Origin of the sequence: Streptomyces mobaraensis (assembly GCF_020099395.1) — a bacterium.
GTDB lineage: Bacteria > Actinomycetota > Actinomycetes > Streptomycetales > Streptomycetaceae > Streptomyces.
In genome coordinates this window covers 624,981-682,122 of sequence record NZ_CP083590.1, presented here as the reverse complement: position 1 = coordinate 682,122, position 57,142 = coordinate 624,981, and the positions used below count along the sequence as shown (strand labels likewise).

47 protein-coding genes and 1 pseudogene (2 of these 48 only partly in view) are annotated in these 57,142 nt (G+C 74.7%); 20 read left to right on the top strand and 28 right to left on the bottom strand.

The genetic code is table 11. The annotated features are described in order from the left end of the window. Positions 1 to 1,961 carry the 5' portion of a DEAD/DEAH box helicase gene (locus tag K7I03_RS02735; RefSeq protein WP_185942839.1) on the bottom strand. The gene continues 553 nt to the left of window position 1, outside the view, so only the first 1,961 of its 2,514 coding nucleotides appear in the window; the start codon lies at positions 1,959 to 1,961; its stop codon lies off the left edge, out of view. Between the two features lie 133 nt (positions 1,962 to 2,094). On the opposite strand from K7I03_RS02735, the gene K7I03_RS02730 reads away from it, so the two are divergent. The 3 genes from K7I03_RS02730 (at position 2,095) to K7I03_RS02720 (ending at position 6,005) form a co-directional block, all read left to right on the top strand. Then, positions 2,095 to 2,880 (top strand): metal-dependent hydrolase, encoded by a 786-nt coding sequence (locus tag K7I03_RS02730; protein WP_185942840.1) that lies wholly within the window; start codon positions 2,095 to 2,097, stop codon positions 2,878 to 2,880. 87 nt (positions 2,881 to 2,967) lie between these two features. Continuing rightward, complete coding sequence (locus K7I03_RS02725) at positions 2,968 to 4,272, top strand: hypothetical protein (protein WP_185942841.1); 1,305 nt, start codon at positions 2,968 to 2,970, stop codon at positions 4,270 to 4,272. Positions 4,273 to 4,397: 125 nt separating this feature from the next. Further along, positions 4,398 to 6,005: an FAD-dependent monooxygenase gene (locus K7I03_RS02720; protein ID WP_185942842.1), complete on the top strand. Its 1,608-nt coding sequence runs from the start codon at positions 4,398 to 4,400 to the stop codon at positions 6,003 to 6,005. Between the two features lie 65 nt (positions 6,006 to 6,070). Here K7I03_RS02720 and K7I03_RS02715 read toward each other — a convergent pair whose 3' ends face one another. Beyond that, positions 6,071 to 6,520 (bottom strand): winged helix-turn-helix transcriptional regulator, encoded by a 450-nt coding sequence (locus tag K7I03_RS02715; protein ID WP_224346832.1) that lies wholly within the window; start codon positions 6,518 to 6,520, stop codon positions 6,071 to 6,073. Positions 6,521 to 6,586: 66 nt separating this feature from the next. Between K7I03_RS02715 and K7I03_RS02710 the strand changes: the two genes are divergently transcribed. Beyond that, positions 6,587 to 7,240 (top strand): NADPH-dependent F420 reductase, encoded by a 654-nt coding sequence (locus tag K7I03_RS02710; RefSeq protein WP_185942843.1) that lies wholly within the window; start codon positions 6,587 to 6,589, stop codon positions 7,238 to 7,240. 217 nt (positions 7,241 to 7,457) lie between these two features. Here the strand turns inward: K7I03_RS02710 and K7I03_RS02705 are convergent, their stop codons facing one another. Beyond that, positions 7,458 to 9,236 carry an ABC transporter ATP-binding protein gene (locus K7I03_RS02705; protein ID WP_185942844.1) on the bottom strand — a complete coding sequence of 593 codons (1,779 nt, stop codon included), beginning with the start codon at positions 9,234 to 9,236 and terminating at the stop codon, positions 7,458 to 7,460. Then, complete coding sequence (locus tag K7I03_RS02700) at positions 9,233 to 11,050, bottom strand: ABC transporter transmembrane domain-containing protein (RefSeq protein ID WP_185942845.1); 1,818 nt, start codon at positions 11,048 to 11,050, stop codon at positions 9,233 to 9,235. The genes K7I03_RS02705 and K7I03_RS02700 overlap by 4 nt, the downstream gene beginning before the upstream one ends. Positions 11,051 to 11,254: 204 nt before the next feature. Between K7I03_RS02700 and K7I03_RS02695 the strand changes: the two genes are divergently transcribed. Then, positions 11,255 to 12,880: a peptide-N4-asparagine amidase gene (locus K7I03_RS02695; RefSeq protein WP_185942846.1), complete on the top strand. Its 1,626-nt coding sequence runs from the start codon at positions 11,255 to 11,257 to the stop codon at positions 12,878 to 12,880. A gap of 6 nt (positions 12,881 to 12,886) precedes the next feature. Here K7I03_RS02695 and K7I03_RS02690 read toward each other — a convergent pair whose 3' ends face one another. Further along, complete coding sequence (locus K7I03_RS02690) at positions 12,887 to 13,336, bottom strand: MarR family transcriptional regulator (protein ID WP_185942847.1); 450 nt, start codon at positions 13,334 to 13,336, stop codon at positions 12,887 to 12,889. A gap of 270 nt (positions 13,337 to 13,606) precedes the next feature. Here K7I03_RS02690 and K7I03_RS02685 point away from each other — a divergent pair, with 270 nt between their 5' ends. Beyond that, complete coding sequence (locus K7I03_RS02685) at positions 13,607 to 15,412, top strand: ABC transporter ATP-binding protein (protein WP_185942848.1); 1,806 nt, start codon at positions 13,607 to 13,609, stop codon at positions 15,410 to 15,412. A 183-nt stretch (positions 15,413 to 15,595) separates the two neighbouring features. Here the strand turns inward: K7I03_RS02685 and K7I03_RS02680 are convergent, their stop codons facing one another. The 6 genes and pseudogenes from K7I03_RS02680 to K7I03_RS02655 all read right to left on the bottom strand — a co-directional run bounded on the left by K7I03_RS02680 (position 15,596) and on the right by K7I03_RS02655 (position 22,051). Beyond that, entirely contained in the window at positions 15,596 to 16,825 is a 1,230-nt protein-coding gene (locus tag K7I03_RS02680) for an SGNH/GDSL hydrolase family protein (RefSeq protein ID WP_224346831.1), read from the bottom strand. Between the two features lie 115 nt (positions 16,826 to 16,940). Then, positions 16,941 to 17,645, bottom strand: a complete 705-nt coding sequence (locus K7I03_RS02675; RefSeq protein WP_185942849.1) for a LutC/YkgG family protein — start codon at positions 17,643 to 17,645, stop codon at positions 16,941 to 16,943. Then, complete coding sequence (locus K7I03_RS02670) at positions 17,642 to 19,138, bottom strand: lactate utilization protein B (RefSeq protein ID WP_185942850.1); 1,497 nt, start codon at positions 19,136 to 19,138, stop codon at positions 17,642 to 17,644. The genes K7I03_RS02675 and K7I03_RS02670 overlap by 4 nt, the downstream gene beginning before the upstream one ends. A 227-nt stretch (positions 19,139 to 19,365) precedes the next feature. Continuing rightward, a pseudogene (locus K7I03_RS02665) lies at positions 19,366 to 20,097 on the bottom strand ((Fe-S)-binding protein); the annotation flags it as partial. Between the two features lie 191 nt (positions 20,098 to 20,288). Next, positions 20,289 to 21,416: an NAD(P)-binding domain-containing protein gene (locus K7I03_RS02660; protein WP_185942851.1), complete on the bottom strand. Its 1,128-nt coding sequence runs from the start codon at positions 21,414 to 21,416 to the stop codon at positions 20,289 to 20,291. A 44-nt stretch (positions 21,417 to 21,460) separates the two neighbouring features. Further along, a complete protein-coding gene (locus tag K7I03_RS02655) occupies positions 21,461 to 22,051 on the bottom strand; it encodes a TetR/AcrR family transcriptional regulator (RefSeq protein ID WP_185942852.1) in 591 nt (196 codons plus the stop codon). Between the two features lie 48 nt (positions 22,052 to 22,099). Between K7I03_RS02655 and K7I03_RS02650 the strand changes: the two genes are divergently transcribed. Beyond that, a complete protein-coding gene (locus tag K7I03_RS02650; protein WP_185942937.1) occupies positions 22,100 to 22,651 on the top strand; it encodes a GNAT family N-acetyltransferase in 552 nt (183 codons plus the stop codon). 69 nt (positions 22,652 to 22,720) lie between these two features. After that, complete coding sequence (locus K7I03_RS02645) at positions 22,721 to 23,143, top strand: YjbQ family protein (protein ID WP_185942853.1); 423 nt, start codon at positions 22,721 to 22,723, stop codon at positions 23,141 to 23,143. A 111-nt stretch (positions 23,144 to 23,254) separates the two neighbouring features. Here K7I03_RS02645 and K7I03_RS02640 read toward each other — a convergent pair whose 3' ends face one another. From K7I03_RS02640 to K7I03_RS02630, 3 genes are all read right to left on the bottom strand, one after another. Next, positions 23,255 to 24,181 (bottom strand): D-alanyl-D-alanine carboxypeptidase family protein, encoded by a 927-nt coding sequence (locus K7I03_RS02640; RefSeq protein ID WP_185942854.1) that lies wholly within the window; start codon positions 24,179 to 24,181, stop codon positions 23,255 to 23,257. Positions 24,182 to 24,371: 190 nt separating this feature from the next. Beyond that, positions 24,372 to 24,905: an Lrp/AsnC family transcriptional regulator gene (locus K7I03_RS02635; RefSeq protein WP_185942855.1), complete on the bottom strand. Its 534-nt coding sequence runs from the start codon at positions 24,903 to 24,905 to the stop codon at positions 24,372 to 24,374. A 240-nt stretch (positions 24,906 to 25,145) separates the two neighbouring features. Further along, positions 25,146 to 26,648: an FUSC family protein gene (locus tag K7I03_RS02630; protein WP_185942938.1), complete on the bottom strand. Its 1,503-nt coding sequence runs from the start codon at positions 26,646 to 26,648 to the stop codon at positions 25,146 to 25,148. Between the two features lie 286 nt (positions 26,649 to 26,934). On the opposite strand from K7I03_RS02630, the gene K7I03_RS02625 reads away from it, so the two are divergent. After that, entirely contained in the window at positions 26,935 to 27,987 is a 1,053-nt protein-coding gene (locus K7I03_RS02625) for a lactonase family protein (protein WP_185942856.1), read from the top strand. Between the two features lie 150 nt (positions 27,988 to 28,137). On the opposite strand, the gene K7I03_RS02620 is transcribed toward K7I03_RS02625, so the two are convergent. The 10 genes from K7I03_RS02620 to K7I03_RS02575 all read right to left on the bottom strand — a co-directional run bounded on the left by K7I03_RS02620 (position 28,138) and on the right by K7I03_RS02575 (position 41,449). Continuing rightward, entirely contained in the window at positions 28,138 to 29,067 is a 930-nt protein-coding gene (locus K7I03_RS02620; protein WP_185942857.1) for a sirohydrochlorin chelatase, read from the bottom strand. 91 nt (positions 29,068 to 29,158) lie between these two features. Then, on the bottom strand, positions 29,159 to 30,340 hold the full coding sequence (locus K7I03_RS02615; protein WP_185942858.1) for an N-acetylglucosamine kinase: 1,182 nt from the start codon (positions 30,338 to 30,340) through the stop codon (positions 29,159 to 29,161). Positions 30,341 to 30,405: 65 nt separating this feature from the next. Further along, positions 30,406 to 31,083, bottom strand: coding sequence for a uracil-DNA glycosylase (locus K7I03_RS02610; RefSeq protein WP_185942859.1), 678 nt, complete (start codon positions 31,081 to 31,083; stop codon positions 30,406 to 30,408). 211 nt (positions 31,084 to 31,294) lie between these two features. Next, positions 31,295 to 31,483 (bottom strand): hypothetical protein, encoded by a 189-nt coding sequence (locus K7I03_RS02605; RefSeq protein WP_185942860.1) that lies wholly within the window; start codon positions 31,481 to 31,483, stop codon positions 31,295 to 31,297. A 130-nt stretch (positions 31,484 to 31,613) separates the two neighbouring features. Beyond that, the gene (locus K7I03_RS02600; RefSeq protein WP_185942861.1) at positions 31,614 to 32,471 is read right to left on the bottom strand and encodes an alpha/beta fold hydrolase; all 858 of its coding nucleotides are present in this window, start codon (positions 32,469 to 32,471) and stop codon (positions 31,614 to 31,616) included. Between the two features lie 28 nt (positions 32,472 to 32,499). Further along, positions 32,500 to 33,894 carry an FAD-dependent oxidoreductase gene (locus K7I03_RS02595; protein ID WP_185942862.1) on the bottom strand — a complete coding sequence of 465 codons (1,395 nt, stop codon included), beginning with the start codon at positions 33,892 to 33,894 and terminating at the stop codon, positions 32,500 to 32,502. A 142-nt stretch (positions 33,895 to 34,036) separates the two neighbouring features. Beyond that, positions 34,037 to 34,654, bottom strand: coding sequence for a TetR/AcrR family transcriptional regulator (locus tag K7I03_RS02590; RefSeq protein WP_185942863.1), 618 nt, complete (start codon positions 34,652 to 34,654; stop codon positions 34,037 to 34,039). Between the two features lie 300 nt (positions 34,655 to 34,954). After that, positions 34,955 to 35,383: a MarR family winged helix-turn-helix transcriptional regulator gene (locus K7I03_RS02585; RefSeq protein ID WP_185942864.1), complete on the bottom strand. Its 429-nt coding sequence runs from the start codon at positions 35,381 to 35,383 to the stop codon at positions 34,955 to 34,957. Next, positions 35,380 to 35,778 (bottom strand): SRPBCC domain-containing protein, encoded by a 399-nt coding sequence (locus K7I03_RS02580; protein WP_224346830.1) that lies wholly within the window; start codon positions 35,776 to 35,778, stop codon positions 35,380 to 35,382. The genes K7I03_RS02585 and K7I03_RS02580 overlap by 4 nt, the downstream gene beginning before the upstream one ends. A 124-nt stretch (positions 35,779 to 35,902) precedes the next feature. Further along, positions 35,903 to 41,449 carry an HAD-IC family P-type ATPase gene (locus tag K7I03_RS02575; RefSeq protein ID WP_185942866.1) on the bottom strand — a complete coding sequence of 1,849 codons (5,547 nt, stop codon included), beginning with the start codon at positions 41,447 to 41,449 and terminating at the stop codon, positions 35,903 to 35,905. A 71-nt stretch (positions 41,450 to 41,520) separates the two neighbouring features. Here K7I03_RS02575 and K7I03_RS02570 point away from each other — a divergent pair, with 71 nt between their 5' ends. After that, positions 41,521 to 41,934, top strand: a complete 414-nt coding sequence (locus K7I03_RS02570; RefSeq protein WP_185942867.1) for a hypothetical protein — start codon at positions 41,521 to 41,523, stop codon at positions 41,932 to 41,934. A gap of 122 nt (positions 41,935 to 42,056) precedes the next feature. Then, positions 42,057 to 42,215 carry a hypothetical protein gene (locus K7I03_RS02565; protein ID WP_185942868.1) on the top strand — a complete coding sequence of 53 codons (159 nt, stop codon included), beginning with the start codon at positions 42,057 to 42,059 and terminating at the stop codon, positions 42,213 to 42,215. Positions 42,216 to 42,236: 21 nt separating this feature from the next. On the opposite strand, the gene K7I03_RS02560 is transcribed toward K7I03_RS02565, so the two are convergent. The 3 genes from K7I03_RS02560 to pabB all read right to left on the bottom strand — a co-directional run bounded on the left by K7I03_RS02560 (position 42,237) and on the right by pabB (position 46,887). Beyond that, the gene (locus K7I03_RS02560) at positions 42,237 to 42,959 is read right to left on the bottom strand and encodes a TVP38/TMEM64 family protein (RefSeq protein WP_224346829.1); all 723 of its coding nucleotides are present in this window, start codon (positions 42,957 to 42,959) and stop codon (positions 42,237 to 42,239) included. Positions 42,960 to 43,502: 543 nt separating this feature from the next. Further along, the gene (locus K7I03_RS02555; RefSeq protein ID WP_185942869.1) at positions 43,503 to 44,705 is read right to left on the bottom strand and encodes a 4-hydroxybenzoate 3-monooxygenase; all 1,203 of its coding nucleotides are present in this window, start codon (positions 44,703 to 44,705) and stop codon (positions 43,503 to 43,505) included. A gap of 31 nt (positions 44,706 to 44,736) precedes the next feature. Continuing rightward, on the bottom strand, positions 44,737 to 46,887 hold the full coding sequence (gene pabB, locus K7I03_RS02550) for an aminodeoxychorismate synthase component I (RefSeq protein ID WP_185942870.1): 2,151 nt from the start codon (positions 46,885 to 46,887) through the stop codon (positions 44,737 to 44,739). Positions 46,888 to 47,524: 637 nt separating this feature from the next. Here pabB and K7I03_RS02545 point away from each other — a divergent pair. From K7I03_RS02545 to K7I03_RS02525, 5 genes are all read left to right on the top strand, one after another. Next, entirely contained in the window at positions 47,525 to 48,607 is a 1,083-nt protein-coding gene (locus K7I03_RS02545; protein WP_185942871.1) for an LLM class flavin-dependent oxidoreductase, read from the top strand. Then, positions 48,607 to 49,398, top strand: a complete 792-nt coding sequence (locus K7I03_RS02540; protein WP_185942872.1) for a methyltransferase domain-containing protein — start codon at positions 48,607 to 48,609, stop codon at positions 49,396 to 49,398. Before K7I03_RS02545 ends, K7I03_RS02540 begins: the two co-directional genes overlap by 1 nt. Then, positions 49,395 to 50,840 (top strand): MFS transporter, encoded by a 1,446-nt coding sequence (locus K7I03_RS02535; RefSeq protein ID WP_185942873.1) that lies wholly within the window; start codon positions 49,395 to 49,397, stop codon positions 50,838 to 50,840. The genes K7I03_RS02540 and K7I03_RS02535 overlap by 4 nt, the downstream gene beginning before the upstream one ends. A 624-nt stretch (positions 50,841 to 51,464) precedes the next feature. Next, the gene (locus K7I03_RS02530; RefSeq protein ID WP_185942874.1) at positions 51,465 to 52,613 is read left to right on the top strand and encodes a GTP-binding protein; all 1,149 of its coding nucleotides are present in this window, start codon (positions 51,465 to 51,467) and stop codon (positions 52,611 to 52,613) included. A gap of 31 nt (positions 52,614 to 52,644) precedes the next feature. Then, a complete protein-coding gene (locus K7I03_RS02525) occupies positions 52,645 to 53,490 on the top strand; it encodes a spermidine synthase (protein WP_185942875.1) in 846 nt (281 codons plus the stop codon). A gap of 18 nt (positions 53,491 to 53,508) precedes the next feature. Here the strand turns inward: K7I03_RS02525 and K7I03_RS02520 are convergent, their stop codons facing one another. After that, a complete protein-coding gene (locus K7I03_RS02520) occupies positions 53,509 to 54,555 on the bottom strand; it encodes a hypothetical protein (protein WP_185942876.1) in 1,047 nt (348 codons plus the stop codon). A gap of 83 nt (positions 54,556 to 54,638) precedes the next feature. On the opposite strand from K7I03_RS02520, the gene K7I03_RS02515 reads away from it, so the two are divergent. The 4 genes from K7I03_RS02515 to K7I03_RS02500 form a co-directional block, all read left to right on the top strand. Beyond that, a complete protein-coding gene (locus K7I03_RS02515; RefSeq protein ID WP_185942877.1) occupies positions 54,639 to 55,097 on the top strand; it encodes a DUF4442 domain-containing protein in 459 nt (152 codons plus the stop codon). 113 nt (positions 55,098 to 55,210) lie between these two features. Continuing rightward, positions 55,211 to 55,873, top strand: coding sequence for a DedA family protein (locus K7I03_RS02510; protein ID WP_185942878.1), 663 nt, complete (start codon positions 55,211 to 55,213; stop codon positions 55,871 to 55,873). 149 nt (positions 55,874 to 56,022) lie between these two features. Further along, positions 56,023 to 56,556: a gamma carbonic anhydrase family protein gene (locus K7I03_RS02505; protein WP_185942879.1), complete on the top strand. Its 534-nt coding sequence runs from the start codon at positions 56,023 to 56,025 to the stop codon at positions 56,554 to 56,556. A gap of 93 nt (positions 56,557 to 56,649) precedes the next feature. Further along, on the top strand, positions 56,650 to 57,142 hold the 5' portion of the coding sequence (locus tag K7I03_RS02500) for an acyltransferase (protein WP_185942880.1). The gene runs 215 nt beyond the window's last position; only the first 493 of its 708 coding nucleotides appear in the window; it begins with the start codon at positions 56,650 to 56,652; the stop codon falls past the right edge of the window.

The following is a 57,142-nucleotide window of genomic DNA, read 5'->3' as shown; positions in this document are numbered from 1 at the left end:
GCCTTGTACGCGCTCGCCAGGTAGCGCAGCACGATCCCCTCGGTGCGCGCCAGGTCGTAGTAGGAGGTGAACTCCGTGAAGGTCATCGCCCGTTCGTACATGTCGCGGATGACGGACTTGGGCGACAGCGGGTGGTCGCCCACCCACGGGTGGCTCTTGCGGTAGACGTCGTAGGCGTGCGTCAGCAGCTCCTCGAGCGGCTTGGGGTAGCTGACGTCCATCAGCCGCTCCATCCGCTCCTCGTACTCGACGCCCTCGGCCTTCATCTCCGCGACCGCCTCGCCGCGCGCCTTGTTCTGCTGCGCGGCGAGGATCTGCCGGGGGTCGTCCAGCGTCGACTCCACGACCGACACCATGTCGAGCGCGTAGGACGGCGACTCCGGGTCCAGCAGCTCGAACGAGGCGAGGGCGAAGGTGGACAGCGGCTGGTTGAGGGCGAAGTCCGACTGGAGGTCCACCGTCAGCCGGACGATGCGGCCCTCGGCGTCGGGCTCGTCGAGGCGCTCCACCACACCGCCGTCCAGCAGCGAGCGGTAGATGGCGATGGCCCGGCGGATGTGCCGGAGCTGGTTCTTCCGCGGCTCGTGGTTGTCCTCCAGGAGCCGGCGCATCGCCTCGAAGGCGTTGCCCGGCCGGGCGATGACCGCCAGCAGCATCGCGTGCGTGACCCGGAAGCGGGAGGTGAGCTGCTCGGGCTCGGAGGCGATGAGTTTCTCGAAGGTGTTCTCGGTCCAGCCGACGAAGCCCTCCGGAGCCTTCTTGCGGACCACCTTGCGGCGCTTCTTCGGGTCGTCGCCCGCCTTCGCCAGCGCCTTCTCGTTCTCGACGACGTGGTCCGGGGCCTGAGCGACGACGAAGCCCGCGGTGTCGAAGCCGGCCCGCCCGGCGCGGCCCGCGATCTGGTGGAACTCCCGCGCCCGCAGCGTGCGCACCCGCTGTCCGTCGTACTTGGTGAGGGCCGTGAACAGCACCGTGCGGATGGGCACGTTGACGCCCACGCCCAGGGTGTCCGTACCGCAGATCACCTTCAGCAGTCCGGCCTGGGCCAGCCGCTCCACCAGCCGCCGGTACTTCGGCAGCATGCCCGCGTGGTGCACGCCGATGCCGTGCTTGACGAACCGGGAAAGGTTCCGGCCGAACTTGGTCGTGAACCGGAAGTTGCCGATCAGCTTGGCGATCTCGTCCTTCTCCTCGCGCGAGCACATGTTGATGCTCATCAGCGCCTGCGCCCGTTCGACGGCCGCCGCCTGCGTGAAGTGGACGATGTAGACCGGCGCCTGCCGGGTCTGGAGGAGCTCGGTCAGCGTCTCCGTCAACGGCGTCGTGCGGTACTCGTACGACAGGGGGACGGGCCGGGTCGCCGAGCGCACCACCGCGGTGGGCCGGCCGGTGCGGCGCGTCAGGTCCTCCTCGAACCGGGACACGTCACCGAGCGTCGCCGACATCAGCACGAACTGGGCCTGGGGGAGCTCCAGCAGCGGGATCTGCCATGCCCAGCCGCGGTCCGGCTCCGCGTAGAAGTGGAACTCGTCCATCACGACCTGGCCGATGTCGGCGTCCTTGCCGTCGCGCAGGGCGATGGAGGCCAGTACCTCCGCCGTGCAGCAGATCACCGGGGCGTCGGCGTTCACCGAGGCGTCGCCGGTGAGCATGCCGACGTTCTCGGTACCGAAGATCTTGCAGAGGTCGAAGAACTTCTCCGACACCAGCGCCTTGATCGGCGCGGTGTAGAAGGTCACCTGGTCGTTGGCGAGGGCCGTGAAGTGAGCCCCCGCCGCCACCAGGCTCTTGCCCGAGCCGGTCGGTGTGGAAAGGATCACGTTCGCCCCGGAGACCACCTCGATCAGCGCCTCCTCCTGGGCGGGGTACAGCGTGATGCCCCGCTCCTCGGCCCAGGTCGAGAAGGCCTCGAAGAGGGCATCGGGGTCGGCATGGCTCGGCATCTGATCGATAAGGGTCACACCCCCATACTGCCTGCCCCCCGCCCGGATCAGGGAACCGGCCGGTCGAACGATGATCATCCGGGCATTACGCTGAGTCGCCGACACGGCGTCAGAAAGGGAAAGGCGCCGGTGGTGAAGGGGCGGAACGACCATGATGGGACCGGCGCACTCGCTCTCCGGGGCCGCGGCCTGGCTGGGGGTGGGAGCCGCCGCCGCGGGCGCCGGACACCCGATGCCCTGGCCGGTGCTCACCGTCGGCGCCCTGATCTGCGCCGGAGCCGCCCTGGCCCCGGACCTCGATCACAAGTCGGCCACGATATCGCGCTCCTTCGGCCCGATATCGCGCATCCTCTGCGGCGTCATCGACGCCCTCTCCCACAGCGTCTACAAGGCGACCCGGGGCAAGGGCGACCCACGGCGCAACGGAGGCCACCGCACCCTCACCCACACCGCGGTCTGGGCGGTGCTCATCGGCGCCGGCACCTCCCTGCTGGCCGTGGAGGGCGGCCGCTGGGCCGTGCTCGGCATCCTCTTCGTCCACCTGGTGCTGGCCGTCGAAGGACTGCTCTGGCGGATGGCCCGGACCTCCAGCGACGTCCTCGTCTGGCTGCTCGGAGCCACCAGCGCCTGGATCCTGGCCGGGGTCCTCGACCGGCCCGGCAACGGATCCGGCTGGCTGTTCGCCGACCACCCCTACCTCTGGCTCGGTCTGCCCATCGTGCTCGGTGCCCTCGTGCACGACATCGGGGACGCCCTGACCGTCTCCGGCTGCCCGATCCTCTGGCCGCTCCCCATCGCCCGCAAGCGCTGGTACCCCGTCGGACCGCCGAAGTCGATGCGCTTCCGGGCCGGCAGCCGGGTGGAGGTCAAGGTGCTCATGCCGCTCTTCATGGTGCTCGGCGGCATAGGGGGGATCGGCGCGCTGGACCTGCTCTGAGGCCCGGGCGCGACGGCCACCGGGCCGTCGTCCGGCACTGGGGCAGGAGCTTGACGCGCTGTCGGACGCGCCCCCTACGGTGGCCGCATGCCTGCCGCCTCACCGATCCCCTCCCTGCTCTACTACGCGGACTCCTACGACCTGTTGAAGGAAGTCGCCACCCGGCTGCGCCTGACCACCGGCCCCCGCGACCGGCTGCCCGAGGGGCTGTGGGAGAAGAACCGCGCGATACGCCGGCACGCCCAGGAGGCGGCCGAGGACGAGAAGCGGACCGAGCGGCGCCGCGCGTCGTTCGAGGGGCTGATGCGGGACCCCGACCAGGAGTGGGCACGCGCGACCACCGGCTTCCGGCCGGGCTCCCTGGCCGGGTTCTTCGCCCGCGCCGACCTGCCGCCCTTCCTGGCGGCCTGGCGCGACGGCGAGGCCGCCTGGCCCTTCGCCGACGCCCCCTTTCCCCGCGACTTCCTCCTCTCCCCCCACCCGCTGCTGCGGCTGCGCGCCCTCCTGCCCGACTGGCCCGAGCCGGGCTACGGACGCGACCGCGTCCACCTGGACGCCGAGGAACAGACGGCGGCCGGGCTGCTGCTGGCCCGCGCCGGCCGGTACGACCTGCTCGGGCAGGTCGTGGCCACGGGCGGTCGGGCGCTCCTCGCCCCGGTCCGCCCGGCCTTCGAGACGTCCCTGCGCGAGCGGAGCGTACGGGCGCTGCGCACGGCCCTGGCCGCCGAACGGCGCCGCCGCGACCGCCTCTTCCGGCATTTCGCCGCGGAGGCGGACCCGGAGCCCGACGAACGGTGGATTTCGATCGACTGGGACGCCGTACGGCAGGCGGCGGACGCCGACGGCCCGCTCCTGCGCGAGCGGGCTGCCGAGATCGTGGCCCACCCCGAGTGCCCGATGGACCTGCGCGTCCTGGTGGCCACCCGAGGGACGGACCGGTTCGTGTGGTCCCGGCTTCTCTCGGACCGCCCCACGGGCCTGCACCTGCTGCGCACCCTGCCGATGCGGCCGGACCACTCCCTGGCGGCACCCTTCTCGTACGCGGACGAGGCCGGCGTCGGCGTCGGCGACCTGCTCGATCTCGCGCACCCCGCCGACCTCCTGCTGCGCGACGCGGCGGGGCTGCCCGGGATCGCGCGGTGGCACCCGATGCAGTGCGTGATCACGGAGGACGACGAACGGGGGATGAGGCGCCTGGCCCGGGGCATCACGGAGGCGGCCGACCGCCGGCTCGGCGACGACCCCGGCGCCTGGACCATCGGCTGCCGCCTTGTGGCGGGCCGCCGCTTCACCGGCTCGGTGAACGAGCTGTTCGCCTGGGCGGCCAAAGGCCGACCCCGGCCGAGAACCGGTCGCGACGACGACCGCGTACCGACGACGGGAGGCGCCTGACCCCGGACGGTCCACCGCCGCGCCCGGACGTTGCGGCCGGCCGTCAGGGGCGGATGATGGGCCTCATGGCGGCGTGGGCCTGGCCCGCGCCCCGCCGGCCCCTACGCGAGCGGGAGGACCGCGGCATGCCCGTACCGGACGCCGAGACCGAGACGGAGGTGCTGATCGTCGGGGGCGGGCCGGTCGGGCTCACCGCCCGGGCCCTTTTGTACCGCTGGGGCGTGCGGGCGCTGCTGGTCGAGAAACACCGCGCGCTGTCGCCCTTCCCGCGCTCCCGGCTGGTCAACGTGCGCTCGATGGAGATCTTCCACGGCCTCGGGACGGCCGCCGGGATCACCGCCGCCGCGTTCGCGCCGGAATACGGCCGCATCCGCTTCCGCGACACCCTGGACGGGCCGGACTTCGCGTCCGCGGCGATGGCCGGGATCAACGCGCCGATTCCCGAGAGCCCCGTACGAGGGGTGGTCACCTCACAGGACCGCCTGGAGCCCCTCCTGCTCGGCGCGGCGGACGGCCCCGTCCGGTTCGGGACGGAGCTGACCGCCCTGACCGAGGACACCGACGGCGTCGAGGCACTCGTCGTCGACCGCGACAGCGGTGCCGGGACACGCGTCCGCGCCCGCCACGTCCTCGGCGCCGACGGCGCGCACTCCACCGTCCGGCGCCTGCTGGGCATCGGCACCACGGGCCCCGGCGCCCTGGGGAACATCACCACCGTCGTCTTCGACGCCGACCTCGGCCGCTGGAGCGCCGACCGGCCCGCCGGGGTCTACTTCACCGCGCACGGCTCCTTCCTCCCGCTCTACCCGGAGGGCGGCTGGTCCTGGTTCGCCCCCACCCCCGACGATCCGGAGCACGCCGACTGGGCCGGGATCGTCGCCCGTGCCCTCGGCCCCGGCGCACAGGCGGGGATCGAGGTGCTGCGGGTGCAGCCGTGGGTGATGCACGCGTTCGTCGCCGAGAAGTTCCGGCACGGCCGCGTCGTGCTGGCCGGCGACGCCGCGCATGCGATGCCCATCATCGGCGGCCTGGGCATGAACACCGGCGTCGCCGACGCGCACAACCTGTGCTGGAAGCTGGCGGGAGTGACCCACGGCTGGGCAGGATCGGGCCTGTTGGACACCTACGCGGCGGAACGCCGGCCCGTCGCCCAGCGGACGCTCCGCCAAGCGGTCGCCAACACGCGGCTCCTCCACCGGGTGCAGCAGCACCGCCAGGAGCAGATCCGAAGCGGCGAAACGGCACCGGAACAGGTCGAGATCCCCTGGTCCGAGGAGTACTTCGCGCAACTCGGCCTCGTCCTCGGCGCCGCCTACCGCTCCGCCGCCGTCCTCACCGACCACGCCACCCCGCCCGAACCTCCCGGCAGCGGCACGGACTACGTTCCCACGGCGGAGCCGGGCCACCGCCTGCCGCACCTCTGGCTCGCCCCCGGCCGCTCCACCCTCGACACGCTCGGCGAGTGGTTCACCGTCCTCACCCCGGACCCCGCCCACTGGGAGCGGCAGGCCGGAGCCGCCGCGCCCTGGCCGCTGCGCGTCGAGCCCCTCCCGCACGAGCACCTCGACCCCTGCCGCCTCGGCCCGCACGGCGCCCTGCTCGTTCGTCCCGACGGCCACATCGGCGCCCGCTGGCACGACGCGCCGCCCGGCGGCGACACTCTCCGCCGCGCCCTCACCGCGCTGTCCGCCCGGGGGCGTTCGGATACGGGCAGGCCGGCGGCCTCGATATGAGCACAGCGCCGCAGTGCATCCGAGATTCGGTGCCTGGGAGCGATGAAGGTCTGGTGAGAAGGGATTCATCCGGCTTGTTGCGTTCCCGATGGGTTCACTGTCGAGTCCGATGACCCCTGTGCCGCGCTTTCCTGGGCTTCGAGAAGCTCGTCACCGTGCTCGATCGCCCAGCGGCCGAGTGCCATCATGGGGCCCTCGACCAGGCTCTGCCCCAGACTGGTCAGGCTGTAATCGACACGAGGTGGCGCTTCGGCGTATGCGTGGCGGTCGACCAGACCGCTGGAGAACAAACGATGCAGCGTGCCGGTCAGGACCTTGTCGCTGATACCGCCGATCGCGGCACGCAGCTCGCGGCGTCGGCGCGGGCCCGCGTGAAGAGCCGCCAGCACAACGGGATCCCAGGTGTGGGCGAAGAGATCGGTGGCCGCGCGCAGACGGCAGTCGGCGACCCACTCGTCGCGGTGGCGTTCGTGATCAGTCATTTCGGCGCCCATCATCGCGCGGTCGTTGCGCACCGATCGGTGCGCAACGCCTTTCCTAGTGTGACTGCCCAACTGACTGCCGCTTGAGAGGAAGCGACGATGCGCATTGGGATTCTGGGAACAGGGACGCTGGCGGCGGCCTTGGGTGAGAGCTGGTCACGCGCCGGGCACGAGGTGGCGATCGGCGGGCGGTCACAGGGCAAGGCAGAGAAGCTTGCTGAGCGGCTGGGCCGCGGAGTGCTCGCCGTCGCGCCGCGCGAGGCGGTCATCGGGCGCGACGCGGTGCTCCTCGCCGTCTCCTGGGACGGCGTCGAGGACATGCTGGGACTGGTGGGCGCGTCCGAAGGCCTGCTTGAGGGGACGCCGTTGATCGATCCCACGAACGCTGTCGCACATGGTGTCGGTGTTCTGCTCACCGAGCACGGTGAGTCGATGGCGAGGCGGATCGCCGAGCTTGCTCCGGGCGCTCATGTTGTCAAGGCGTTCCATCTCTTTCCCGCTGACCAATGGACGAGTTCTTCCGGTGGCGGTCAGTCCGGTGTGACTGTGGTGATGTGCGGCGACGATTCCGCGGCACTTCGTGTCGTCGGCGAGTTGGTGCGCGACGTCGGCGGGACGCCGGCGATTCTTGGAGCGCTGGATCGTGTCCGGCAGTCGGAGGAAGTGGCGGGCTTCGTCATCGGGCTTGCGTTCGCGGGATTCGACCCCAACTCCGCAGTCCCTCGCGTCCCCTCATCGGCTGCGACGAGCTGACCTGCTGTCCCCATCAGACGGGAGACTCGATGCGGACCCTCGTGGGCCCGAGGGCAGTGCGCACTGATCGCATCGTCTGTGCTGGAGATCCTCCTGCTCGTGGCGGTGTGCGGGGTCACGGTGAGTGGATATCGGGCAGGGTGAGGAGCGGGGATGAAGCGGCGTCCTTCTACCGTGAGGGTGAAGGGGGCCGAGGCTGTCCGGTGACGGGCCCCGGCTACCGCTGCCAGGACCGCCACAGCGCCGCGTACGTCCCGTCCGCCGCCACCAGTTCGTCGTGGCTGCCCAGCTCGCTGATCCGGCCGTCCTCCGCGACCGCGATCACGTCGGCGTCGTGGGCGGTGTGCAGCCGGTGGGCGATGGCCACGACCGTCCGGCCGTCCAGCACCCTGGCCAGGGAGCTCTCCAGGCGCCGGGCGGCCCGCGGGTCCAGCAGGGACGTCGCCTCGTCCAGCACCAGGGTGTGCGGGTCGGCCAGCACCAGCCGCGCCAGCGCGATCTGCTGGGCCTGGGCCGGGGTGAGGGCGAGCCCGCCGGAGCCCACCTCGGTGTCCAGCCCGTTCTCCAGCGCCCGCGCCCACTCCTCGGCGTCCACCACCTTCAGCGCCGCCCACAGCTCCTCGTCGCCGGCGCCGGACCGGGCCAGCAGCAGGTTGTCGCGCAGCGAGCCGACGAAGACGTGGTGCTCCTGGTTGACCAGCGCCACATGCCGCCGCACCCGTTCGGTGGGCATCCGGGACAGTTCGGCGCCGCCCAGGGTCACGGTGCCGGAGCGGGGGGCGTAGATCCCCGCCAGCAGCCGGCCCAGCGTCGACTTGCCCGCGCCGGACGGGCCGACCAGCGCCACCCGCGTACCGGGCGGCACGTCCAGGGACACGTCGTGCAGCACGTCGTTCCCCGGGGCGTAGCCGAAGCGGACGGCGTCCGCCCGCACGTCCCGGCCCTCGGGCCGGACCGCCTCGTCGCCCCCGGCGGGCTCGATCTCCCGGACGCCCACCAGCCGGGCCAGTGACACCTGGGCGACCTGGAGCTCGTCGTACCAGCGCAGCACGATGCCGACCGGTTCGGTCAGCATCTGGGCGAACAGCGCGCCGGTCGTCAACTGGCCGACGGAGATCCACCCCTGGAGGACGAAGACCCCGCCGAGGAGCAGCACCGAGCCGATCACCAGCACGTGCGTCATGTTGACCACGGGATAGAACACCGTGCGCAGCCAGAGCGTGTAACGCTCCCACCGCGTCCACTCGAGGATCCGGCGGTCGGACAGGGCCACCCGGCGCGCGCCCAGCCGGTGCGCCTCGATCGTGCGCCCGGCGTCCACCGTCTCGGCCAGGGAAGCGGCGACCGCCGCGTAGCCCGCGGCCTCCGAGCGGTAGGCGCGCGGGGCCCGCGGGAAGTACCAGCGGCAGCCGGCGATCAGCAGGGGCAGCGCCACCAGCACGGCCAGGGCCAGCGGCGGCGCCGTCACCGTCAGCGCGCCGAGCAGCAGTGCGCCCCACACGACCCCGATGGCCAGTTCGGGGACCGCCTCGCGCATGGCGTTCGCCAGGCGGTCGACGTCGGTGGTGATCCGGGACAGCAGGTCGCCGGTGCCCGCGCGTTCCAGGACGCCCGGCGGCAGCCGTACCGAGCGGACGAGGAAGTCCTCGCGCAGGTCCGCGAGCATCTCCTCGCCGAGCATCGAGCCGCGCACCCGCGTCATGCGGGTGAACAGCGTCTGTACGACGAGGGCCACCGCGAACAGCGAGATCACCGGTCCCAGGTGGACGGCCGCGTCCTCCGACAGGTCCTCGACGAGGCCGCCGAGCAGGTACGGGCCCACCATCGAGGCCGTCACCGCGACGGCGTTGACCGCCACCAGCAGGACCAGGGCCCGCCGGTGCCGGCGCGCCAGCTCCCGTACGCAGCGGCGGACGGTCGCCGGTCCGCCGACCGGCAGGGTGGTCGCCGACTCCGGCGCCGCCGGGTCGTAGGAGGGCGGTGCCACACCGATCATGCCGAGTCCCCGATCCGTCCGTTCACCGATGTGCTCCCCGCCTCCGTGAGCACGGGGTCCGGGTCCTGGTCGTCGTCCGCCGCGCGGGCGACCGCGGCGCGGTAGGCCGGATCCGTGCGCAGAAGTTCGTCGTGCCGTCCCATGGCCACCACCCGTCCGTCCCGCACCATCACCACGCGGTCCGCGCGGTCGAGCAGCAGCGGACTGGAGGTGAACACCACCGTCGTGCGCCCCTCGCGGAGGGCGCGCACGCCCTCGCCGACCCGGGCCTCGGTGTGCGCGTCCACGGCCGACGTCGGCTCGTCCAGCACCAGTACCCGCGGATCCGCCACCAGCGACCGGGCGAGCGCCAGCCGCTGCCGCTGGCCGCCCGACAACGACCGTCCCCGCTCGGTGATATGGGCGGACATGGCCCCGGCCGACCGATCGGCTGATGAGCGTTCCAATGAGTCCAGGACGTCGTCGCAGCACGCCGCCGCCAGGGCGGCCTCGGGTGGCACCCGCCCGGACGACGGTATGTCCAGCAGCTCGGCGAGGGTGCCGGAGAGCAGCACCGGGTCCTTGTCCTGCACCAGCACCGCCTCGCGCGCGGCCGCCAGCGGCACCTCGTCCAGGGCCACCCCGCCGAGCAGCACCGACGGCGTCCCCGCCACGGCCTTGGGGGCGTGACCGCCGAGCCGGTCGGCGAGCAGGCCGGCGGCGTCCGGATCCCCGCACACCACCGCCGTCAACTCCCCGGCCCGGGCGTGGAGTCCCGTCACCGGGTCGTGGAGGTCACCGCCGAGCGCGCGGCCGGAATCCGCGCCGGCCGGCTCCGCCGTGCGCCGCAGCGCCAGCAGCCGGGCGGCCCGCTCGGCCGAAGGCCGCGAGAAGGAGTAGGCCATGGCCGCCTCCTCGAACTGCCGCAACGGGAAAAGGAGGAACGTGACCACGCCGTAGACGGTCACCAACTCGCCCACCCCGACCCGGCCGTCGCGGACCAGCCCCACCCCGATCCACACCACCGCGATCATCAACAGCCCCGGCAGCAGCACCTGGACCGCCGCGATCAGCGCCCACATCCGCGCGCTGCGCACGGCGGCCCCCCGCACCTCCTGCGACGCCCGGCGGTACCGGGCGAGGAACAGCTCCTCGCCACCGATGCCGCGCAGCACCCGCAGCCCCGCGACGGTGTCCGACGCCAGCTCGGTGGCATGGCCCGCCAACTCCCGCTGCTCGTCGGCCCGGCGCGTCGCCGGCGGCAGCAACGGCAGGACGGCCAGCACCAGCAGCGGCACCCCGACCGCCACCACCGTGCCGAGGACCGGCTGGTAGAACACCAGGCCCGCGCAGACGGCGAGCGTGGTGACCGCCGCCGAGAGGAACCGCGACTCGGTCTCCACGAACCAGCCGATGTGCTCCACGTCCGCCGTCGATACCGTGACGATCTCACCGGCGGCGACCCGCCGCGTCAGAGCGGAGCCCAACTCGGCCGCCTTCCGGGCCAGCAGCTGCTGCAGACGGGCGGCCGCGGTGATCCAGTTGGTGACGGTCACCCGGTGGAGCATCGTGTCACCGAGCGCCGTGAGCGCGCCCAGCAGCAGCATCAGGCCGCCCGCCAGCGCCAGCCGGGACCCCGAGCGGTCGACCACGGCCTGCACCGCCATGCCCAGGGGCAACGGGAACAGGGCCACGGCGGCCATGTGCAGCACCCCCCACCCCAGGGCCGCCGACTGCCCGCCCAGCTGGCGGCGGCTCAGCCACACCAGAAGGCGGGGGCCGGACCGGACGTCCGGCACTCCGGGGTCGGCATAGGGAAGATCGCGAATACGCATGACGTCCCAACGGCGCGAAGGGGAAGGGGAGAAGGGGGATCCGTGACAGCGTCGCCCTCCCGGCGGGACGAGTTCAACCGAATTTCCGTCGCCCCGGCGCACCGGCCACGCCACACCCGCCACGCCACACCACGCCACCCCACGCGAGCATCAGGCCAAAGCTCTACTGGTGCGCCGCGCCACAACGCGCTTCACTCCTGCCGCATGAGACGACTGTTGCGCGCACTGTGCGCCGGGGCCGCCGCCCTGGCCCTGGGTGCTGGCCCCGCCCTGGCCGCGGGTTCGCCGGAACCGCCCACCGAGTTCGGCACCGACTGGCACGACCCCATCACCGCCGCGCCCCCGGTGTCCGTACCCGACACCCCCTCCTGCACCGTCACCCTCGCGGACACCGAATTCCGCGACTACACGCCCTACAAGAGCACCTATACGCCCCCCAAGGGCTGCGGCACCCGCTGGAACAAGGTCGTCCTGCGCCTCGACGGATCGGTCGCCGGACGCCAGTACGACCGCCTCGGCTACCTGCGCGTCGGCGGCGTCGAGGTGCTGCGCACCTCCACCCCCGAGCCGTCACCGGACGGCATAGCGTGGAAGGTCGAGAAGGACGTCACCCGGTACGCCGCCACCCTCCGCTCCCCGCAGCCCGTCGAGATGCTCATCGGCAACCTCGTCAACGAGACGTACACCGGCGTCATCAAGGTCAAGGCGACCCTGACCTTCTACACCGCCGACGGCCGCAACCGCCCGGCCGCCGGCCCCGACCGGGTGCTCACACTGGACGGCGCCCATGAGGCGGGCACGGCGTACGAGGGCACGGTGACCACGCCCCGCAACAGCGAACGGATCGTCGCCGAGGTCTACGCGACCGGATCCGGCGGCGGCTGCGAGGAGTTCTGGTACCTCACGGTGCCGGACGCGGCGCCCTACTCCTGCAAGGCCGCCGACGGCCCGTACCGCGAGGTCCGGGTGGCCGTCGACGGCAGGACCGCGGGGATCGCCGCACCCCACCCGACCATCTGGACCGGCGGCTGGTCCAACCCCTTCTTGTGGTACGTGATCCCGGCCCCGCGCGCCTTCGACGTGCGCCCGCTGGAGTACGACCTCACCCCGTTCGCCGGACTGCTGAACGACGGCCGGCCGCACCGGATCACCGTCGACGTCGCCGGAGTCCCCGCCGGGCAGAGCGGCTGGAGCACCCCCACCAACATCCTCGTCTGGCAGGACGCCAAGGCGTCCCGCGTCACCGGCGCGCTCACCGCGCACACCGAGGACACGCCGAAGAACTCCACGGCGTACACACCCGGCACGACCCGCCGGTTCACCGCGGAGGGCGGCCACTCCCTGACCGTCTCCGGCTACCTCGACACCTCGCACGGCAGGGTGGCGACCACCGTGCGCCGCACGGTCGCCGCCTCCTCCGCGCACTACTGGACCGAGGGTGAGGCGACGGACGGGCTGCGCGCCCGGTGGACCGACGACGAGACGGTCACGGTGCGCGGGCGCGGCCCCGCCACGACCACCCGCGTCCAGCGCGCGTACACCCTGGACGGCGAGATCACCGGAGCCACCGGGCCGCGCCTGCGGACGGTGCTGACGACGGCCGACCGGGCGGAGAGCGTCACCCTGCGCGGCGGCGTACGGACCGGCTGGTCGCGGCTGGACGACACATACACCGGCGACGCCGCCTACAACCAGAACGTGCCGCGCGACCAGCGGCACGCGACCGGCGTCTCGCGCGAGCGCTACCGTCTGACCGGCCCCGGCCTCTGCCACGACCGGACGATCGCCACCGCCCAGGGCGCGCTCACGGAGGACCGCAACCGCTGCTGACGCGGCTCAGCGCGCCGGATGACGGGGGAGCTGCCCCCGCATGAGCTCGCCCAGCAGACCGCCGAGCAGATCGCGCTGCTCGGCGGTCAGCGGCGACAGGATCTCCTCCACCGCCGCGCGCCGCGCCTCGCGCATCGCGCGCAGCGTCTCGCGGCCCTGCTCGGTGAGCTCGATCCTTATCACCCGGCGGTTGGAGGGGTCGGGGACGCGGCGCACCGCGCCGTTCGCCTCCAGGGCGTCGACGAGGGTGGTGACCGCCCGCGGCACCACCTCCAGCCGCTCGGCCAGGTCGGCCATGCGCGGCGGTTCCTCGCAGTGCGCGACGGACCGCAGCAGACGGGACTGGGCGGGCGTGATGCCGACCGGGTCCAGATAGCGCTTCTGGGCGCGGTTGAGCCTTCGGGTCAGCCGCAGGAGCTGCTCGGCGAGCTGTCCGGACGTGTCGGGGACGGTCATCGGGCCAGATTATCAAGAGCTAGTGCATTGTGAGCATAGGTAACAGTGAGCTATGCTCTCTACGAGGGCCGGCGACCGCCCTCGGCCCACGAGGCCGTGCTGTGCCGCGCCGTGCCGCCACCCGCGGCACCGCCCTCTTCGTTCGTCGCCCGCCTTCGCTGTCCCGTTCGTCTTTCGCTCGTCACCGTCCGTCCGCACCACCCGTCCGCACCGACCGCGGGGTCGTCCCCACCGGACGTCCCACCGGATCGCCGGCGTCGAAGGAGCCCTTTGCGTCCCCACGAACCCGAATGGACCCCACCACCCCCCGACCCCGAACAGCCCGCCCAAGTCCGGCGCATCCTGCGCCTGTTCCGCCCATACCGCGGCCGCCTCGCCTTCGTGGGGCTGCTCGTCGCCGCGTCCTCCCTGGTCACCGTGGCCTCGCCCTTCCTGCTGCGGGAGGTCCTGGACGTCGCCATCCCGCGGGGCCGCACCGGGCTGCTCACCCTGCTCGTCCTCGGCATGATCGCCGCCGCGGTCGTCACCAGCGTCTTCGGAGTGCTCCAGACCCTCGTGTCCACCACGGTGGGCCAGCGGGTCATGCACGACCTGCGGACGGCCGTCTATGCCCGGCTGCAGAGCATGCCCCTCGCCTTCTTCACCCGGACCCGCACCGGAGAAGTGCAGTCCCGGATCGCCAACGACATCGGCGGCATGCAGGCCACGGTCACCTCCACCGCCACCTCACTGGTCTCCAACCTCACCAGCGTGGTCGCCTCGGTCGCCGCCATGCTGGCCCTCGACTGGCGGCTCACCGCCGTCTCGCTGCTCCTGCTGCCGCTGTTCGTATGGATCAGCCACCGCGTGGGCCGCGAGCGTAAAAAGGTCGCCTCGCAGCGGCAGAAGCAGATGGCCGCCATGGCCGCCATGGTCACCGAGTCGCTCTCCGTCAGCGGCATCCTCCTGGGCCGGACCATGGGCCGGGCCGACTCGCTCACCGCCGCCTTCGGCAAGGAGTCCGAGCGGCTGGTCGGCCTGGAGGTCAGGGCCAACATGGCCGGCCGCTGGCGGATGTCCACCATCGGCATCGTCATGGCGGCCATGCCCGCCCTCCTCTACTGGGCGGCCGGCATATCCCTGCAGACCGGCGGCCCCGCCCTGTCGATCGGCACGCTCGTCGCCTTCGTCTCCCTCCAGCAGGGCCTGCTGCGCCCGACCGTCGCCCTGCTGTCCACGGGCGTCCAGGTGCAGACCTCACTCGCCCTCTTCCAGCGCATCTTCGAGTACCTCGACCTCCCGGTCGAGATCACCGAACCCGAGCGCCCGGTAGGCCTGGAGAAGATCCGCGGAGAGGTCCGCTTCGAGGACGTCGGCTTCTCCTACGACGGGCCGGGCGCCGCGCGGTCCACCCTCACCGGCATCGACCTCGTCGTCCCCGCCGGCGGCAGCCTCGCCGTCGTCGGGCCGACCGGCTCCGGCAAGAGCACCCTCGGCCATCTGGTGCCCCGGCTCTACGACGTCACCGACGGCCGGGTCCTCATCGACGGGGTGGACGTCCGCGACCTCGACTTCGACACCCTCAGCCGGGCCGTGGGCATCGTCTCCCAGGAGACGTACCTGTTCCACGCCTCCGTCGCCGACAACCTGCGGTTCGCCAAGCCGGACGCCGACGACGACGAGATCCGCGCCGCCGCCGAGGCCGCCCAGATCCACGACCACATCGCCTCCCTGCCCGACGGCTACGACACCCTCGTCGGCGAACGCGGACACCGCTTCTCCGGCGGCGAGCAACAGCGGCTGGCCATCGCCCGCACCATCCTGCGCGACCCTCCCGTCCTCATCCTGGACGAGGCCACGTCCGCCCTGGACACCCGCACCGAACAGGCCGTGCAGAAGGCCATCGACGCGCTCTCCGAGGGCCGTACCACCATCACCATCGCGCACCGCCTCTCCACCGTCCGCGACGCGGACCAGATCGTGGTCCTCGACGGCGGACGCATAGCCGAGCGGGGGACGCACCGCGAACTCCTCGCCGCCGACGGCCGGTACGCGGCGCTGGTGCGCGGCGACGCCCGCCTCGCGGTGCCGGTCTGAGCGGACTGCGCTGAGCGGACGCATGGGACGGACGGTCCGCGCCGAGCGGACCGCGCCGGACAGACGGGCTGGACGGACGCGCTGAGCAGACGGGTCGGACGGATGGGCTGGACGACCGCGGGCCGCGGGGCCGTTCGGCACGGCCCCGCCCGTCGGTGCGCCACGCGGCAGCCGGGTGTGCCGTCAGAGCGCGGCCAGGTCCACCGCCTCCGCCATCACCCGGTATCCCGCGTCGCCCGGATGCTTGCGGTCGCCCGAGTCGTAGGCGGGCGACAGGACTTCCGGGTCCTCGGCCGAGGCCAGGACGGCGGCGAAGTCCGCCACCGCGTCGAACTCGCCCGAGCCGCGGATCCACTCGTTGACCGCCACCCGCTTCGCCTCCGCCCGGGGCGTGTGGTACTCGGAGCCCTTGAAGGGGAGGATGGTTCCACCGATCACCTTCAGACCGCGTTCCCGCGCCCGCCGGATCAACTCGCGGTACCCCGCGATCAGTTCCCCGGCCGACACCTCGACCGACGGCTTGTACATCGGCAGATCGACCTCGCTGAAACCGATGTCGTTGAGACCGACGTGCACGATCACCGCGCGGACCCCGGGCTTGTCGAGCACGTCCCGGTCCAGCCGCGCGGAAGGCCGCTCGCCGAACCACGGCGAGTCGTGGAGCAGCAGATTGCCGCCGATCCCCGCGTTGAGGACGGCCCACGGCCGGCCCGCCGCCGCCAGCCGCTCGGCGAGGGCGTCCGGGTAGCGCCCGTTCGCCCCCACGGAGGAGCCGAAGCCGTCCGTGATCGAGTCGCCCAGCGTCACGACCGCCCCCTCGGCCGCACCCTCCCCGGACAGCTCGATGTCGGACAGCAGGTACCAGGAGTGCGTGACCTCGTCGAACCCGGTGCCGGAGGCGTCCTCCGTCCGGTCGCCCGCGGCGCGGTAGCTGTCGGCCCACGCCTGCGAGTGGAAGGTCACGGGCCCCGTCGGACCGTCGAAGTACAGCGTCAGCGCCAGGGGGTCGAACACCGCCACCCGCAGCTCCACCGGATCGCTGACCACCTCCCCGCCCGCCGGTATCCGCACCGACGCCGCGCCGCCGAAGGTGAGGGCCCGCCGCGACTCCGGCCGGACCGCGGCCCCGCCCGCGCTCAGCGCCAGGGCCGCCCCGTCGACGGTCAGCGGCCCGGCGCCGTAGCGGTGGGACAGCCGGACGCGCACCGACGTACCACCACCCGTCACCCGCACGACCTGGCGCACGGACTGCCGGGCGAACCCGGACTCGGACCAGTTCTCCCCGAAGCCGGCGCTCGGCCGCTGCACCGCGGCCGACCACCCGGCCGCCCAAGCGGTCCGTGCCGCCGCGCCGACGGGCGCCGCAGTCCCCGCGAGCTCCGTTTCCCGTACCGTCATGGCCTTCGACGTCATGGCTTCCGCTCCTCGTTCGCGTGATCTCCGCTGACGAGGAAGAGCCTGCCGGTCCGACGGCGGACCACCCAGCCCCCGCCGCTTCGTACGCGGGCCGTGCGTACCACCGCCAGGGTCACCCTCGCGGCGGCTCCCCGGGAACGGCGTGGTCCCCGGGAACGGCGCGGTCGCCGGCGACCAGGACGACGTCCAGCACCCGCGGTCCGTGCACGCCCTCCACCCGGTCCAGCTCGATGTCGCTCGTCGCCGACGGGCCCGAGATCCACGTCAACGGCCGCAGCGGATCGAGGCGTTCGAGGGCCTGCGGGACGGAGTCCACGAGCTGGTCCGCCGTCCGCACCACGCACACATGGTGGTCGGGGACCAGCGTGATCCGGCGCCGCCCCTGCCCGGGGCCCCCGTCGAGGACGATCGTCCCCGTCTCCGCGACCGCCAGCGCGCACCCCGTGACCACGCTGTCCACGGCGTCCAGTGCACGGGCCGTCAGCCCGGGGGAGTCGGCGACCACCTCCACGTCCGCCCCGGCCAACCAGCCCTCCGGCAGCCCGGCCGGAACGACCACCCGGCGGGCGCCCCGGCCGGCCAGCACCTCCCGGAGCAGGGCCGGCAGCCCGTCCGCGCCGGTGCGGTGCACCGTGGCGCGGTAGTCGGTCAGATGCGCGGCCAGCAGCGCCGCCGACTCGGCGGGCGTCCGCCGGCCGTGGACGCGCAGGTAGTCGCGGGGGACGGGGTGGTCGCGCGGCCGCTCGTACGCCGGGACGTCGGCGAGCGCGCGCCGAACCCGCCCGAGAATCCGCGCCCGGCTCGCGTCACCGCTCATGGGGCGCCTCCGTTCGGGGACTCCTGTGCTCGCGTCCGCGCCCACCAGTCGCGGAACGACTCCTCGGGAATCTCGGGCAGGGCCCGGCCGTCCGTCCACGCCCGGCCCGGACCCGGCAGCCGCCGCGGTGCGAACCGGGCCGCCCGGCCCACCAGCCGCCGGCCGCGGCGGAGCAGCTCCGGCCGGTCCAGGGCCCAGGCCGCGCCCGCCACCAGCTGCCGTTCCAGGGCCCGCCGCCGGGCCGGACGCACCACCGCCCGGGTGCCACGGAGGGTCGCCTCGCCGCCCTCGGCCACCCGTTCCCGCAGGTGGACCAGGACCTCCGGGATGTCGATGGCCACCGGACAGACCTCGTAGCAGGCACCGCACAGCGAGGACGCGAAGGGCAGCGACTCCTCCAGCGGGGAGGCGGTGCCGCGGAGTTGTGGGGCGAGGATCGCCCCGATGGGTCCGGAGTAGGGGGAGCCGTAGGCGTGCCCGCCGGCCCGCTCGTACACCGGGCAGACGTTGAGACACGCCGAGCAGCGGATGCAGCGCAGCGCCTGGCGGCCGACGGTGTCGGCGAGCGTGTCCGTCCGGCCGTTGTCGAGCAGCACCAGGTGGAAGGCGCGCGGCCCGTCGCCGTCCGTGGTGCCCGTCCACATCGACGTGTAGGGGTTCATGCGCTCGGCGGTGGAGGAGCGGGGGAGCAGCTGGAGGTAGATCTCCAGGTCCCGCCAGGTGGGCACCACCTTCTCGATGCCCACGACGGAGATCAGCGTCTCCGGCAGGGTCAGGCACATCCGTCCGTTGCCCTCGGACTCGACGACCACCATCGTCCCGGTCTCCGCCACCATGAAGTTGGCGCCGCTCACGGCCACCTTGGCGCGCAGGAACTTCTCCCGCAGGTGCAGCCGGGCCGCCTCGGCGAGGTCGGCCGGACGGTCGGTCAGCCCCTCGGGCGCCGGCCGCCCCCAGTCGGCCATCCGCTCGCGGAAGATGTCCCGGATCTCGCCCCGGCTCCGGTGGATGGCGGGGACGAGGAGGTGGGACGGCAGGTCGTCCCCCAACTGCACGATGAGCTCGGCGAGATCGGTCTCGTACGCCCGGATGCCGGCCGCCTCGAGGGCCTCGTTGAGGCCGATCTCCTGCGTGACCATGGACTTGACCTTGACGACCTCCCGTTCGCCGGTGGCCCGTACGAGCTCGGTGACGACCCGGTTGGCCTCCGCCGCGTCGGCCGCCCAGTGCACGGTCCCGCCGGCGGCGGTGACGCGCTCCTCCAGGCGTACGAGGTAGTGGTCGAGGTGGCGGAGGGTGCGGTCCTTGACGGCCGCGGCGGCGGCGCGCAGCTGCCGCCAGTCGTCGAGCTCGGCCACGGCCGCCGCGCGCCGGGCCCGGATGGTGCCGGTGGCGTGCCGCAGGTTGGCGCGCAGCCGCGGGTCCCGGGTGGAGACGGCGGCGGCGCGGGGGAAGGAGGGCATGCCGAGGGGGACTCGGACGGGGCGGGTCATCGGGCGGCTCCTTCCGGCCCGGGGTCTGGGGATGACGGTCCGGGATCCGGCGGCGACGGTTCGGGATCCGAAGGTGACGGTCCGGGATCCGGCGGCGACACGGCTCCCGACCCAGGCCCGCCGGACGACCGCGACCCGACAGACGCCCCCGGGCCGACAGGCGCCCCCGGCCCGCCGGACGCCTCAAGCCCGACGTCCGCCCTCGGTCCGACGTCCGTCCCCGGACCCGTCGACGCCAGGATCTCCGCGATGTGCACCGGCCGCACCGCCGCTCCCCGCCGGGTGAGGATGCCTCCGATGTGCGCCAGGCACGAGTTGTCCGCCGCGCAGAGCGCCCGCGCGCCCGTGGCGACGACGGCGCGGGCCTTGTCGGTGCCCATCGCGACCGAGACGGCGGCGTTCTTGACGGCGAACGTCCCGCCGAAGCCGCAGCACTCCTCCGCGCCCGCCAACTCCCGAAGTTCCAGCCCCTTCACCCGTTCCAGCAGCCGCCGGGGCCGGTCGCCCAGGCCGAGCGCGCGCAGCCCGTGACAGGTGGGGTGGTAGGTGACGGTGTGGGGGTAGGAGGCGCCGACGTCCGTCACCCCCAGGACGTCCACCAGATACTCCGTCAGTTCGTAGGTGCGGGGCACGACCTCGGCCACCGCCTCCGCCAGCCCGTCGTCCCGGCCCTCGGCCGCCGCCCGGGCCGCGATCCGCGGGTACTGCTCCCGGACCATGGCCGCGCAGGAGGCGGACGGCGTGACGATGTGGTTGTACCCGCGGAAGGCGGCGGCATAGCGGCGGACCAGCGGTTCCGACGGCCGCCGGTAGCCGGTGTTGAAGAACGGCTGGCCGCAGCAGCTCTGTTCCATCGGGAAGTCGACGCGCACCCCCAGCCGCTCCAGCAGGGTGACCACGGCCCGCCCGGTGTCCGGATAGACCATGTCGTTTACGCAGGTCAGGAAGAGGCCGACCACCGGCGCCCCCGGCTCCGCGGGAGAATCGGGCGAGCGGCCGGGAGCGCGAGAACCACGGGAGCGTCGCAGCATGAGACGCATGCTACGGATTGGACCGTCAAACGGGCACGGCTCATGGCACCTTTCCGCGCCGACGCACGGGATCGACGGTCACAGAAGGGGGACCGAAAGAGGACCGAAGGAGCACCGCCTCACCCCATCGGAGCGGCCACCCGCGCGGCCACACCGTCCGCCCCGGCGAGCAGCTCCCGTACCTCCCGTACCGCGCTCCGCCCCGCCCGGTTGGCGCCGATGGTGCTCGCCGACGGCCCGTATCCGACGAGGTGGATCCGCGGGTCGCGGACCACCCGGGTGCCGTCGAGACGGATGCCGCCGCCGGGCTCGCGCAGCCGCAGCGGCGCCAGGTGGTCGAGCGCGGCCCGGAACCCGGTGGCCCACAGGATGACGTCGGCGGAAACGGTCCTGCCGTCCGCCCAGGCGACACCGTCGGGGGTGACGCGGTCGAACATCGGCAGCCGGTCGAGGATGCCCGCCTCCCTCGCCCGTTCCATGGCGGCCGTCATCGGCAGCCCGGTCACCGACACCACGCTGCGCGGCGGCAGCCCCCGGCGGACGCGTTCCTCCACCAGCGCCACGGCGTCCCGGCCGCGCGTCTCGTCGAACGGCCCCTCCCGGAACAGCGGCGGGCGCCGCGTGACCCACGTCGTGGCGGACGCCACCTCGGCGATCTCCAGCAGGTGCTGGACGGCGGACGTGCCGCCCCCGACGACCACCACCCGCAGGCCCGTGAACGCCTCCGGGCCCGGGTAGCGGGCGGTGTGCAGCTGGCGGCCGCGGAACAGCCCCTGCCCGGGGTAGCGGGGCAGGAACGGCCGGTCCCAGGTGCCGGTGGCGTTTATCAGCGCCCGCGCCGACCACACCCCCTCCGACGTCTCGACGAGCAACCGCCCGCCACCCTCGCCGCGCCCGCCACCCTCGCCGCGCACGGCACGCACGGAGACGGGCCGCCGCACCCGCAGCCCGAACTCCGCCTCGTACGCCGCGAAGTAGCCGCCGATCACCTCCGACGACGGCCGGGCGTCGTCCGCGCCCGTCAGCGGCATCCCGGGCAGCGCGTGCATCCCGTGGACCTTGCCGTACGTCAGCGTGGGCCAGCGGTGCTGCCAGGCGCCCCCGGGCCGCGGCGCGTGGTCCAGCACGACGAAGTCCCGGTCCGGCTCACCGCCGGCGCGCCGCAGGTGGTAGGCGGCGGAGAGGCCCGCCTGCCCGGCGCCCACGACCACGACGTCCACCGTCCGCACCACCGCCATGTCGTTCATGTTTCTACTAACGGACGGGCCGGTGGATCTCTTCCCTCAAGGCATCAGCGCCGGGAGGCCAGCGCCGCGAGATAGTCGTCCAGCAGCTCGGTCTGGCGTTCGGGCGGGAACGCCGCCGGGTCGAACAGGGCCTGCACCACCAGACCGAGCGTGAAGCCCTGGGCGCCGGCCGCGATCCGGTCCGGGTCCCCGGGCGGGAGCTCGCCGAGCTCCTGGGCCGCCGCGACGAGCTCGCTCAGCCGGTCGCGGCCGCGCGCGTACCGCTGCGCGTGGCCCTCGCTCAGTGCCGGGTCGGCGAGCGCGGTGTCCCAGGAGGACACCCAGATGCGGTTGCCGTCGGTGGCGGCCGGGGTCAGCGGCAGGATGTCGAGCAGCGCGGCCCGCACGGCGGGCAGGCCGCGCGGTGCCACGCGCCGCGGCCGGGCCGCGCTCCTCCGGTCGAGCAGGTCGAGGGCGTGGGCCAGCAGATCCCGCTTGGCGGGGAAGTAGTGGGTGAGCAGGCCGGTGGTCGCGCCCAGCTCGGCGGCGACCGCGCGCAGGGTCAGCCCGTCGAAGCCGTGCGCGGCCAGCACCCGCCAGACCGCCTCCGAGACCTCGCGGCGCCGGGCTTCATGATCACCCTTGGTTCGTGGCATGCTGCCACCGTACATAACCGTAACGCTTGTTGTGTGAATGGGGTCATCATGTTCTCCCTCCCGCTGCGGGATGACGCCCTCCTCCGCCCGCTGGACATCTGGCACGCCGAGGAGTTCGCCGCCCACCTGGACCGGGCCCGCGAGCACATCCGGCCGTGGGTCGGGCCCGCGTTCGTCACCGACGACCTCGACGGCGCGCGCGCCACCCTGCGCCGCTACGCCGAGCGCCGGGCCGCGGACCAGGCCGGCCTCTTCGGCATCTGGCGGGACGGCACCCTGGTCGGCGGCGTGATGTTCGTGGACTTCAACGCCGCCCTGGGCTCCTGTGAGATCGGCTGCTGGCTGGAGCCGGCGGGCGAGGGCCACGGCCTGATCACCGCCGCCTGCACCACGCTGCTGGACTGGGCCCTCACCACCCGCGGGCTGCACCGCGCCGAGTGGCGCTGCCGCGCCGACAACGCCCGCAGCTCCGCGGTGGCCGAGCGGCTCGGCATGACCCTGGAGGGCGTCCAGCGCGAGTACTGGCCCTACGGCGGCGCCCGGTACGACAAGCAGTACTGGGCGATCCTGGCCCCCGAATGGCAGGCCCGCCGTGCGTGACCCCGGAACGCGGCGGTCGACGGCGCCCCGGCTTGCCGATCTCCGGTCGCCGCGGGTAAGGGGTGGTGCATGACCGATACCTTCACCACCCGCACGGTGGACATCACGACCGGCTCGACCGAGACCGTGTACGACCTCACCGACCACTGCGCCCGCTTCCTGCGGGAGGTGGCGGCAGGCCGGGACGGACTGCTCAACGTCTTCACTCCGCACGCCACCGCCGGCCTCGCGGTGATCGAGACGGGATCGGGCAGCGACGACGACCTGCTGGCCGCGCTCCGCGACCTGCTGCCGAAGGACGACCGCTGGCGGCACCGGCACGGCAGCCCGGGGCACGGCCGCGACCACGTCCTGCCCGCCTTCGTCCCGCCGCACGCCACGCTGCCGGTGGTCGGCGGGGAGCTGGAGCTGGGGACGTGGCAGAGCGTCGTCCTCGTCGACACGAATGTCGACAACGCGCACCGCAAGGTGCGGCTCTCGTTCCTCGGCTGAGCGGAACCGGCAGTAAGAGCCGGAGCGGCGCCGGGCCCGCGGCCGGGGCGGTTCGCGGTGGCGGTCCACGGCGGACCGCCGTGCGCGAACCGGCCGGCCGGGGGCGGTGGCTCAGTCCTTCTGGGCCAGGCTGGGCAGCTGCCGCAGCTTCACCTTCGAGGACGTGTTGAACGACCAGTCCAGCATCTTCACCGCATCGGGGTAACGGTTGGTCGGGTCGTTGAGGATCACGCCCACGACCGTCCGCTTGCCGCGCTGCGCGGCGAACACCAGGCACGGACCGGCGGCCGTGCCGGTGCCGGTCTTGATACCGATGGCGCCCTTGTAGGACCCCAGCAGCTTGTTGGTGTTGTACCAGGTGTACGTGCGGTTGACGTTCGTCGCCTTCTGGCGGGTGCTGGCCGCCTTGACGACCGTGGTGAACGTGCTGTTGCCCATCGCGTGCCGGGCGAGCTTGGCGATGTCGCGCGGGGTGGAGTGGTTCGTCCCCGCCTGCGATATGCCGTCGAACGAGTCGTACTTGGTGTTCTTCATGCCGAGCGCGGCGGCCTTCTTGTTCATCTGGGCGATGAACGAGGTGGTGCGCGCGGCCTCGGTCTTGCCGGTGCCGAAGGTGTCGGCGAGCGCGTACGCCGCGTCGCACCCGGAGGGCAGCATCAGGCCGTAGAGGAGCTGCCGGACCGTCAGCTTGTCACCGACGCGCAGGTCGGCGGTGCTCGCGCCGTTCTTCGCCACGTAGTCGCGGTACGACTTCTTTATCGTGATCTGCTTGTTCAGGTTGACGCCCCGCGTGTCCAGGACCACGGCGGCCGTCATGATCTTGGTGGTGCTGGCCATCTGGCGCTTGGTGTCGGCGTCCTTCGCCCACAGCTGCTTGTTGGGGCCGCTGTCGAGCAGGAACGCGCCCTTGGCGGCGATGCCCGCCGGGCCGGTCGCCGCCTCCGCCGTGGCCGCGGGAACGGCGACCGCGAACGCGGCGGTCGACGCGGTGACCGCGACTCCCCACCGGCGGGCCCGTCTTCCCCCAGATTGCTGCATATTACGTCTCATTCCTCACGAGTTGTCCCGGGTGTCTCATGACCGGGTGGAACCAGCAGATCCTCCCACCCTTCCGCGGCACGGACGAAACGCGGGCGGGACCTGCGCGGTGATGGGCCGGGCGGGCCCACGGAACGGTGCTCGCAAAGGAATGTGAGGGGCGGTCAGGCGTCCGGAGGCGGCGCGGGCCTCATGCGTCGCCGTCGGGCGCCGGAGCGGCGGAACGGCCCCGGGAACGGCCCTTGTCCTTCCGCCGGACGTCCTGCTCCACGGCGCGCAGCAGCCCCGTCATCCGGTAGGGGACGCGCTCCCGCAGCGCCATCTCGGTACGGGTGCGCACCACGCCCGGGAGCTGCACCAGCCGCTGGATGACGTCCTCCAGATGAGCGGCGTCGCGGGCGACGACCCGCGCCATCAGATCGCCGCCGCCGGTGATGGAGAACGCCTCTATGATCTCGGGCACCTCCGCCAGCGCGTCCGCCACCGGATCCAGGTGGCCCTGGGTGACCTCGATGTGCACGAAGGCCAGGACGGGATGGCCGAGCGCGGCGGGGGAGAGCCGGGGACCTGTCCCCGTGATTACACCGTCCCGCTCCAGCCGGTCGAGACGGGCCTGGAGGGTGCCGCGCGCGATGCCCAGCAGGCGCGCGTACTCCCGCGCACTGGTCCGCGGCTGCTCCAGCAGGAGGCGCAGGATCCTGGTGTCCAGGGCGTCTACGGCCATCGGCTGACGCTCCCTCGTACTCGGGTGCCGGGCCGTCACTGTACCAATGGCCCAGTCCGTGGCCCACGGTTGGGCGCGGAACGGCGTGCGGGTCGGTCAATCGGCCCGGAGGCTGTGTCCGGCGGGCGTTCGTCCGAAGGGCGCTTGAACCGGCGGGCGGGCGCCCGTAGACGCGCATCCGCTGTCATGCGGGTGTCCTGTAGGCGCCATGCGGGCCGGACCGACGCCGGACCGCCGGGCTCAGCCCTCCGGCAGCGGCGACCGCGGGCTGCTCAGGACCGGGCCGGCGAGGTTCGCGACCGCCCGCTCCAGGTCGCGCAGATGGGCCAGGGCCCGTTCCGCGCCCGGGTGGTGCTGCGGGGCCGTGAGGCCCGGTTCGGCGGCCGGCGCCGGTGCCTCCGCCGTGGGCAACAGGGCGCGCAGGGCCGCCTCGACGCGCTGGCAAGCGGCGGTCAGCCGGGCGTCGTGCGAGGCGTCCGGGTCGGCGGCCACCTCGGCCAGACCGCGGGCCTGCCGGACGCAGTCGTCCAGATGCGCCGTCACCAGCCGGGCGCGTTCCTTGCGTGCCCGCAGCGGGCTGAGCGGATGCAGCAGCGGCGCGAGCGAGATCCGGACCCGGGCGAGGAGGAGCTCCAGCTCCGCGACGTACGGCGCCGGATCGGCGGACGCCTCCCCGGCCAGCCGCCGCGCCGACTCGGCGGTGCAGTGGCGGACGGCCAGCATCGCCCGGCGGATCCAGGCGTCGGTGGCGGCGTGCGTCGTGACGGGCAGCACCAGCGCGACCGCGAGGGCCGAGGCCGCCGCGCCCACCAGCGTCTGTTCGAAGCGCAGGAGCAGCAGCCCCGGGTGCAGCACGCCCAGCAGTCCGTACAGCAGGGACGCCATGACGGTCACGAAGAACATCATCCAGCTGTAGGAGGGGGCGGCCGTGTAGAAGATGCCGAAGACGCAGAGCGCGACGAGGGCGGCGGTCGGCGCGGGCGCGCCGTGCAGCGGCACCGCGACGACCAGGCCGACGGCGATGCCCGCCACCGTGCCCACCACCCGGCGGAAGCCCCGGACCAGCGTCTCCCCGCGCGAGGCGGTGTTCACGAAGATCCACCAAGCGGTGCCGACGGCCCAGTACCAGCGCTGGTCCGAGACCAGGTGGCCGACGCCCAGGGCCAGGGCGCACGCGAACGTGTTCTGGAACGCCTGCCGGGTCGTCGGTCGTTCCAGGCCGCGCGCGGCGGAGGGCGCGGGGGCGAGGACCGGCGGCAGCCGCCGCTCCCAGCACCACAGCCCGAAGCGGACCAGCGACGACGCGGTGAGGGCCAGCGCCATGGCCGCGTACAGCTCCGCCAGGCCGTCCGGTACGGCGTGCAGGAACTGCGCCATGAAGAACATCATGAAGCCGAAGATGCCCAGGGCCTGGCCCCGGGGGCCCCAGCGCCGCGCGTACACCCCGGCGAAGACGACGCCGAGGAACGCCGCGTCCCGCGCCAGGGGAAGGCCGTGCAGCACCGTCGCGAGCGCCAGCACCGGGACGCCCACGGCGGGCAGCCACGCCGTCGTGACCGCCTGGTCGCGGACCCGGGCGTCGGTGACGGTGAAGAGGGCCAGCAGCGCGGTGAGGCCACCGGCGATCGTGGCACCCATCGAACCGGTCGCCAGGTGCGAGACCGCCACCGCGAGCCCCACGCCCAGGACGGCCCGTGCCGCGTTCCGCAGCCGGACGCGGCCCGGATCCGGAGCCGCGAACATCTTCTTCAGCTTCACCGACCACCTTCCGCTCGCGCGCACAAAAGAGGCGCCGCGGGATCCCGCAGCGCCATTGACGGGTTCATCAAAACATCCGGAGGCCATATGGCTCAAGAGAAGCCCGAAAATATGAGCCAATGGCTCGCTTTTACCGCACGGTAACCCGCCGTGAGCAGGGCCAACGGACCAGCCGGGCGGCGGCCCGGCCGGGGCGCCGCCGGGCGTTGTCAGTGCCGGCCTGTAGCGTCGGGACCGTCGACGTGACGGGGACGCGAAGGGGAGGGACACGATGACGGCCAGCGGGCGGCGCGAACGGCGCGCCTACATCGGCTCGTTCACCAGGGCGGGGGGCCCGGGGATCACCGTGGCGCGGGTGGACGGCGAGACGGGCGCGCTGACCCCCGTCCACTCCACCGCCGTCGCGGCGGACCCCTCGTTCCTGGCCCTCTCGGCCGACGGAAGCGTGCTGTACGCGGTCGGGGAGACGGAACCGGGCACGGCCACGGCGTTCTCGCTCGCCGACCCGGACCGGCCGGAGCCGCTCGGCCCGGCCGTGCCCGTCGAGGGCGACGCGCCCACCCACCTGGCGCTCGCCGGGGCCTGGCTGTGCACCGCCAACTACCGCTCCGGAAGCGTCAGCGCCCTGCCCGTCGCCGGGGACGGCACCCTCGGCAAACCCCCGGTGGTGCTGCGGCACCGGGGCAGCGGTCCGGTGGCCGCGCGGCAGGCCGGCCCGCACGCCCACGCCGTGGCGCCCGACCCGACGGGCCGCTGGCTGCTCGCCGCGGACCTCGGCACCGACTCCGTGTACGTCTCCGCACTCGACCCCGGCACGGGCGAGCCGGTGCCCCACGGCGAGACGCGCCTCCGGCCGGGCAGCGGTCCCCGGACGCTCGTCTTCCACCCGGGCGGCCACCGGGTGTACGTCCTCAACGAGCTCGACGCGAGCGTGACCGTCTGCCGCTGGGACGCCGGACCGGGCGTGCTGGAGCCGCTGGAGACGGCTCCCGTCGTGACCGCCGGGGCGGTCGATCCCACCTACCCCTCGACGCCCGTGCTCTCCCCGGACGGCCGGTTCCTGTGGGCGGCCAACCGCGGCGACGACACCCTCGCCACCCTCGCCCTCGACCCCTCCGGGGACACGCCCCGGCTGCGCTCCACCGTGAGCTGCGGCGGGCACTGGCCGCGCCACCTCGCCGCGCATCCGGACGGGGGGCTGCTGTACGCGGCGAACGAGCGGTCGGGCGACGTCACCTGGTTCACGGTCGACGCCGAGACGGGCATACCCGTCCGGGCCGGGTCCGTCGAGGCACCGGCCGCCTCGTGCGTGGTCTTCCGCTGAGCCCTGCCGTGCCGCGGGGGCCGCGCGGGCGGGGCGTCCGGGCGTGAAAACGCGGGAAGGGCCTCGTCAAGAGGCCCTTCCCGGCGGTCACGCGGTGGTGCGGTCGTGCGATGTGCGGTGGTGCGGTCGTGCTCAGCGCATCAGTGGTTGTCAGCGCATCGGCGCGGGCTGCGCGGCGGCGATGCCCAGCAGCTCCGTGTACTTGGCGAGGACGAGTTTGCCGACCGCCGGGTAGGCGCCCAGCGGCTCCGCCGCCGCGCAGCCCGCCTCCTTCGCGGCCATGGACGGCAGCGCCTCGTCGGCCTCCGGGCCGATCAGGCACGGCGCGAGGGCGAGGTTGCGCGAGCCGGAGGAGCGGAGCTCGTCGGCGGCGCGGGCGACGGCGCCCTCCTCGTCCAGGCCGGCGGCCAGCACCGGCACGGCCAGGCGCGCCGACAGCAGCATGCCGGTGATGCCGGCCGCCTGCACCGCCTCGGGACCGCCGACCGTGGCCAAGACGATCCCGTCGGCCGCGGTTGCGACGGTGAACAGCCGGGCGCGGTCGGCGCGGGCCAGGCCCGCCTCCGAGAGGCGCACGTGCAGGGCCTCGGCGAGCAGCGGGTGCGGACCGAGGGTGTCCGTCAGCTCGAAGGCCGAGCCGCTGCTGACGACCGACTGGCGTATGCGGCGCAGCACGGCCGTGTCGGGGCCCGCCAGCAGCGGCACCACGACGGCGGCGGGCCCGCGGGCCCAGGCGGCGGCCTCCTCGTCCGAGGCGGCCTGCGCTTCGCTCGTGCGAGCGGTGTGCTGGGCGGCGGCGTAGCCCAGGACGGAGTCCAGGGCGGGGTACCCGCCGGCGTCGCCCTCGGTGTCCACGTAACCGATGCGCGCGTCGAGGCCGGGCAGCTCGGAACGGGCGATGCTCAGGGTCTCCTCGGCCAGTCGGCGCGCGGCCGGGCCGGGGGCGCCGGGCACCGCCAGCACGAGCGGGGGCGCGGCCGTCGGCGCGGTCACGGGCTCCGGCCTCCGGTGCCGTCCGGACTGGCGGGGTCGTGGCATTCGTACAGGCAGGCCGGACGTGGGCCCTGTGGGGGAGCTCATGGCGCCGCATGTTATCCGGTCGGGAACGGGCCTGTTTGGGCGGGGGGCGTTTGCACTGCCTCTGTCCTGATTTATTCGGTGGCTGATCCGATCACCCGAAGGTGTGTCCGGGTGACGCGGCGGACGGCGCGCCGTCCGCGACGTCCAGCAGCGATCCGTCCACCGGCAGCAGCAGACGGCCCGTCACCAGGGCGGCGGCGATACGGGACGCGCCGTCCAGGGGCGATCCCGCGGCGGTCACCTGACGGACTGCCGGAAGTTGCTTTCGCAACTCCTGACGGAGTGGCAGCAGCAGCGGGGGGCCGATTCCGGCCAGCCCTCCGGTGAGCGCCATGACGGGCGCGCGCGGCCCTGCCCCGTCCGCCCGTTCGCCCCGGCCGTCCGGGTCGTCCGAGCCGTTCGGGTTCCCCCGGCCGTCCGGGCCGTGGGAGGCACCCGCCCCGACCGTCCCGGCGCCTCCGGCGTCCGTCCGCCCGTCCCCGCCCGCCGGAGGGCAGGCCGCGGCGGCGGCCTCGGCGATGTGCCGGGCCGCCGTCCGCAGGATCTCCGCCGCCACCGGGCACACCGCCGCGCAGCGGCCGACCTCCGGGGCGAAGGAGGCCAGCACGGCCGCCCGGTCCGGCCGGGGATAGAGCGCCCCCGGCAGGTCCGGCGCCGGGCCGAACACCGCCTCCAGCCGGCCGAGCAGCGGCTCCGAACCGCCGGCGCGCCCGTCGTACGCCCGCAGCGCCGCCTCCAGCCCGGCCCGGCCGATCCAGGCGCCGCCCCCGCAGTCGCCGAGCAGGTGACCCCAGCCGTCCGAGCGCCGCCAGCCGCCGTCCGGGGCGAGCCCGGTGCCGAGCGCGACCAGGCCCGTCCCGGCGGCGACGACCACGCCCGGACGCTGGCCGAGGGCCCCGGCGTACGCCGTCACGGAGTCGGAGGCCAGCGCGAGCCGCCGTACGCCGAGTTCGGCGCGGAGCGCGCCCGGCAGGACGGCCCGCAGGTCGGTGCCGAGCGTCACCATGCCCGCCGCGCCCACGCAGCAGGCCGCGAAGCGCTCGGCCCCGGCCCGGCACAGCAACTCCCGGGCGGCGGGCAGGATCCGGTCGAGCAGGACCCGCGCGTCGACACCCCGGTCGCCGACGGGCACCGGCTCGGGGGAGGACCAGGTGAGCGCCGGCCCGTCGCCGTACGCGGGGGAGACGGCGATCCGGACGCCCGAGCCCCCGGAGTCGACCGCCAGCACGGGAGCGGGGCCCCGCACCGGGCGCCGACGCGACGTCAGTTCCATGGCACCGCACGGGCGACCGCGTGAACCGTCATGGCCGGCACCCTACTCCGGGGAAGCACCCCCGGTCAGGGCAGCCGCCAGTCCACCGGCGCCGAACCCTGCCCAACCAGCAGGTCGTTGGCCCTGCTGAAGGGCCGCGAACCGAAGAAGCCCCGGTCCGCCGACATGGGCGACGGGTGCGCCGACTCCACGCACGGCACGCCGCCCAGCAGCGGGCGCAGATTGCGCGCGTCCCGCCCCCAGAGGATCGCCACCAGGGGCCGGCCCCGGGCGACCAGCGCGCGGATCGCCTGCTCCGTGACCTCCTCCCAGCCCTTGCCCCGGTGGGCGGCGGGCTTCCGCGGCGCGGTCGTCAGGGCCCTGTTGAGCAGCAGGACGCCCTGCCGCGTCCACGGCGTGAGGTCGCCGTTGGACGGCCTGGGCAGCCCGAGGTCCTGGTGGAGCTCGCGGTATATGTTCTCCAGGCTGCCGGGCAGCGGGCGCACCTCGGGCGCCACGGAGAAACTGAGGCCCACGGCGTGGCCGGGGGTCGGGTACGGGTCCTGGCCGACGATGAGGACCCGGACGTCGTCGAAAGGCTGCTGGAAGGCGCGCAACACGTTCGCGCCGGACGGCAGGTACGTCCGGCCGGCCGCGATCTCGGCGCGCAGGAAGTCGCCCATCGCGGCGATCCGGCCGGCCACCGGTTCCAGCGCCTTGGCCCAGCCGGGCTCGACGATCTCGTGCAAGGGACGTGCAGCCAAGGCCGCGACCCCTCCCTGTCCATGGAGTTGCGAGTGGAACGGAGTGCTACGGAACGGGCCCGTGCGCGGCCGGTGTGCGGAGCACGGTCCGGTCCGCCGTCGGGACCCGCGTAGGGGAGCGATCGTACGCGAGCGGGGGCCGCCGCCCGCACCCCAGGGCAGCCGGGGGAGTACGTCCTGTGACGGGCGAGCCCACCGAGGCGAGGGCCGGTCAGATGACGCAGATGAGCCGGAAGAGGGTGAGGAGGCACGGGGGCTGACCGGGTGCGGACGACGCGGCGGCGGACCGGGCGTGCGCGTGCAGGCCGCCGAAGCCGGGCACACCGGCGGCTCGTACGGGTGTGGCGAGCAGGGCGGCAGTCGCGGCGACCCCGAGGAGGACGGCGATGGCGCGGCGCATGAACAGCCCTTTCGCAGAGGGCGGTTGCGGATACGCCGTAGGTTCCCGGGCCGCTCCTCGCCATGCCCGTCTTCACCCGTACGGGAAGGAGGGGAACGCGCGTCCGGCGGCGCGTGCGGTCGGACGCGGTTCAGCCGGTGGGCTTCCGCAGCGGTTCGGCCCCGGTCTCCGCCAGGAAGTCGAGGAGCACGCGGGCGAGCTTCTCGGGCTGGTCCTCGGGGATCAGGGTGGACGAGTCCTCGATCTCGACCAGCCGGCCCCGCGGGTAGAGCTCCGCCAGGCGCGGGCCGTGCTCGCGCGGCATCAGCCGGTCCTCGGTGGCCCAGACGACCAGCACCGGGCGGTCGAACGTGCGGAGCCGCTCGCTCCAGCGGAGCAGGGTGCCGCGATCGGGCGCCGAGGTGGCGAACTTGGCGAAGTCCCTGCGGATCGCCTTGCTCCGGGACGCGGGGCCGAACCACTCGGCGACGAGGTCCGGGGGGAGCCCGCGCCGGCTCATCCCGCCGTACCCCTTGGGGTGGTCGCGGAAGGCCGGGACGCTCATCAGCCGGGTGAGCAGCCGGACCCCTCCCGGGAGGCGGCAGACTGTCGACAGCGCCTTGGCCGGTCCCGGCGGGAAGTTGTCGAACGCCTCGCAGGCCACCAGCACCATGCGTGCCAGGCGGTCCGCCCGCCCCTCGGAGATCATGAACTGGGCGCCGCCCCAGTCGTTGAGGACCAGCGTCACGTCGTCCAGGCCCAGCCGTTCCAGGAACTCGTCGAGGAGCCGGGCGATTCCGGTGTGCGACAGGTCGGCGTCCGGGCGCATGGGTCTGCGGTGGCCGCCGAGGGGCAGCGTGGGAAGGACGCGGCGGTAGCCGTCCAGCAGCGGCACCACCTTGCGCCACTGCCTGCCGTCCATCGGCAGTCCGTGCGTGAACACCAGCACCGGCCCGTCACCGCCGGTGTCCTCGTAGTCGATCGTTCCGGACGAGAGTTCGATCTGCAACGTCCCACCCCCATATGGTGATTGGCCGTCACCAGTCAAGCACACCCCGTTCGCGGGGCGTCGGCCGGCCGGTGGCGCCTCCGCGCGCCGCCACCAACAGGCCCTCCCAGTCCGGGATCTTCACCGTGCCCCGGCCCAAGTCCCGGCCGAGGGCGGTCTCCGCCGCCTCGATGCCCAGCCAGCCGGGCCACTCCACCGGTTCCACGCCCGCCGCGCGCAGGGCCGCGCGCGGATCGCCGGCGGGCTCCCGGGCCGCGAGCAGCGCGGGGGCGTCGGCGAGCAGGGAGGCCACGGTCTCCTTGGCGCACGGGCGGTTGGTGCCGATCACGCCCGTCGGGCCGCGCTTGATCCACCCCGCCACGTACTCCCCGGGCGACGGGACGCCGTCCCGCAGCACGCGGCCCGACGCGTGCGGCACGGTGCCGTTCTCGTCGTCGAACGGCAGTCCGCCGACCGGCACCCCCCGGTACCCCACCGACCGCAGCACCAACTGCGCCTCGACGTCCTCGAACTCACCCGTCCCCGCCACCCCGCCGGAGCCGTCGGGGGCCGTCCGCTCGAAGCGCACCGCCCGGACGGCGTCGTCGCCGAGCAGGGCGACGGGCCGCAGGAAGAAGCGCACGTGGATGCGGCGGCCGCCCTCCGGGACCGGCCGTCTCGACCACTCCCGCAGCACCTCCACATTGCGGCGGCCGGCCGCCGGCAGCCCGGACGGGTCCTCCCACGCCGGGTCGAGCGCCGCCTCGTCGGCCCGCACCAGCGTCCGCACCCCGTTCAGCCCGCCGAGCTCGCGCAGCTCCTTGGTGGTGAACTTGGCCTGCGCCGGGCCGCGTCGGCCCACCATATGGACGTCCGTCACCCGGCTCGCGGCCAGCGCCGCCAGCGCGGCGTGCGGCACGTCCGTCGTACGGAACTCGTCCGCGCCCCGCGCCAGCACCCGGGCCACGTCGACGGCCACATTGCCGACCCCGATGACCACGGCGGACCGGGCGGGCAGCGAGAACCCGTCCGGCGGCGCGTCCGGATGGGCGCTGTACCAGGAGACGAACTCGGTGGCCGACCAGCTCCCCGGCAGGTCCTCGCCGGGGATCCCCAGCCGGCGGGCGGACGCGGCCCCCACGCAGTAGACCACCGCGTGGTACAGCTCCCGCAGCCGCCGCGGCGGGATCTCGCCCGGCCCCTCGCCGGCCCGGACGTTGCCCAGGAAGGCGATCCGCGGGTGCTCCAGGGCCGTCCGGAGGGTGCGCTGCAGCGACTTGATCTTCTCGTGGTCCGGGGCGACCCCGTACCGCACCAGCCCATACGGACAGGGCAGCCGGTCCAGCACGTCGACCGTCACCCCGGGCACGGTCTCCTGCTGCACCAGGGCCTGGGCGGTGAAGACCCCGCTCGGCCCGGAACCGACGACTGCGACGCGAAGCACGGAGGTTCTCCTTCCGGAGGCTGCGTCCAGCATCCCATCCGCGCCCGCGCGCGGCAGCCCTCACGCGTCGCCCGGGCGCCGGGCCGACGCTCCGGGCGCCGGTCGCACGCCGGTCGCGCGCCCCTTATGCCTCGGGCGCCGGTCACACGCCGGGCGGGGGCGGCTCCGCGCCGGGCGGGCGGCCGAGCCGCCAGTCCAGTCCGTACCGCTGGAACAGCTCCGACCTGAGCCGCTCCGGCGGCATCGGCACCCCCGGCAGCAGGATCGCCACCACCGCGCCCATCATCAGGGCCCGCAGCAGCCGGTAGTCGGTCTCCGGGTCGGCGGACCCGTACCGCTCGACGGTGTCGCGGAGGAGAGCCGCGAGCCGCTGCTGCTCAGGGCATTGGATGAAGCCCTCCGACTGGAGGATGCCCGCCATGTGCGTCCGCATCAGCCGCGGCCGGTCCCGGGCCAGGCCCAGCACCGCGTCGATGGCGCGCGCCAGCCGCTCCCGCCCGTCCAGGCTCACCGGCTCACGCTCCAGGGCCGCCGCGAGCTCCATGTGCATCAACCGGTGCACCGCCGACTGCAGCAACTGCCGTTTACCGGGGAAGTAATACGAGACGAGCCCCCGCGCGGCGCCGGCCCGGCAGGCGATGTCCGCGAGGGTCGTCGCCTCGTAACCGTTCTCGTCTATCAGTTCGACGGTTGCCTGGAGGAGCCGCTCGCGGGACCTGCGGCGCAACTCCTCATTGACCGACGCACTGCGGGGCGACATGCTGTAACTCCTGCGTTGACTGGCTCCGAGCCAATATACTCAGGAGCATACCGGTCGGTTGTCCCGCTGAGCAGGGAGAACCCGGTATGACCGCCGATTCGGGCGACGCGGGGGATCGCCCGAATCGGCGGTTCCCGCACGCTCGGCCGCGCTGTCGCGCGGGGCCCGGGAGCGAGCGGCACGGGCGACGGGCGGGCCGCCGCCCACGAACCCGCCGCGCCGGTGCGGTCGGGCGAGCGCCCGGCCACCCACCGGCCCGTCCGGCGCGTGTCCGGCGCCGGCGGTGTCCGGAGCGGAGTCTCAGGGTGTGTGACCAGCCAGTCGGCCGAGCAGCTGCACGGCGTCGTCGTGCGCCACCGACCGGAAGAAGCGTGCGTCGACGTCCTCGACGGCGGCGATCGCGCGGGGCGCCAGGTCGGCGCCCGCGCTGGTGACACGCAGCCGTCTGGCGCGGGTGTCGGCGGGGTCGACCTCGCGCGTGACCAGCCCCTTGGCCTCCAGGGCGCGCAGGACCTGCGAGGTCATCTTGACGTCCGTGCCGGCCTGGCGCGCCAGGGCCAGCTGGTTGGGATGTTCGCCCCGCGTGTTCAGCCACCAGGTGCAGGCCAGGAGGACGAACTGGACGTGGGTCAGATCCAGGGGGCCGAGCGCGGCGGCGATGGCGCGTTGCCAGCGCAGCGTGGCGTGCCAGAGCAGGAAACCGGGGCTGTCGCCGGGGCCGAGGGTCATGCGTCCTGCGCCAGCGCGACCAGGGCGGTCATGGTCTGCGGCCAGTCCGCGGTGACGGCCGGACCGATCCGCGGGCCGAGGTCGTCGGCACCGACGCCGGTGATCTCCATCCGGTAGGTCACCCGCGTGCGGTCCCGCTCGCCGGCGGTCAGCCGGTGGGTGGTGCGCAGGAGCAGCCCGTCGAACCGGGCTTCGTCCACGAACAGTTCGTTGACGGTCGCCTCGGCGACGAGCAAGTGCACCGGGTCGTCCCCGGCCGGGGTCATCACGATTTCCGAGCCCGCCTCGAACGGGCCGTCGATCCGGATGTGCGCGATATCGGCGTTCCAGTCCGCCCAGTGCTCGACGTCGGCCCACAAGTCCCAAATCGCCTCGGGTGCCGCATTGGTCTCCATGCTGTGCTCATACGTCCACATCGGTGGCCTCCCGACCGAGAAGATTGTCTGTGCAGAGATTATCTCCATGAAGACTATCTCCGCTAGTAGCTCTTTCTTCGGCCCGGTACCAACCGTCCGGCCGTCAAGCCGACGGATCGGAGGGCGCCGGGCCGGAAGCCGCTGCGGCGTGGGGCGCGACGTCGGGCGAAGGCCGGCCGGGACCGGACCGCGCCCGGCCCGATGACATCCGGTCCGACGACGCCCTGTCGGGGGACGTCCGGTTCGATGACGCCCGGTCGGGGGGCGGCCGGTCGGGGGGCGGCCGGTGGCCGGAGAGCGGCCGCACGGGAGGGGTGCCGTCCCCGCCGAGCACCCGCGGCGCGAGCGCGGCGGCGAGGGTCGCGGCCGCCGAGGTGCCGAGCACCGTGCCCCAGGCCACCGGGCCCAGCGGGGAGCAGCCGAAGAAGTGGCTGACGCCCGGGGTCTGCACCACGCCGACCAGGGCCAGCGTGGACAGCCCGGCGGTGGTGAGGACGAGCGGGCTGCGCCAGTCCGTCGTCAGGGTCTGGCCGAGCTGGGTCAGGACGAGGGCGGCGAGCCCCATGGTGCCCGCACGCCCGGCCCGGCCGGTGGCGCGCCCGCACTGCCACGCCGCGGCCGCGCCGAGCGCGGTGGCCGCGCCCCGGACGGCCAGGGCGCGCGCCAGGTCGCGGCCCAGCGGCGCGGGCACCGGTCCGGCGGCCGGCTCGTCGTCCTCCGCCGCGCCCGTGCGGGCGACCGCGATGGCCAGGGCGGGCAGCATGTCCGTGAGCAGGTTGACCAGCAGGAACTGCCGGGTGCCCAGAGGCGCCCGGCCCGAGACGGCGGTGCCCAGCACGGTGAACGCGACCTCGCCCGCGTTGCCGCCGACCAGCACGGCGACCGCGTCCCGGACGCTCCGCCAGAGCGCCCGGCCCTCCAGCAGGGCCGTCACGATGCGGCGCGGATCGGGTTCGGCGAGGACGAGGTCCGCGGCGGCCCGGGCGGACGTCGACCCGTGCGCGGACAGGCCGATGCCCACGTCCGCGAGCCGGATCGCGGCGGCGTCGTTGATCCCGTCCCCGGTCATGGCGACCACGCGGCCGGCGGACCGCAGGGCGTGCACGATGCCCGCCTTCTGCTCGGGCGAGACACGGGCGAACACGGTGGCCCCGACGACGCGGGCCGTGCGCTCGGGCTCGGGGAGGGTGTCGAGCTGGTGGCCGGTGACCACGTCCCCGGCGGGCACGCCGAGTTCGCGGGCCACGGCGGCGGCCGTGGCCGGATGATCACCGGTGATCATGACGACGCGCGTACCGGCCTCCGTAAGCCGCCGGACGGTCTCGGCGGCGCCGGGACGCGGCGTGTCGGCGAGCGCCAGGAAACCGAGCAGCGTCAGATCCCGGACGAGCTCCGGGAGTTCGGGCCCGGCACATCCGTCTCCGGCACCGGTACCGCCGTCACCGGTACCGCCGTCACCGGTACCGCCGTCACCAGTACCGCCGTCTCCGGTACCGCCGGGTGTGGCCGCGTCCCGTGGGCCGGTGGCGGCGGCCCGGGCGTCGCCGTCCGGGGCGGTGCCGGCGCTTCCGGACCCACCGCTCGCGACGGAGCCGGCGGCCCGGCTCACCCGGGCCGTGGCCGCGGCGGCCGGCCGGGCTTCACCGCAGGGGGCGGAGGCGGGCCGAGTCCCCCCGTCCGCGCCGGTGGTGGCGGACCGACCGCCGGGGTCGGCGACGGCCGGCCGGCGCTCGTTCTCCGTGCCCTTGATCGCGGGTTGGTTTCCGCTCGGCGGGGCCTCGCCGTCGGCTCGGGCGGTGGCGGCCCGGCTCTCCTCGCCCGCGGCGGTGGTCCGGCTCTCCTCACCTGCGGCGGCGGTCCCGCCCTCCTCACTCGCGGCGGTGGTCCCGCTCTCCTCGCCCGTGACGGCAGTCCGGCCCCTCTCGCCCGCGGCGGCAAGCCGGCCCTCCCCGCCCGTGGTGGTGTCGGCGAGGCGAGCCGCGCCGCCGGCGGCCTCGGGGGCCCGCCGGCTGTCCAGGGCCGTGGCGGGGGACCGGGGCTCTTCGGGCGTACGGGAGCCGGCGGGCCGTGTCCCGGCATCCGGCGCGGCCGACGGAGCCCGGCCCCCCACGCCTCCTCCGGCGTCCGTCGGCCGGGCCTCCGCGACGGCGAGTACCCGCAGCCCGTCCCGGGCGAGTTCCTGCACCGACTCCTGGGCGGCCCGCAGCCGTGCCGCGTCGAGCGGGGCCGTGGTGCCGTCGCCGGTCGTCACCGCCGTGCAGCGGGCGAGCACCGTCTCCGGGGCGCCCTTGACGGCGAGGAGGGGGGTGCCGGCGTCTGTGCCGAGGGAAGCGGAGTAGCCGCGGGCGGTTTCGAAGGGGAGTTCGGCGGTCAGGTGCCAGGCGGGGTCCGGGGAGGCGTGTGCGGCGGCGGCGTCCAGGACGGCTCGGTCGGTGGCGTGGGGCGGTGGACGGTCGGGTACGGGCGGTGGGCAGGCGCGGGCCGCCGTCCGCAGGAGGCGGCGGGCGGCCGGGCTGTCGAGGGGCGGCGGGTCCTGGCCCGGGAGGGCCACGCGGGTGACGGACAGCCGGCCGCGGGTGAGGGTGCCGGTCTTGTCGAAGCAGACCGTGTCCACGCGTCCCAGCGCCTCCAGGGCCCGCGCCGAGCGGGTGAGGACGCCGTGCCGCGACAGCCGCCGGGCGGCGGCCGACTGGGCGACGGTCGCGACGAGCGGCAGCCCCTCCGGGACGGCGGCCACCGCGATGGCGACGCCGGAGGCGACCGCCTGCCGCAGCGGCACGCCGCGCACCAGCCCGAGGAGCGTCACCGCGCCGCCGCCGAGGCCGACGGCGGGCAGCGCGGCCCGGGTCAGGGCCGCGAGGTGGGCCTCGATGCCGGGCGCGGCGGTGGCCTCGCCGACGAGGTCGGCGGCCCGGCCGGCCTCCGTCTGCGCGCCGGTGGCCGTCACCACCGCGTATCCGGACCCGGCCAGCACGGTGCAGCCCTGGTAGACCATGCAGGACCGGTCGGCGAGGTCGGCGCCGGGCGTGGCCCGGGTGCCCTTGGGGACGGGCGCGGACTCGCCGGTGAGCGGGGACTCGTCGAGTTCCAGCCGCTCGGCGGCCAGCAGCCGGGCGTCCGCGGGGACCACGTCGGTCGGGCCCAGCGCGACGACGTCCCCGGGGCGCAGTTCGTCGGCCGGCACGGTCCGGACGGGCGCGGCGGCCAGGGAGAGGAGGAGCCCGTCCGGCGCGGGGGACCAGTTCAGTCGGCGGGCGACGGGGCGTTCGGCGAGCAGCAGCCCGCTCAGCGCCCGTTCGGCGCGCAGCCGCTGCACCCCGCTGATCAGGGCGTTGCCGGTCATCACCCCGCCGACGAGCGCGGAGTCGACGGTGGAGCCGACGGCGACGGAGGCGGCGGCGCCGAGGGTGAGGACGGGGGTCAGCGGGTCGCGCAGCTCCTCCCGGACCGCGCCCAGCAGCCGGCCGGGCCCCCGGACGGCGGCCGCGAGCGGCGCGGGCCGCCGGGCGGTACGCGGCGGAGCCGGCTGTTCGGGGCCGTCGCGGCTCTCGGGACCGGCGGACGCCCGCAGCAGGGACAGCGTCTCCCAGGCCCCGAGCGCGTGCCAGGTCCCCCGGACGCGCCCGGGCGGCAGCGGCCGTCCGGCCACCCGGCGGGCGGCCAGCATCCCGCCCGCCATGGCCAGCAGGGCGGCGCCGTGCACCGGCGAGGTGGCGAGGCCGGCCCGCCCGCTCCGCGCCCCGCCGGTGGCGATCAGCGCTCCGAGCAGGGACCCGCCCAGGGAGAGCCGGGCGGAGGCGGCGCTGACCTCGCGGGCGGGTTCCAACGCCGCGAGGGTCCGCCACACCAGCGCCGTCCCCGGGCCGCAGACGAGGTCGGCGGACCAGCACGGCCGGCCGGGGGCACCGGGGCGCGGCGGCGCGGTGACGGCCACGTCGGCGGCGGCCAGGGCCCGGTCCGCGGCGGCGTCGCCCTGGGCGACGAGCAGCACCACCTCCCCGTCGCGCTGGAGCCGCCGCACCTCATCGCACAACGGGACCCCGGCGGGCACCGTGCGGTGGGCGCGCGGCAGCAGCTCGGCGGCGCTGGCGTGTTCGGTGAGCAGGACCCGGCGGGTGGGGCCGCGGGCGACGGCGAGGAGGGCGTCGGCCAGCGGGTCCAGGGCGCAGCCGACCAGGATCCGGCCCGCCCGTGTCCCGTCCGGGCCCCATAGGTCCAGGGTCAGGCCGCCGGCGGCGTCCGGCCGGCCCAGCGGGGCGTCGCGGGCGCGCGCCAGCCGCCAGTCGCCGGCCGTCCAGGGGCCGGGCCCGGACAGCTCGCCGACGGCGAACCGGGCCAGGACGCGGTGGGCGACGCTCCACAGGGCCGCCTCGTCGAGTTCCCCGGTGGCGACCGCCGACAGCAGCCGGGGCCGAGGGGCGCACAGCACCGGCGCGTCGAACAGCACCGTCGTGACCCGGTCCAGGCGGCGCAGCGCGCCGGGGTCCAGGGGCAGCGCGCCCGCCCGGGCCAGATCGCGGCCCAGCCGGGCGGCGAACGCCTCGCGGCCGGCCTCGGCGGCCTTGGGCGCGGTGGCCACGACGGTCCGGGCGGCCCGCTCCGGGTCGCGGGTCCAGGCGAGCAGCCCGCCGGCGCCGGCCAGGGCGGTCAGCGCCGTGCGCCGGCCGCAGGACTCGACCGGGCCGTCCGGCAACGGCACCGGCCGGCCGGCCCGTTCGGGCGCCCGCCGGGGCAGGTCCGCGCCGCCGCCCACCAGTTCGGGCTCGCGCAGGGCCCAGACGTCCTGCCTGGCCCGGATCTCGGCGAGCTGCCAGACCCGGTGCACCAGGTCCAGGGCCAGCGGGCCGGCCCCGCGGGTCAGCGCGTGCGTCGCCGCGTTCGAGGCGGCGAGCAGCACGTCGGCGTGTTCGCGGCCGAGCCGGTCCTCCAGCAGGCGGCGCAGTCGCGGCTGCGTCTCGGCCAGCACGGCGGGCAGCCGCAGGGCGGGCGGCAGGGCAGGGAGCGGGGACAGCCGGCGGGCGGTCGCGCACACCAGCCCCACGCAGTCGGCGGCGAGCGCCACCTTCGCCAGTGTGGCGGGCACGGTGTCGAACGGCGGGCGGGGACCGTCGGCGTCGAAGGGCCCGGCGCCGAGGTGCTCCGCGTGCTCGTCTTCGAGCCGCTCCACCAGCTCCAGCGCGTCCGCCGGGTCGAAGCGGTCCTCGTCGGCGTCGATCACCAGGTGTCCCAGGACGGCGTTGACCTCGGCCCAGTTGACCCCCTCCAGGCGGTGCAGCGCCTCGCACAGCGCGGCGGCGAGCCGGTCGTGCCGCTCCCCGCGGCCCAGGCCCCGTACCTCCAGATGCGTCCGGCCGCCGCTGGTCCACATCCGGCGCCGGGTGCGGTCCCGGCCGCCCTCCGCGAGCGCGGCGCCGGCCTCGGCGAGGCCGGAGGCCACGGCGGTGGTCAGCGAGGAGAGCGCTTCACCGGCCGTCCGCCGTCCCCAGTCGAGGGCGCCGGCCGCGGTGTCCCACGCCCGGACCGGGCCGTCCCGCAGGGCCGCGCCGACGAGGGCGGGCACCAGCGCGCTCCACGACCCCACCGGCACCTCCCGCACGTTCTTGGGCTTCTCGGGGCCGCGCCCGCCGACCGGGAGACGGGAGGCGCGCACACCGAAAATGAACATAATGAGAAAAGTGCATGAATGCCGGTATTTCCGGCGGGGCCATTGGAGGGACGCCCGTGAGCCACCACACCAAGCACGCCCACAAGCACTCCACCCGGCAGCGGCCCACCGCCGAACACCGCGGGGCCGCCCACGAGCAGCCGTCGGACCACCGCCCCGAGGAGGGCGCGGAAGAGCGTCGGCCCACCGCGGGCGTCGTCCACCGGGACGGCGGGCGGACGGTCACCGTCACCATCCCGGTCGACACCATCGCCGGGGTCGCCGTGGAGGCCGTCAAACTGCCGATCACCGCGGCGCAGCGGATCCTCCCGGCCAAGGGCGGACTGCCCCTCTACCTCGGCGTGGGCGCCCTGGGCGTGGCGGGCGTCCTGGAATGGCCGGTGGCCGCCGGGATCGGCATCGGTTACGCCGTCCTCCGCAAGGGCGGCGACCTCAGGCCGCCGCCGCGCCGGGCCGTCGACAGCGGCTGACCGGCGGCCGACCAGTGGTCGGCCAGTGGCCCACCGGCGGCCGACCGACCCCGGCCGGCATGCCGCCCGGCGGCCCGGGTACTCGGGTGGTCCACGCAGAGCGCCGCGGAAGGGGCAGCAGCATGAGCGACACCACACCGTCGCAGGCCGAGGGGGAGCGGGACGACGAGCCCGCGGAGCAGGTGCACCCCGTCACGCCGCACACCACGCCGTCCCAGGCGGAGGGCGAACGGGACGACGATGAGGACGAGGGGGCCGGCGAGGAGCCGGGCGGCCGTTGACGGAAGCCGCCCGGGAGGCTGTCAGGAGGGCCGCTGCCGGCCCGCCGCGAACGCGCGGCCCCGGCGGCGCCAGGCCACCAGGACCGCCGCCAGGCCGGTGATCGCGATGAACGCCACGGCGGCGACGAACGCGGGGGACCCGGGCGACGCGGCATGGCTGCCGGCGATCACGTACGCGGTGGTGCTCGGCGCGCTGCCCAGCGCGGTCGCCAGCAGGAACGGCCCCCAGCCGACACGCGAGACCGCCGCACAGTAGTTCGCGGCGGCGAAGGGAACCCCCGGGAAGAGGCGGACCGCCAGCATCGAACGGAAGCCGTGCCGGCTGAGCTGCCGGTCGGCCGACCGCAGCCAGCGGGCGCGCAGCAGCGGGCGCAGCGCGCGCTGCCCGAGCAGCCGCGCGAGGCCGAACGAGGCCGCCGAGCCGAGCACCGTCCCCAGCAGCGCCGCCACCGCGCCGGCCTGTGTGCCGAAGAGGGTGCCGGCCGCGACGCTCAGCACCGGCCGGGGGACGAACGCCGCGGTACACAGCCCGTACGCACCCGCGAAGAGGACGAACGTCAGGCTGTACGGCATGCCCGCCGGGAGCCCCTCGCTCAGCAGCCGTTCGGGATGACAGGCCAGGACGGTGGCCACCGCACCGGCGACGATCAGCACCAGCAGGGACAGTCGGGACCAGGGGGAGGCGAGGGCGCGCACGAGGCGCCGCTCGGCGGGGCCGGGGGCGGGCGCGGCGGAATCGTGCACCGGAGGAGCGTAACCGACACGGCGGCACGCGCGGTGTGATCGGCGGATGAAGTGAGGGGCGCGTCGGAGCGGGGCCGGCGGGGCCGGGGGCTGGTGGGGCCGGGGGGGGGTGCCAGGTGACGGAGGTGCCGCAGAGGACGTTGGGCACCGGGTGGCCGGGTGGCCGGGTGGCCGGGTGGCCGGGTGGCCGGGTGGCCGGGTGGCCGGGTGGCCGGGTGGCCGGGTGGCCGGGTGGCCGGGTGGCCGGGTGGCCGGGTGGCCCGGTGGCCCGGTGGCCCGGTGGGGACGACCAGTTGTGCGTGGGCCGCAGGACGATCGGGCACCGGTGCACGATCGCCGTCCATCGTCCATCGTCCATCGTCCGTGGCCCGTCGTCGGTGGTTCGGTGGGGCGTGAGGTGCCCGAGAGAACGTCGGGCCCCGGCGGATCGCCGCCAGGGGACCTCAGGTGCCGGTGCCCCGGTGGGGTCCACCAGGCGTCGGCGGGCCGTGGGGTGATCGGCCACCGGCAGCACATCAGGGGAGTGTCACGTGCAGGCGGGCCTCAAGCGCCCCCGCGTCCCGCCGCCGGGCCGCGGGCCAGGCCCGTGTAGTGCTCGGCGAAGTCCGTCGCGGCGGCGCGGGAACCGACCAGGTGCCGTAGCCGGGCCCGGCGCAGCCGCGCCTCCATCGTGTCCTCGCCCGGGTGCGGGTGGAACAGCCGGGTGAGCCACGCCGAGAACTCCTGGGCCTGCCAGACGTGGGCCAGACAGGTCCGCGTGTACCCGTCCAGCGGCTCACGGTCGCCCCGGCCGTACCAGGCGGTCAGCGCCCGGGCGAGGACGACGGCGTCCGCCACCGCCAGGTTGAGGCCCTTGGCGGCGGTCGGCGGGACGATGTGGGCGGCGTCGCCGGCGAGGAACAGCCGCCCGTACTGCATCGGTTCGGCGACGAAGCCGCGCATGGACGTGATGCCGTGCCGGCTGAGCGGCCCCTCGTGCAGCGGCTCGCCGGCCGGGCAGAGCCGGGTGCGCAGCTCGGCCCGGATCCGGTCGTCCGGCCACCGGGCCAGGTCCTCGTCGGGCGCCACCTGGAGGTAGAGCCGGCTGACCGTGGGGGAGCGCATGCTGTGCAGGGCGAAACCGCGGTCGTGGACGGCGTAGATCAGTTCCTCGCCGGCCGGCGGCGCGGCGGCCAGGACGCCCAGCCACGCGAACGGGTACGTCCGCTCGTAGCGGGCCAGCCGCCCGGCGGGGAGGCTGCGGCGGGTCACGCCGTGGAAGCCGTCGCAGCCGGCGACGAAGTCGGCGTGGACGACGGTGGCTTCGCCGTCGAGGGTGCACCGCAGGGTGGCGGTGTCCCCGGTGAGGTCGCCCGGCACGATGTCGTCCACGCCGAAGTACGGGGGCGCGCCCGCCTCCGTACGCGCCCGGATGAGGTCCTTCACCACCTCCTGCTGCCCGTACATCGTCACCGTCCGGCCGCACAGCTCCGCGGTGGACAGCCGGTGCCGCTCCCCGTCGAAGCGGAGCTCGAACCCCTCGTGCACCTGCCCCTCGCGGTCCATCCGGCGCCCGACGCCGCTGTCGCGCAGCAGATCCGCCGTGCCCTGCTCCAGCAGCCCGGCCCGCACCCGGCCCTCGACGTACCGGCGGTCGCGGCGCTCCAGGACGACCGAGCGCACGCCGTCGAGGTGCAGCAGATGGGCAAGGACGAGGCCGGCCGGGCCCGCGCCGACGATCGCGACCGGGGTGCGCAGCGTGCGCATCGCGTTCCCTTCCTCTGGTCGTGGCGGGGTGTCAGCCGGTGACGGCGGGGCGGCGGCCGGGGAACCCGGCGCCCAGCAGCCGCAGCAGCGGGGTGGCCTTGACGGCGGTCTCCTCGAACTCGGCGGCGGGGTCCGACAGTGCCACGATCGCCCCGCCGACGCCGTACGACACCCGGCCGGGGGCGGCGACGGCCGTGCGGATGACGATGCTGAGGTCGGCGGCGCCGGAGAGGGACAGGTAGCCGATGGCACCGGAGTACACGCCGCGCGGCCCGGCCTCCAGTTCGTCGATGAGGCGCATGGTGCGGATCTTCGGCGCCCCGGTCATCGAGCCGCCGGGGAACGCGGCCCGGACGCAGTCCACCGCCGAGCGGCCGGGGCGCAGCCGGGCCCGGACGGTGGAGACGAGCTGGTGCACGGTGGCGTAGGTCTCGACGGCGAACAGCTCGGGCACGTGGACCGAGCCGACCTCCGCGCACCGGCCGAGGTCGTTGCGGACCAGGTCGACGATCATCAGGTTCTCCGCCCGGTCCTTCTCGCTGGTGCGCAGGTCCTCGCGGAGCAGCGCGTCCTCGGCGGAGGTGCCACCGCGCGGCCGGGTGCCCTTGATGGGCTTGGACTCCATCAGTCCGCTCGCGGAGACCCGGAGGAAGCGTTCCGGGGAGGTGCTGAGCACCGCGAGGGAGTCCAGGAGCAGCAGGGCGCCGAAGGGCGCGGGGCTGGTGCGGCGCAGGAAGCGGTAGGCGTCCCAGGGGACGAGAGTGCCGTCGGCGCACAGCATGTTCGTCAGGCACACCTCGTAGGTCTCGCCGCGGCCGATCGCGTCCTGGCAGGTGTCGATGGCGGCGAGGTAGGCGTCGCGGTCGTGCCGCAGCCGTGGCGCGGAGAGACGGCGCTGCGGCGCGGGGGCGGGGTCGGGGCGGCGGCCGGCGAGGCGCGCCAGTTCGGCCCGGGTGCGGTCCAGCCAGGCGCGGGCCGGGCGTTCGTCGCCGGGCGCGGCGAGGGCGAGGAGGTGGGTGGTCGACGTCAGGTGGTCGAAGACCACGGCCCGGTCCGCGTAGATCATGACCGCGTCGGGCTCGGGGGAGCGGTGGGCGCGGTCGCCGCCGCACTCGGCCTTGAGCTCGTACCCCAGGTAGCCGACCCACCCCAGCGTGAACTCGAACGGCAGGTCCGGCACGTCGACGTGACGGGCGGCCAGGTCGCGGTCGAGCCAGTCGAAGAACGGGCCGCCGACGATCTCCACCCCGTTCGCGGAAGTCACGGTGACGGTGCCGTGCCAGACGTCGGCCGAGACCACGCGGGCCAGCGGCCCCTCGGCGTCGCCCATGGCGGAGAACCGGCCGAGGGAGGCGTCCGTGGCGCTGCTGTCCAGCCAGAAGGCGTGCCGGGAGCGGCGGAAGAGGCGGTCGAAGACCACCTCGTCGGCCACGCGAGTCGGTATTCGCTCGGCGAGCACGCGCCAGCGGGGGCCGTCGGCGGACGTACCGGGGGCCTTCGCGGGCCGGGGTGCCGGGTCCGGGGTGGTGAGCGCGGGCCGGGGCGCCGGGTCGGGGGTGGTGAGCGCGCGCCGGAGCGCCGGGCGCGGACGGCCCGTCCGCCAGTGCCAGTCCGCGGTCAGGTCGCGGAAGTTGCGCAGCAGCAGGTGGCCGTGCTCGGTGCACACCGACTCGGGGTGGAACTGCACGCCCCACAGCGGCCGGTCCCGGTGGCGGACGCCCATCAGCACGCCGTCCGGCGTCGTCGCGAGGGCCTCCAGCTCCGGTGGGAGGTCGGTGACGGCCAGGGAGTGGTAGCGGACGGCGTCGAAGGGGGACGGCAGCCCGGCGAACACGTCCGTCCCGCCGTGCAGGACGGGTGACACCCGGCCGTGGCGGACCTCGGGGGCCCGGCGGACGGTGGCTCCGGCCAGGTGGCAGATTCCCTGGTGGCCGAGGCAGACGCCGAGGAGGGGCAGCCGGCCGTGCTCGACGATCTCCCGGCAGATGCCGAAGTCGCCGGGGCGCTCCGGGGTTCCCGGGCCCGGGGAGATCACCACGTTGTCGAATTCCCGCAGTTCCCCGGCCGACGGGCAGGGGTCGTCATTGCGGAGCACCACCGGCTCCGTGCCGTTCACTTCGGCCAGGTAGTGGAAGAGGTTGTAGGTGAACGAGTCGTAGTTGTCGACGAGTAGCGTACGCACCGTTGTTTCCCCCGTAATTCCGGCGGGCCGCGGCGGGCGCCCTCCGGTGAATGCGCGGCGCGCAGCCCCGCCCCTCGCGCTCCACGGATTCCCGCGGTTTTTCCCGGCATTCGTGCTTTCCGGGTGGCCGGCGGTTTCCATGGCGGCGAAAAGGAGCGCGCGGGCCGCTGCCGCCGCGATGATGATCGCGTGTGGAAAGTGTGCAGGTTCAGCGCTCCGCGGCGCGCGGCGCGAACGGGCCGGGGCGGCGCGGCCGGCCGCCGGCCCGGGCCGCGGCCCGGACATCCCTCATGGCAGTCCCCCCGTGGGCCGCTGCTCGGGCGGGCTCCGCACCACGCGCCCTCGGATCCTCAGCAGCCTGTCAAATGACAGGATGTGGGTGCCAATGACCCCATGTCAAGTGCGTTCCGGATGCCTTATCCGCATTTCTTTTCGAAAGCATCCGGCCGGGAAGTTGATCGTTTTAGGGGACGTGCGGTGCCGGTGGCGAAAGGCGTGCGTTCGGGTAAGGCGTACGCAGTCGAACAGCCTTGACGCCGTGCGGGAGCTCCTGCTCTGCTGAAGGCGGCCGGCTCGCGCGGACCGGCTTTTGTGGCACTTTCTGATGCCACATCAGACGAACGGGGGAGCGCCGCCGATGGAGGCCGGAATCAATTTCTTCCCGGATGTACACCACCGCGACAAGGCGGCGGACCGGTATTTCGCCGAGTGTCTGGAGCTGGTGGAGCTCGCGGACGGACTCGGCTACCACCACATACGCATCGTGGAGCACTACTTCCACCAGTACGGCGGCTACTCCCCGAACCCGATCGTGTTCCTCGCCGCCGCCGCGGCCCGCAGCCGTAACCTGAGGCTGATCACCGGCGCGGTGCTGCCGGCGTTCAACCACCCACTGAAACTGGCCGGGGAGATCGGAATGCTCGACGCCATCTCCGGAGGACGGCTGGAGGTGGGCTTCGCCCGGGCGTTCCTCCCGCACGAGTTCCAGCGGTTCGGGGTGGAGATGGACACCAGCCGGGCCCGCTTCGACGAGGGCGTGGACGCGGTGCGGCGGCTGCTGACCGAGGAGGACACCGCGTTCGACGGGCGCTTCCACTCCTTCCCGCCCACCACCTCCCTCCCCAGGCCGACCCAGCGGCCGCACCCGCCGTTCTGGGTGGCCGCCCTCTCCAGCGAACAGAGCTTCCGGCGGGCCGGCGAACTCGGCTGCGGCGTCATGGCCAACCCGCTGGCCGCCGACACCCTGCGGAAGTACCTGGAGATCTACCGCACGGCGTGGCAGGACGCCGGACACCCCGGGCGCGGCCGGGTGATGCTCGCCTTCCACATGCACTGCGCCCCCGACCGGCGGACCGCCGAGGCCCGCGCCGAGGAGCCGGTCAACGCCTATCTGCGCAGCCTGACGGCCGCCGCCTCGGACTGGACCAGCGGGGCGTCGAGCGCCGACTACCCCGGCTACCGGCAGATGATCGAGAAGCTGGCGGCCGACGACTTCCACTCCGTCCGCGCCCGCTCGGCGGCCCTCGTGGGCACACCGGACGACGTCGTGGAGCAACTGTGGGAGGTCCACGACCGCTGCGGCGGCTTCGAAGTCGCCAGCCTCCAGGTCAACTTCTCCACCCTGGACCCCGTCCTCGCCGCGGAATCGGTCGCCCTGTTCGGCGAGCGGGCGCTGCCCCGGCTCCGGGCGGAGCGCGGGCCCGGCCCGCGGGCGGCGTGATGCCGGAGCGCCCCGCACCGCGCGCGTCCCTGGACGCACCCCGCGCCGCCTCCCCGGTCACCGACTACCGGAACTCGCTGCGCCGCAGCCGCGAGAGCCGCGACCGCCCCGACCGGCCGGCGGAGTTCCCGCTCGCGGGCCGCGACTGGACGCTGCTCGACGACGTCTTCCCGCCCGTCTACTCGCCGTCCACCGGCACGTTCCTCGACCTCCTCGCCCTCCTCGGCCCCCGGGGCTTCCCGCGCGGCGGATCGTTGCTGGAGATCGGCTGCGGCGCCGGGGTCATCGCCGTCAGCGCCGCCCTCGCCGGCTGCGCGCACGTGGTCGCGACGGACGTCAACCCGCACGCCGTCCGCAACACCGCGCTCAACGCGGCCCGGCACGGGGTGGCCGGGCGGGTGCGGTGCCGGGAGAGCGACATGTTCGCCGCGCTCGCCCCGGACGAGACCTTCGACCTTGTCTTCTGGCACGCGAACTTCGTCCTCGCCCCCGAGGACCCCGAGGACCTGCCCCGGTTGAGCCTCCACGACCTCGCCTACGTCGACCCCGGCTACCGAACCCACCGGGCGTTCCTGCGGGAGGCCACGGACCGGGTACGCCCCGGGGGCAGCGCGCTCCTGGGGTTCGGCAGCAGGGGCGACGCGGAGGCACTGCGCCGGCTGGCCGGCGAGGCGGGCGTCACCCTGACGGCCGTGGCCGCGCGGGAGGTACGGGAGCGGGACGACGTGGTGGAGTACCGGCTGCTGCGGCTGGACCGGAGCGAACCGGCGACGGGGGGAGCGGCCGGGTGAGCGGACCGGAGCGGGAGCCGCGCGCCGGCGGGGGCGCGGTGCTCGCGGTGTGCGTCCTGCTGGTCGGGGAGTTCCTGGCCATCTTCGACGTCTCCGTCGTCAATGTGCTGCTGCCCGTCGTCCAACGGGAGCTGGGCGCGGGCGACGCGCAGACGTACCTGGTCGTCGCCTGCTACGGCATGGCGTACGCCAGCCTGCTGGTGACCGGCGGCCGGCTGGGCGACCGGTACGGGATCCGGCCCCTCTTCCTCATCGGTACGGGCCTGTTCGGCCTCGCCTCCGTCGGCTGCGGCCTGGCCCCCTCGATCGGGGTGCTGGTCGCGGCGCGGGCGGCCCAGGGCGTCGGGGCGGCGCTGCTGTTCCCCCAGGTCCTCGCCGGCATCCAGACCGTCCTGCCGCCCGCCCGCCGGGGGGCGGCGGTCGGGGCGTTCGGCGCGGTCCTGGGCGCGGGCTCGACGCTCGGCCAGCTCGGCGGCGGACTGCTGACCCGGCTCGACCTCGCCGGCAGCGGCTGGCGGTCGGCGTTCCTGGTGAACGTGCCGGTCTGCGCGGCCGTGCTCGTCGCCGGCCGCGCGCTCCTGCCCGGCCGCCCGCCGCGGACCGGCACCGGGCGTCCCGACCTGCCGGGGGCCGCGCTGCTGGCCGTCACCGTGGCCGCGGCGGTGCTCCCCTGGTCGCTGCCGGGCGGTGGACCGGGCCGTACCGCCCTCGCGCTCCTGGTGGTGGCCGTCGCGGGCACCGCCTTCGTCCGCTGGGAGCGCCGCCTCACCCGGGCCGGCGGCGCCCCGCTGCTGCACACCGCCCTGTTCCGGCGCTGGACGTTCGGTGTGGGGCTGGTGCTGTGCCTGGTGTTCTTCGGGACGCAGGTGCCGTTCTATGTGGTGCTGTCGCAGGCGGCCCAGGACGGCGCCGGACTGAGCCCCCTGGCGTCGGCCGGGCTGTACGCGGGGCTGGGCACGGCGTTCCTCGCGGCCTCGGTCGCCGCGGGCCGGGCGGACCCGCGCCGGGCGGTCCTGCTGACCACCTGCGGCCCGGCCCTGATGGCCGTCGGCTACCTGGGCCTGTCCACCCTGCGGGCCGACCAGCTCCACCCCGCCGACGTACCGGCCACGGTGTTCCTGGTCCTCAACGGCCTGGGCGCGGGCGCCGTCGCGCCCACCCTGATCCGCTTCGTCCTCACCGGCGTCGACGCCCCCCTCTCCGGCGTCGCCTCCGGACTCCTCGCCACCGCGCAGCAGATCGCCAACTCCGTGGGCGTGATGATCGCCGGCGCCCTCTTCCGCGCCACCCGCGGCCCCGACGTCCTCTCCGGCTTCCACGGCGCGCTCTGGTACTTCACGGCGCTGGCGGCCGTGACGGTGGCGCTGGCCGTCGTGGTGGCGCGGGGACAGGAGGGCGAGCGGGCGCGGCGCGAGGCGGTGGAGACGGCGGAGGCGGGGTAGTGGGGCGGCCGGAGGGGTGAGGTGGTGGCGCCGGGCGGCAGCCGGGACAGCGCCCCCCTCGGGATCCGTGCGCCGTGACGGCGGGCCGGGCCGCCGGCGGTGTGCCGCCGGGGCGTCGGCGTCACGCGCTCCCGAGTGGGGGAGACGGGCGGGGAGTCGAGCGGGCCCTGAGGGCCGGCCGGTTTCCCGGTGGGATGTCGGTGGTGGTCGGGCCTCGCACCCTTGACCCCGGCCCGTCAGGGGGCGCGGCCGCGCGAGGAGGGGGAACGGCCCGGCGGCCGACGCCCCTTCGGTCATCCGCCGCGTGCCCCCGCCCCAGCGAAAACCATTCGACGCCCCCCACGACGTGAGCGAGCATCAGAAGCATGCTCCGGCCCGTCCCTCGCGTGAAGGCGCCCGCTCCCGCGGGCGCACTCAGGGCCGGCCTGTCCGGTGACCCGGTTCCCGCGCCCATGCCCTCCGGCATGCCCGTGCCTCCCGGCGCCCCCGTCGGCACTCCCGTCCCGACGCGACGCTGACCCTTCCCGGATCGTCCCCGGCGGCCCCGTACGGGGAGGGTCGGCCAGGCCGCGGGGCCCACGACGATCCAGTCCGGCGCAGCACCGGAGAACCGGAGTCCGCAGCATGTCCCAGCAGGCGTCCACCCGTACCAAGCCGCACCTCAACATCGGCACCATCGGCCACTTCGGCCACGGCAAGACCACCCTCACCGCGGCGATCGCCAAGGTGCTCGGGGCCCGGGGCGGAGCCCCCCACCCCCACTCCGTACCCAAGCAGCGTGAACCCCTGGAGAGCGAATTCCTGGAGTACGAGACCGACTTCCGGCACTACGCGCACACCGACCTGCCCGGCCGCGCCGACCGCGTCACCCGGGTGATCGCGGGACTGAGCCGGCTCGACGGGGCCGTCCTGGTCGTCTCGGCGGTCGACGGCGTCGGGCCGCAGACCGCCGAACACGTCCTGCTGGCGCGGGGGATGGGCGTCGAGCACCTCGTCGTGGCGCTGAGCAAGGCCGACGCCGCCCAGCCGGAGCTGACGGAGCTCGTCGAACTCCGGGTCCGCGAGCTGCTCTCCGCGCACGGCTACCCGGGCGAACTCACGCCCGTCGTCCGGGTCTCCGCCCTGGGCGCCCTGGCCGGTGACCCGCGCGCGACCGCCGGCATCGAGGCGCTGCTCGACGCCGTCGACACCTGCCTCCCCGACCCGCCACGGCGCGACGACGCGCCCTTCCTGCTGCCGGTGGAACGGACGCTGATCCTGCGCGGGGCCGGCGCCGCCGTCACCGGCACCGTCGAACGCGGCAGCGTGCGCCTCCGGGACCTGGTCGAGGTGCCGGAGGCGCTGGAACCCACGGTCGTGACCGGCCTGGAGAGCTTCGGCCGCCCGCTGGGGACCGCCCGGGCCGGCGACCGGGTCGCCCTGCTGCTCCGAGGGGCGCAGGGGCGCGAAGTCCGGCGCGGGGACGTGGTGGTCACGCCGGGCAGTGTCACCGTCCGCCAGCGCTTCACGGCGCGCCTGCGGATGCTCACCCCGGCGGAGGGCGGCCGCCGCACGCCCCTCACCACCGGCTGCCGCGCCACGTTCCACTTCCGCACAGCCGCCCTGACCGGCCGGCTCGACCTCGGCCCGCGCGGCCTCGCCCGCCCGGGCGAGACGGCCGGCCTGACCGCCGCCCTCGACCGCCGGACCCCGCTCGAACCCGGACTCGCCTTCGCCCTCCGCGAGGGCGGCCGCACCGTCGGCACGGGCACGGTGACCGCCGTGGCGGAGTGACCGGCCCACGGCGCCCGGCAGAATGGGGCATGTGGATGAACGGATACCGGTGACCCGGGACGTGGCCGGCGGCACCGCCAAACTGCTGCCCGATGTCGACCGCGAGCGCGCCTGGCTGCTGACGGTCGACGGCGCGCCCCAGTCGTACGTCGACCTCGGGGACCCCGCGCACCTGGAGTTCGAGTACGCGCGGCGGATCGGGCACGTCCTCGACACCGCCGCCGAGCCGGGCCGTCCGCTCGACGTCCTGCACCTCGGCGGCGGTGCCCTCACCCTGCCGCGCTACACCGCGGCCACCCGGCCCGGCTCCCGGCAGGAGGTGGTGGAGGCCGACCGGGGGATCGTCGAGCTCGTCGCCGAACACCTGCCGTTGCCGGCCGGATCGGGCGTCACCGTCCGCGCCGAGGACGCCCGGGCCGCCCTGGAGGACGCCCCGGACGCCTCGGCGGACGTGATCGTCGCCGACGTCTTCGGCGGCTCGCGGGTGCCCGCGCACCTCACCTCCGTCGAGTACGCCCGCTCGGCCGCCCGGGTGCTCCGCCCCGGCGGCCGGTACGCCGCCAACCTGGCCGACGGGGCGCCGTTCGACTTCCTGCGGTCCCAGGTGGCGACGTTCGCGGCGGTCTTCCCCCGGCTGTGCCTGATCGCGGAGGCGTCGGTGCTGCGCGGCCGGCGGTTCGGCAACGCGATCCTCGTCGCCTCCGCCGCGGAGCTGCCGCTGGACGCCCTGGCCCGGCGGGCCGCCGCGGACGCCTTCCCGGCGCGGGTCATCCACGGGGACGCCCTGGTCCGCTTCACGGCGGGGGCGGCCCTGGTGGGCGACCGGGACGCGGTCGGCTCGCCGGAGCCGCCGGGCGGGGCGTTCGGGATCGGGTGAGGGTCCCGGCCCTGAGCGTCAGGACAGGGACAACGGCCGCAGCGAGCTCATGATCTTCTTGATGGTGTCGTCCGGCAGCTCGTCCTTGACGCCCTTGGCGGAGTACAGCACCCAGGTCACCAGGTCGTTCTCCTTGTTCTTGAACGTCAGGGTGAACGCCTTGCCGTCCGTCGCGCAGGCGTCGGACTTCGCGACCCCGGTGACCGTGGCCGACGAGGTGTAGCCGCTGACGCCGTGGTCACTGGTGAAGGGCTTGGCCTTGGTGCCCGCGAAGCGGCCGGTCTTCTTCTGGTCGAAGGCGGCCCAGACCCAGCTCAGGGCCTCGGTCTCGGCGGCGTCGGCCTCGCTCTTCGCGCCCTGCGCCCCCTTGGTCCCGGCGCCGCCCAGGCTGTTGTTGGCCTTGCACGCGCCGTCCTTGTAGCTGGCGACGGAGCTCATGCTGATGACCGACTTGCCCTTGTCGTCCAGGAAGCCGGACGACATCCCGGGCTCGACCTTCCAGTCCGCCGGGACGTCGAAGACCGCCAGCCGCTTGGTGCTGATGACGGGCTTCCAGCCGGCGATCACCGGCTTGACCCCGTCGTCGTCCCCGCGGCCGCCGCCCGACGGGTCCGGAGTGGACGAGCCGCCGGGGGACGCGCTCGGCGAGGCGGAGGCGGACGCCGAGGCCGGCGGCTTGGGGTCGTCCTGCGCGGAGGTCTTCTCGCCGTCGTCCTTCAGGACGACGAAACCGGTGACCACCGCGGCCGCCACCACGGCCAGGGCGGCCGTGACCGCGATGACGGTGGTGCGCCGGCCGCCGCCGCTTCCGCCTGACGGCGGCATCGGGGGGCCCGGCGGGGCCTGGGGTGGCTGAGGCGCCTGAAGGGTCGGAGGTGTCTGCCACTGCGGCCCGCCGGGCTGCCCGGCTCCGGCGCCGGCCGGCTGGGCGTAGGGGTTCTGCTCGGGGGAGCCCGGCCCCGGCCGCTGGTACGGATTGGGTTGCTGGTACCCCGGCTGCTGGTACGGGTTCGGCTGCTGCGGGTTCTGCTCGCCCCCGTTGGCGGGCTGCTGTCCTGGCCACATGGCCGACAACGATAAGGGGCCGAGGTGACAGGGATGGCCGCCGGCCCTTTCCGCCCGCCACTACCGGCTGGTAACTTCGCCGCATGTCTGACACGACCCAGCCCTCGATCGGCGATCTGCTCTCGGCCACCGTCCCCATGGTCCGCACCCTCAACCTCGTCTACGAGGTGACGACCCCCGAGCGCGCGGTGCTGCGCCTGCCGGACCAGCCGGAGTACCGGAACCACGTGGGCGGTCCGCACGCCGGCGCCATGTTCACCCTGGCCGAGTCGGCGAGCGGTGCGATCGTCCTGGCGGCGTTCGGCGACCACCTGTCGCGGATGACGCCGCTGCCCGTCCGGGCCGAGGTCGCCTACAAGAAGATCGCCCGGGGCGAGGTCACCGCCACCGCCGTGCTCGGCCGGCCGGCGGACGAGGTGCTCGCCGAACTGGACTCCGGCGGGCGCCCGGAGTTCCCGGTGCGGATCTCCCTCACCCGCGAGGAGGACGGAGCGGAAACGGGCGAGATGTCCGTTGTGTGGACGCTGCGTCCGAACAAATAGCCGTCCCCCTCAACCGCTCGCCCCGGAGTTGAGTCCTTACCTCCAGTAGGCTTCCGGCGTGCGCCGTCTCGGCGCACGCCGGGAACAGGTCGTCAACCGGGGAGGAACCGGCGTTGCACATCCAGGAGTGGCTCGAATCCGTACCGGCGGTCGCCGTCTACCTGCTGGTGGGCGGGGTCATCGGGCTGGAGAGCCTGGGCATCCCGCTCCCCGGCGAGGTCGTCCTCGTGAGCGCCACGCTGATGGCCGCCACCCAGGACCACATCAATCCCTACATCCTCGGCGCCTGCGCCGTCGCCGGCGCCATCATCGGCGACTCGATCGGCTACCTGATCGGCCGCAAGGGCGGCAAGCCGCTGCTCGAATGGCTCGGCCGCAAGTTCCCCAAGCACTTCGGCCCGCACCACGTCGCCACCGCCGAGCGGTCCTTCGAGAAGTGGGGCATGTGGGCCGTCTTCGTCGGCCGCTTCATCGCCCTGCTGCGCATCTTCGCCGGCCCGCTCGCCGGCGTGCTGCACATGCCGTACTGGAAGTTCCTCATCGCCAACGTCCTCGGCGGCATCGTCTGGGCCGGCGGTACCGTCGCCCTCATCTACACGGTGGGCAAGGCCGCCGAGGAGTGGATCGGCAAGTTCGCCTGGCTGGGCCTGCTGGCCGCCGTGCTCTTCGGGGTGGGCTCCTTCGTCGTCATGCGGATCAAGGCGAAGAAGGCCAAGGCCGAGAGCGAGGCCGAACCGGCCGCCGAGCGGCCGGAGGCGGTTCCGGCGGGCGACTGACCCGCCCCCTCCCGTCACTCCTGTGATCTCCACCCCATCCGGCCCCGGCGCGTTCACGCGCCGGGGCCGTCGGTCTACCGTGCCGGGAACGACGGCGTCTCCCTGATGAGGGTGAACGACTCCCTGACGAGGGCGAAGAGGAGCGGACCATGACGACGGAACGGGCGCTGATCACCGGTGTGGGCGGCAAGGAGCCGGCGGTCGACCCGGCGGCGTTCACCGCCCCCACCTCCGTCGTCCTCGGCGACGTCACCCTCGCCCCCGGCTCCGGCGTCTGGTACCACGCCGTCCTGCGCGCCGACTGCGGCCCGATCACCCTGGGCGCCGACAGCAACATCCAGGACAACTGCACCGTCCACGTGGACCCCGGCTTCCCCGTCACCATCGGCGAGCGCGTGACCGTCGGGCACAACGCCGTCCTGCACGGCTGCACCGTCGAGGACGACGTCCTGATCGGCATGGGCGCCACCGTCCTCAACGGCGCCCACATCGGCGCCGGCTCCCTGGTCGCCGCCCAGGCCCTCGTTCCCCAGGGGATGCGCGTCCCCCCGGGCTCCCTGGTCGCCGGCGTCCCGGCGAAGGTCCGCCGCGAACTGACCGCGGAGGAACGCGAACACGTCCGCGTCAACGCCGCCCTCTACGTGGAACTGGCGAAGACCCACCGCGAGGCCCTGGGCGGCTGACGGCCTCGCGGGAGCCGCCGACGCGCCGCCGGTGGGGGCAAGATCACAGGGCGGGGCCCGGCCGGTGCGGGGCGGGCTGAGTACGGTGGGCGGGTGCCGAAGTATCGAAACACGTTCTCGTCCGGCGCCGCTTCGGCCTTCGGGGCCTGGCGGCGCCGTGCCGTCTCACGGGCGGTCCACCGGGGCTGGCGCTGGGTGCAGGACCGCGGTGCGGTGACGGCCGAGCGCCCGGGGCCGTACCGCTTCCGGCGGATCGGGGCGCACACGCGTCTCGCGTTCCCCCTGGGCACCGTGTTCGGGGAGCGGTGGATCGAGATCGGGGACCACTGCGTCATCGGCGAACAGGTCACGCTGACCGTCGGCATGGTGCCCGGCATGGACCTCGGGCCCGATCCGCTGCTGCGGCTGGGCAACGGGGTGGTGCTCGGCCGGGGCAGCCATGTGATCGCCTCGTGCGAGGTGACCGTCGGGGACGACGTGTTCTGCGGCCCGTACGTCTATGTGACGAGCGACAACCACTCGTACGAGGACCCCACGCAGCCCATAGGCCGGCAGTGGCCGCGCAGCGCGCCCGTCGTGATCGGCT

Bases quoted from the DNA above. Each gene is read 5' to 3' on its own strand.
- K7I03_RS02635 (WP_185942855.1), bottom strand. From the start codon at position 24,905: ATGGCCGTAGACGCCCTGGACACCAGGATCCTGCGCCTCCTGCTGGAG.
- K7I03_RS02505 (WP_185942879.1), top strand. From the start codon at position 56,023: ATGACGACGGAACGGGCGCTGATCACCGGTGTGGGCGGCAAGGAGCCG.
- K7I03_RS02660 (WP_185942851.1), bottom strand. From the start codon at position 21,416: ATGAACGACATGGCGGTGGTGCGGACGGTGGACGTCGTGGTCGTGGGC.
- K7I03_RS02515 (WP_185942877.1), top strand. From the start codon at position 54,639: ATGTCTGACACGACCCAGCCCTCGATCGGCGATCTGCTCTCGGCCACC.
- K7I03_RS02710 (WP_185942843.1), top strand. From the start codon at position 6,587: ATGCGCATTGGGATTCTGGGAACAGGGACGCTGGCGGCGGCCTTGGGT.
- K7I03_RS02615 (WP_185942858.1), bottom strand. From the start codon at position 30,340: ATGGAACTGACGTCGCGTCGGCGCCCGGTGCGGGGCCCCGCTCCCGTG.
- K7I03_RS02640 (WP_185942854.1), bottom strand. From the start codon at position 24,181: ATGCAGCAATCTGGGGGAAGACGGGCCCGCCGGTGGGGAGTCGCGGTC.
- K7I03_RS02520 (WP_185942876.1), bottom strand. From the start codon at position 54,555: ATGTGGCCAGGACAGCAGCCCGCCAACGGGGGCGAGCAGAACCCGCAG.
- K7I03_RS02545 (WP_185942871.1), top strand. From the start codon at position 47,525: ATGGAGGCCGGAATCAATTTCTTCCCGGATGTACACCACCGCGACAAG.
- K7I03_RS02620 (WP_185942857.1), bottom strand. From the start codon at position 29,067: ATGAGCTCCCCCACAGGGCCCACGTCCGGCCTGCCTGTACGAATGCCA.
- K7I03_RS02625 (WP_185942856.1), top strand. From the start codon at position 26,935: ATGACGGCCAGCGGGCGGCGCGAACGGCGCGCCTACATCGGCTCGTTC.
- K7I03_RS02580 (WP_224346830.1), bottom strand. From the start codon at position 35,778: ATGGAGACCAATGCGGCACCCGAGGCGATTTGGGACTTGTGGGCCGAC.
- K7I03_RS02705 (WP_185942844.1), bottom strand. From the start codon at position 9,236: ATGATCGGTGTGGCACCGCCCTCCTACGACCCGGCGGCGCCGGAGTCG.
- K7I03_RS02725 (WP_185942841.1), top strand. From the start codon at position 2,968: ATGCCTGCCGCCTCACCGATCCCCTCCCTGCTCTACTACGCGGACTCC.
- K7I03_RS02675 (WP_185942849.1), bottom strand. From the start codon at position 17,645: ATGAGCGGTGACGCGAGCCGGGCGCGGATTCTCGGGCGGGTTCGGCGC.
- K7I03_RS02695 (WP_185942846.1), top strand. From the start codon at position 11,255: ATGAGACGACTGTTGCGCGCACTGTGCGCCGGGGCCGCCGCCCTGGCC.
- K7I03_RS02540 (WP_185942872.1), top strand. From the start codon at position 48,607: ATGCCGGAGCGCCCCGCACCGCGCGCGTCCCTGGACGCACCCCGCGCC.
- K7I03_RS02680 (WP_224346831.1), bottom strand. From the start codon at position 16,825: ATGACGTCGAAGGCCATGACGGTACGGGAAACGGAGCTCGCGGGGACT.
- K7I03_RS02630 (WP_185942938.1), bottom strand. From the start codon at position 26,648: ATGTTCGCGGCTCCGGATCCGGGCCGCGTCCGGCTGCGGAACGCGGCA.
- K7I03_RS02605 (WP_185942860.1), bottom strand. From the start codon at position 31,483: ATGCGCCGCGCCATCGCCGTCCTCCTCGGGGTCGCCGCGACTGCCGCC.
- K7I03_RS02700 (WP_185942845.1), bottom strand. From the start codon at position 11,050: ATGCGTATTCGCGATCTTCCCTATGCCGACCCCGGAGTGCCGGACGTC.
- K7I03_RS02650 (WP_185942937.1), top strand. From the start codon at position 22,100: ATGTTCTCCCTCCCGCTGCGGGATGACGCCCTCCTCCGCCCGCTGGAC.
- K7I03_RS02655 (WP_185942852.1), bottom strand. From the start codon at position 22,051: ATGCCACGAACCAAGGGTGATCATGAAGCCCGGCGCCGCGAGGTCTCG.
- K7I03_RS02555 (WP_185942869.1), bottom strand. From the start codon at position 44,705: ATGCGCACGCTGCGCACCCCGGTCGCGATCGTCGGCGCGGGCCCGGCC.
- K7I03_RS02590 (WP_185942863.1), bottom strand. From the start codon at position 34,654: ATGTCGCCCCGCAGTGCGTCGGTCAATGAGGAGTTGCGCCGCAGGTCC.
- K7I03_RS02530 (WP_185942874.1), top strand. From the start codon at position 51,465: ATGTCCCAGCAGGCGTCCACCCGTACCAAGCCGCACCTCAACATCGGC.
- K7I03_RS02645 (WP_185942853.1), top strand. From the start codon at position 22,721: ATGACCGATACCTTCACCACCCGCACGGTGGACATCACGACCGGCTCG.
- K7I03_RS02565 (WP_185942868.1), top strand. From the start codon at position 42,057: ATGAGCGACACCACACCGTCGCAGGCCGAGGGGGAGCGGGACGACGAG.
- K7I03_RS02690 (WP_185942847.1), bottom strand. From the start codon at position 13,336: ATGACCGTCCCCGACACGTCCGGACAGCTCGCCGAGCAGCTCCTGCGG.
- K7I03_RS02730 (WP_185942840.1), top strand. From the start codon at position 2,095: ATGATGGGACCGGCGCACTCGCTCTCCGGGGCCGCGGCCTGGCTGGGG.
- K7I03_RS02585 (WP_185942864.1), bottom strand. From the start codon at position 35,383: ATGACCCTCGGCCCCGGCGACAGCCCCGGTTTCCTGCTCTGGCACGCC.
- K7I03_RS02670 (WP_185942850.1), bottom strand. From the start codon at position 19,138: ATGACCCGCCCCGTCCGAGTCCCCCTCGGCATGCCCTCCTTCCCCCGC.
- K7I03_RS02720 (WP_185942842.1), top strand. From the start codon at position 4,398: ATGCCCGTACCGGACGCCGAGACCGAGACGGAGGTGCTGATCGTCGGG.